The sequence below is a fragment of the Phormidium sp. FACHB-592 genome, assembly GCF_014695795.1.
Classification (GTDB): Bacteria; Cyanobacteriota; Cyanobacteriia; order Leptolyngbyales; family Leptolyngbyaceae; genus Stenomitos.
The window spans coordinates 1-57,671 of the sequence record NZ_JACJOZ010000103.1; the positions used below are offsets into that span (position 1 = coordinate 1).

At 48.9% G+C, this 57,671-nt stretch carries 44 protein-coding genes (1 of these 44 running past the window's edge); 27 read left to right on the plus strand and 17 right to left on the minus strand.

Features of this window, described 5'->3' with window-relative positions:
• Positions 1-355 precede the first annotated feature (355 nt).
• Positions 356-814, plus strand: a complete 459-nt coding sequence (locus H6F86_RS26775) for a hypothetical protein (protein ID WP_190453046.1) — start codon at positions 356-358, stop codon at positions 812-814.
• A 121-nt stretch (positions 815-935) separates the two neighbouring features.
• Here H6F86_RS26775 and glmU read toward each other — a convergent pair whose 3' ends face one another.
• The 3 genes from glmU to H6F86_RS26790 all read right to left on the minus strand — a co-directional run bounded on the left by glmU (position 936) and on the right by H6F86_RS26790 (position 4,097).
• Positions 936-2,318 carry a bifunctional UDP-N-acetylglucosamine diphosphorylase/glucosamine-1-phosphate N-acetyltransferase GlmU gene (glmU, locus tag H6F86_RS26780; RefSeq protein ID WP_190453050.1) on the minus strand — a complete coding sequence of 461 codons (1,383 nt, stop codon included), beginning with the start codon at positions 2,316-2,318 and terminating at the stop codon, positions 936-938.
• A gap of 230 nt (positions 2,319-2,548) precedes the next feature.
• On the minus strand, positions 2,549-3,598 hold the full coding sequence (locus H6F86_RS26785) for a two-component system response regulator (protein WP_190453053.1): 1,050 nt from the start codon (positions 3,596-3,598) through the stop codon (positions 2,549-2,551).
• Between the two features lie 265 nt (positions 3,599-3,863).
• Positions 3,864-4,097: a hypothetical protein gene (locus tag H6F86_RS26790; protein WP_190453056.1), complete on the minus strand. Its 234-nt coding sequence runs from the start codon at positions 4,095-4,097 to the stop codon at positions 3,864-3,866.
• Positions 4,098-4,722: 625 nt separating this feature from the next.
• Here H6F86_RS26790 and H6F86_RS26795 point away from each other — a divergent pair.
• Complete coding sequence (locus tag H6F86_RS26795) at positions 4,723-5,016, plus strand: hypothetical protein (protein WP_190453059.1); 294 nt, start codon at positions 4,723-4,725, stop codon at positions 5,014-5,016.
• A 162-nt stretch (positions 5,017-5,178) separates the two neighbouring features.
• Here H6F86_RS26795 and H6F86_RS26800 read toward each other — a convergent pair whose 3' ends face one another.
• Together H6F86_RS26800 and clpB are read right to left on the minus strand one after the other, a co-directional pair.
• On the minus strand, positions 5,179-5,823 hold the full coding sequence (locus tag H6F86_RS26800; protein ID WP_190453063.1) for a Uma2 family endonuclease: 645 nt from the start codon (positions 5,821-5,823) through the stop codon (positions 5,179-5,181).
• 224 nt (positions 5,824-6,047) lie between these two features.
• Positions 6,048-8,669 carry an ATP-dependent chaperone ClpB gene (gene clpB, locus H6F86_RS26805; RefSeq protein WP_190453065.1) on the minus strand — a complete coding sequence of 874 codons (2,622 nt, stop codon included), beginning with the start codon at positions 8,667-8,669 and terminating at the stop codon, positions 6,048-6,050.
• A gap of 524 nt (positions 8,670-9,193) precedes the next feature.
• Here clpB and H6F86_RS26810 point away from each other — a divergent pair.
• Positions 9,194-9,427 carry a DUF2949 domain-containing protein gene (locus H6F86_RS26810; RefSeq protein WP_190453069.1) on the plus strand — a complete coding sequence of 78 codons (234 nt, stop codon included), beginning with the start codon at positions 9,194-9,196 and terminating at the stop codon, positions 9,425-9,427.
• 185 nt (positions 9,428-9,612) lie between these two features.
• On the opposite strand, the gene H6F86_RS26815 is transcribed toward H6F86_RS26810, so the two are convergent.
• Positions 9,613-10,191: a DUF3611 family protein gene (locus H6F86_RS26815; RefSeq protein WP_190453071.1), complete on the minus strand. Its 579-nt coding sequence runs from the start codon at positions 10,189-10,191 to the stop codon at positions 9,613-9,615.
• Between the two features lie 197 nt (positions 10,192-10,388).
• Here H6F86_RS26815 and H6F86_RS26820 point away from each other — a divergent pair, with 197 nt between their 5' ends.
• The 3 genes from H6F86_RS26820 (at position 10,389) to H6F86_RS26830 (ending at position 12,839) form a co-directional block, all read left to right on the plus strand.
• On the plus strand, positions 10,389-11,018 hold the full coding sequence (locus H6F86_RS26820; protein WP_199305555.1) for a response regulator transcription factor: 630 nt from the start codon (positions 10,389-10,391) through the stop codon (positions 11,016-11,018).
• 699 nt (positions 11,019-11,717) lie between these two features.
• On the plus strand, positions 11,718-12,101 hold the full coding sequence (locus H6F86_RS26825) for a PadR family transcriptional regulator (RefSeq protein WP_190453077.1): 384 nt from the start codon (positions 11,718-11,720) through the stop codon (positions 12,099-12,101).
• Between the two features lie 195 nt (positions 12,102-12,296).
• The gene (locus tag H6F86_RS26830) at positions 12,297-12,839 is read left to right on the plus strand and encodes a cofactor assembly of complex C subunit B (protein ID WP_190453080.1); all 543 of its coding nucleotides are present in this window, start codon (positions 12,297-12,299) and stop codon (positions 12,837-12,839) included.
• A 193-nt stretch (positions 12,840-13,032) separates the two neighbouring features.
• Here the strand turns inward: H6F86_RS26830 and H6F86_RS26835 are convergent, their stop codons facing one another.
• Entirely contained in the window at positions 13,033-13,350 is a 318-nt protein-coding gene (locus H6F86_RS26835) for a DUF3155 domain-containing protein (RefSeq protein WP_190453085.1), read from the minus strand.
• 579 nt (positions 13,351-13,929) lie between these two features.
• Between H6F86_RS26835 and H6F86_RS26840 the strand changes: the two genes are divergently transcribed.
• Positions 13,930-15,528, plus strand: coding sequence for a sensor histidine kinase (locus tag H6F86_RS26840; RefSeq protein ID WP_199305535.1), 1,599 nt, complete (start codon positions 13,930-13,932; stop codon positions 15,526-15,528).
• A 238-nt stretch (positions 15,529-15,766) separates the two neighbouring features.
• Here the strand turns inward: H6F86_RS26840 and H6F86_RS26845 are convergent, their stop codons facing one another.
• Complete coding sequence (locus H6F86_RS26845; protein WP_190453088.1) at positions 15,767-16,993, minus strand: S-layer homology domain-containing protein; 1,227 nt, start codon at positions 16,991-16,993, stop codon at positions 15,767-15,769.
• Positions 16,994-17,528: 535 nt separating this feature from the next.
• Here H6F86_RS26845 and H6F86_RS26850 point away from each other — a divergent pair.
• Both H6F86_RS26850 and H6F86_RS26855 read left to right on the plus strand, forming a co-directional pair.
• On the plus strand, positions 17,529-20,804 hold the full coding sequence (locus tag H6F86_RS26850; RefSeq protein ID WP_190453091.1) for a PAS domain S-box protein: 3,276 nt from the start codon (positions 17,529-17,531) through the stop codon (positions 20,802-20,804).
• Positions 20,805-20,850: 46 nt separating this feature from the next.
• Positions 20,851-22,071 carry an acetate kinase gene (locus tag H6F86_RS26855; protein WP_190453096.1) on the plus strand — a complete coding sequence of 407 codons (1,221 nt, stop codon included), beginning with the start codon at positions 20,851-20,853 and terminating at the stop codon, positions 22,069-22,071.
• Between the two features lie 108 nt (positions 22,072-22,179).
• On the opposite strand, the gene H6F86_RS26860 is transcribed toward H6F86_RS26855, so the two are convergent.
• Positions 22,180-22,956, minus strand: a complete 777-nt coding sequence (locus H6F86_RS26860; RefSeq protein ID WP_190453100.1) for an RNA polymerase sigma factor SigF — start codon at positions 22,954-22,956, stop codon at positions 22,180-22,182.
• A 612-nt stretch (positions 22,957-23,568) separates the two neighbouring features.
• The gene (locus tag H6F86_RS26865; protein WP_190453103.1) at positions 23,569-24,399 is read right to left on the minus strand and encodes a photosystem II manganese-stabilizing polypeptide; all 831 of its coding nucleotides are present in this window, start codon (positions 24,397-24,399) and stop codon (positions 23,569-23,571) included.
• Between the two features lie 431 nt (positions 24,400-24,830).
• Between H6F86_RS26865 and H6F86_RS26870 the strand changes: the two genes are divergently transcribed.
• Entirely contained in the window at positions 24,831-25,196 is a 366-nt protein-coding gene (locus tag H6F86_RS26870) for a hypothetical protein (protein ID WP_190453106.1), read from the plus strand.
• A 217-nt stretch (positions 25,197-25,413) separates the two neighbouring features.
• Here H6F86_RS26870 and psbM read toward each other — a convergent pair whose 3' ends face one another.
• Positions 25,414-25,530, minus strand: coding sequence for a photosystem II reaction center protein PsbM (gene psbM, locus H6F86_RS26875; RefSeq protein ID WP_190453109.1), 117 nt, complete (start codon positions 25,528-25,530; stop codon positions 25,414-25,416).
• Between the two features lie 226 nt (positions 25,531-25,756).
• Positions 25,757-26,062 carry a 2Fe-2S iron-sulfur cluster-binding protein gene (locus H6F86_RS26880; RefSeq protein WP_190453112.1) on the minus strand — a complete coding sequence of 102 codons (306 nt, stop codon included), beginning with the start codon at positions 26,060-26,062 and terminating at the stop codon, positions 25,757-25,759.
• A gap of 528 nt (positions 26,063-26,590) precedes the next feature.
• On the opposite strand from H6F86_RS26880, the gene psbB reads away from it, so the two are divergent.
• From psbB to H6F86_RS26895, 3 genes are all read left to right on the plus strand, one after another.
• On the plus strand, positions 26,591-28,123 hold the full coding sequence (psbB, locus tag H6F86_RS26885; RefSeq protein WP_190453115.1) for a photosystem II chlorophyll-binding protein CP47: 1,533 nt from the start codon (positions 26,591-26,593) through the stop codon (positions 28,121-28,123).
• Between the two features lie 134 nt (positions 28,124-28,257).
• Positions 28,258-28,353, plus strand: coding sequence for a photosystem II reaction center protein T (locus H6F86_RS26890; protein ID WP_190453120.1), 96 nt, complete (start codon positions 28,258-28,260; stop codon positions 28,351-28,353).
• A 241-nt stretch (positions 28,354-28,594) separates the two neighbouring features.
• Entirely contained in the window at positions 28,595-29,197 is a 603-nt protein-coding gene (locus H6F86_RS26895; protein WP_242033718.1) for a GNAT family N-acetyltransferase, read from the plus strand.
• Positions 29,198-29,376: 179 nt separating this feature from the next.
• Here H6F86_RS26895 and H6F86_RS26900 read toward each other — a convergent pair whose 3' ends face one another.
• Positions 29,377-30,396: a long-chain acyl-[acyl-carrier-protein] reductase gene (locus H6F86_RS26900; protein ID WP_190453123.1), complete on the minus strand. Its 1,020-nt coding sequence runs from the start codon at positions 30,394-30,396 to the stop codon at positions 29,377-29,379.
• A gap of 324 nt (positions 30,397-30,720) precedes the next feature.
• On the minus strand, positions 30,721-31,416 hold the full coding sequence (locus H6F86_RS26905) for an aldehyde oxygenase (deformylating) (RefSeq protein ID WP_190453126.1): 696 nt from the start codon (positions 31,414-31,416) through the stop codon (positions 30,721-30,723).
• Positions 31,417-31,725: 309 nt separating this feature from the next.
• Between H6F86_RS26905 and H6F86_RS26910 the strand changes: the two genes are divergently transcribed.
• The gene (locus H6F86_RS26910; RefSeq protein ID WP_190453129.1) at positions 31,726-32,562 is read left to right on the plus strand and encodes a carbohydrate ABC transporter permease; all 837 of its coding nucleotides are present in this window, start codon (positions 31,726-31,728) and stop codon (positions 32,560-32,562) included.
• 63 nt (positions 32,563-32,625) lie between these two features.
• On the opposite strand, the gene H6F86_RS26915 is transcribed toward H6F86_RS26910, so the two are convergent.
• The gene (locus H6F86_RS26915; RefSeq protein ID WP_190453132.1) at positions 32,626-33,516 is read right to left on the minus strand and encodes an alpha/beta fold hydrolase; all 891 of its coding nucleotides are present in this window, start codon (positions 33,514-33,516) and stop codon (positions 32,626-32,628) included.
• Positions 33,517-33,646: 130 nt separating this feature from the next.
• A complete protein-coding gene (locus H6F86_RS26920; RefSeq protein ID WP_190453136.1) occupies positions 33,647-34,396 on the minus strand; it encodes a ferritin-like domain-containing protein in 750 nt (249 codons plus the stop codon).
• Positions 34,397-34,578: 182 nt separating this feature from the next.
• Between H6F86_RS26920 and H6F86_RS26925 the strand changes: the two genes are divergently transcribed.
• Positions 34,579-36,336 (plus strand): bifunctional pantoate--beta-alanine ligase/(d)CMP kinase, encoded by a 1,758-nt coding sequence (locus tag H6F86_RS26925; RefSeq protein ID WP_190453138.1) that lies wholly within the window; start codon positions 34,579-34,581, stop codon positions 36,334-36,336.
• Between the two features lie 374 nt (positions 36,337-36,710).
• Here H6F86_RS26925 and H6F86_RS26930 read toward each other — a convergent pair whose 3' ends face one another.
• Positions 36,711-41,369: a glutamate synthase-related protein gene (locus H6F86_RS26930; RefSeq protein WP_190453140.1), complete on the minus strand. Its 4,659-nt coding sequence runs from the start codon at positions 41,367-41,369 to the stop codon at positions 36,711-36,713.
• 783 nt (positions 41,370-42,152) lie between these two features.
• Between H6F86_RS26930 and H6F86_RS26935 the strand changes: the two genes are divergently transcribed.
• From H6F86_RS26935 to H6F86_RS26990, 12 genes are all read left to right on the plus strand, one after another.
• Positions 42,153-44,066, plus strand: a complete 1,914-nt coding sequence (locus H6F86_RS26935) for a phosphodiester glycosidase family protein (protein ID WP_347241185.1) — start codon at positions 42,153-42,155, stop codon at positions 44,064-44,066.
• A gap of 438 nt (positions 44,067-44,504) precedes the next feature.
• On the plus strand, positions 44,505-44,921 hold the full coding sequence (locus H6F86_RS26940; protein ID WP_190453142.1) for a phosphomannose isomerase type II C-terminal cupin domain: 417 nt from the start codon (positions 44,505-44,507) through the stop codon (positions 44,919-44,921).
• A 243-nt stretch (positions 44,922-45,164) separates the two neighbouring features.
• Positions 45,165-45,491, plus strand: a complete 327-nt coding sequence (locus H6F86_RS26945) for an iron-sulfur cluster assembly accessory protein (protein ID WP_190453144.1) — start codon at positions 45,165-45,167, stop codon at positions 45,489-45,491.
• Positions 45,492-45,657: 166 nt separating this feature from the next.
• Entirely contained in the window at positions 45,658-46,032 is a 375-nt protein-coding gene (gene rpsL / locus H6F86_RS26950; protein WP_190453146.1) for a 30S ribosomal protein S12, read from the plus strand.
• Between the two features lie 234 nt (positions 46,033-46,266).
• Complete coding sequence (gene rpsG, locus H6F86_RS26955) at positions 46,267-46,737, plus strand: 30S ribosomal protein S7 (RefSeq protein ID WP_190453148.1); 471 nt, start codon at positions 46,267-46,269, stop codon at positions 46,735-46,737.
• A 106-nt stretch (positions 46,738-46,843) separates the two neighbouring features.
• Positions 46,844-48,919, plus strand: a complete 2,076-nt coding sequence (gene fusA, locus H6F86_RS26960) for an elongation factor G (RefSeq protein ID WP_190453151.1) — start codon at positions 46,844-46,846, stop codon at positions 48,917-48,919.
• Between the two features lie 23 nt (positions 48,920-48,942).
• On the plus strand, positions 48,943-50,172 hold the full coding sequence (tuf, locus tag H6F86_RS26965; RefSeq protein ID WP_190453155.1) for an elongation factor Tu: 1,230 nt from the start codon (positions 48,943-48,945) through the stop codon (positions 50,170-50,172).
• A 188-nt stretch (positions 50,173-50,360) separates the two neighbouring features.
• Positions 50,361-50,669, plus strand: a complete 309-nt coding sequence (rpsJ, locus tag H6F86_RS26970) for a 30S ribosomal protein S10 (RefSeq protein ID WP_347241330.1) — start codon at positions 50,361-50,363, stop codon at positions 50,667-50,669.
• 193 nt (positions 50,670-50,862) lie between these two features.
• Entirely contained in the window at positions 50,863-51,516 is a 654-nt protein-coding gene (locus H6F86_RS26975) for an LON peptidase substrate-binding domain-containing protein (protein WP_190453161.1), read from the plus strand.
• Positions 51,517-51,809: 293 nt separating this feature from the next.
• A complete protein-coding gene (locus H6F86_RS26980) occupies positions 51,810-52,145 on the plus strand; it encodes an STAS domain-containing protein (RefSeq protein ID WP_190453164.1) in 336 nt (111 codons plus the stop codon).
• A gap of 174 nt (positions 52,146-52,319) precedes the next feature.
• Entirely contained in the window at positions 52,320-55,052 is a 2,733-nt protein-coding gene (locus H6F86_RS26985; RefSeq protein ID WP_190453168.1) for a TIGR03936 family radical SAM-associated protein, read from the plus strand.
• Between the two features lie 680 nt (positions 55,053-55,732).
• Positions 55,733-57,671: the 5' portion of an Rne/Rng family ribonuclease gene (locus tag H6F86_RS26990; RefSeq protein ID WP_190453171.1), read on the plus strand. It continues 380 nt past the right edge of the window; only the first 1,939 of its 2,319 coding nucleotides appear in the window; its start codon is at positions 55,733-55,735; its stop codon lies beyond the right edge, outside the window.

Below are 57,671 nucleotides of genomic sequence, written 5' to 3' on the forward strand. Positions count from 1 at the left end.
CTCATCGGTCAGGTCACTGTCGTAGTAAGGCTGACTCATATCCTCAAGCCATGTAGATGTCACTCTTCTGGTATCGCGCCTTTGTGACCGTAGTTGTCTTCTACTTCACATACATTTACAAACAGTTTCTTACCGCAGCAAACAATCGCATGAATAGTAATAGCTTTCTTAAAAGAGTAAAAAGAACCGCTTTTAAGCATCGTCCAGTACTTGAACAGGGTCAGCGCAAGCTTTCTGTCTGATTGGCGATCGCACCCTTAACCTAGTTCTCCTACTCAAAGCAGAGGTAACTATGCATTGGTTAAGGCAAGCTTAAGAATGGACGTTTGAAATGGTGTCATCCATTCTTTGACTAATGAGTAAGAAAAAGAAAGACAAGAAAGATAAAAAAGATAAGAAAAGCAAACAGAAGAAGCACAAAACAGGTAACAGCCCCTTAAGTAAAGCTGGCAAGAACGCTGCTACTCTGGGCACAGCACTGGTTGGAGCCGTTGCTGCTGAGGGCGCACAAGCCACGCTTACCAAAATGGTTGAACAAGGAGCAGCTAGCGATCGACTAGATACGGTTCGGCACACCCTTAAAGATGCGGCAGGTGCCATCAAAAACGTAGCGAGCGCCGTACACAATGCGCTTGACGATGCTGATACAGGCGTAGTTGATGCCGCTACATCCTTGACAGACAAAGCGAAAGATACCGCTGAAGGTACTCAAGCATCGGCTGAAAAAGCAGTTGAAGTCGCCGTTGACACGCTAAAAGATGTCATTGGTGGGGCAAAGTCCTCCATCAAACCAGGCAAAAAGCACAAAGCCTAAAGTACTGCTCTCAAACGGCATTCTAATGGTTACGCATACCGTTAGAATGCGCCGAGGCTTTACTTTAGAACGATCGTCCTCACTGCTGACCAGTTAATGGCTTGAGCGATCGTGTTCTACCTTACTGTTGAGTAGACTCATTTGTTGGAGTTTTCAGTTGCCAGCCGGGTTTCACAACCTGACGAGCGCGGGCAATCACCAGGCAATCATTTGGCACATCCTCAGTAATGGTTGAACCTGCCGCAATGTTTACGCCTTCGCCAATCGTAATAGGTGCCACCAGCACACTATTTGCGCCCGTTTTTGTGCGATCGCCAATCTGGGTGCGGTGCTTCTTCACACCGTCATAGTTCGCTGTAATTGTGCCTGCACCCACATTCACCTGATTGCCAGCAGTCGTATCGCCCAGATACGAGAGGTGAGCAATGTTCGTGCGATCGCCCAGCGTCGTGTTTTTCAACTCCACAAAATTACCAATGCGGCAGCCAGTGCCCGTTTCTACGTGTCCTCGCAGATGAGCATAGGGACCAACGCGCGTGTCTGCTGCTACCGTACTATCGCTAATTACCGAATAGAGCGCCGTCACATTTTTACCAATGCGGCTGTTTTCAATTAGGCTACCCGGACCAATGCGGCTACCAGCCTGAATCGTTGTCGTGCCACGTAGATGGGTTTGTGGCTCCACCACTACATCCGCCTCTAGTACTACTGTGTCGTCGATCGTAATGCTGTTGGGGTCGATTAACGTAACTCCAGCCGCCATCCAGTCATCCTTAATACGCCTTTGCAGGATGTCATACGCAGCGGCAAGCTGTTTGCGATCGTTAATGCCAAGAATCTCTTGTTCATCCTCCACATCCACTGCCATGACCGGAGACAGATAGTTCACAACATCTGTCAAATAATATTCTTTCTGATCATTATCAGCCGTCAACTTTGGCAACACCGCTGCCAGGTCAGCCCAGCGAAAGCAATAAACCCCAGCATTAATGCGGCAATTCTGTCGTTGCGGCGCTGTGCAATCACGGTCTTCCACAATCTGCTGCACCACATTTCGATCGTCACAAAATACTCGTCCGTAGCCCTTGGGGTTGGGCAGTTGGGCAGTCAGGATGGTTGCTGCATTCTGGTGCTCTCGATGGGTCTGCAACAGGTGCTTGAGGGTTTGGGGACGCAACAACGGCACATCCCCATTGAGGATCAGCAGATCGCCCTCAAACTCATGCAATGGCGATAAAAGCTGCTGTACTGCGTGTCCGGTGCCCAGTTGTTCACGTTGTTCTACGAATTCAAGGGTGTTGCCATCGTCTCTCTGAGCAAATGCCTGTTTGATCAGTTCACTCCGATAGCCTACAATCACCAGTCGTCGATCGACATCCACTGCTGAGGCACTACCCAGTACCCATTCGACTAGCGTTTTACCCCCCAACCGATGCAGCACTTTGGGCAAGCCCGATTTCATCCGAGTGCCACGCCCAGCCGCCAAAATTGCCACCGCTACCATTGTTGTTTGCGCCAGTTAGTTTGCTGTAGAACGTCGTTTGCAGTGGAACCGTTTGCCGTGAAACCTGATGCATCGATCCCGCTACCACTCTGCCCCTTAACGCTCTACAGAATACCATCCACCCTACTGACATGAAAAACGTCACCACTGATATGACCATCGCTTTCTTAAAGAAGTCAGCGGTCTTGATGTTAAATATTCTAAGTTGGATAACGATTCAAGCGCTGTTGCTAGGCTGTGTGAGGCAGCGAGGCTAGCTCAAGCAACGCTGCGCCAGACAATGATTCGCTTGCTTCTAAAGAGACTGTGTTGATGAACTCTTTAAACTGCTCGATCAATGCAGGATTGCGCCAGCCCTTTGCCGTTTCTTCCTCCAAGATGCCAACTGCTTCGATCGGAGTAAAAGCCTTCTTATAAGGGCGTTCGCTCGTAAGTGCATCGAAGATATCGATGACTTGAAAAACTTGCGCTAGATGAGGAATCTGGTCGCCTTTAAGACCGTCAGGGTAGCCTGTGCCGTCCCAGCGCTCATGATGGTAGCGAATAATTGGCAATACGCCGCGCATGGTTCGTAGCGGTTGACAGATTTTTACGCCAATGAGTACGTGCTGCTGCATCAGCACCCACTCCTCTGGGGTAAATTTACCTGGCTTCAGCAAAATAGCATCAGGAACACCAACTTTGCCGATGTCATGCAGGTAACCGCCCCACATCAAATCGCGGATTTCGATGCGCGACAGTCCCAAAAATTCACCAAAGGCTTTGCCATGCGCGACGAGCCGTTCGCAATGGTCACCTGTATTAGGGTCACGGCTTTCTACAGTTTGTGCGATCGAAAAGAGGACTCGTTCAGCGTGGTCAAGGTCTTCGTTAAGGCGTTTTTGGTGAACGAGCGATTTGACGCGAGCAGACAGTTCCAGTTGGTCAAACGGTTTAGTTAAAAAGTCATCGCCGCCTGCTTCAATGCCTTTCAGCCGAGCGCGACGATCATCCAGCGCTGTCACAAAAACAACAGGGGTCAGGCGGGTCTGCTCATCCTGCTTAAGACGACGGCACACTTCAAACCCGTCCATACCGGGCATCATAACATCCAGTAAAATCAGGTCAGGATTAGTTGCAACAACAGAGTCTAAGGCTACGGGACCACTATCAGCCTCTACAACGTCGTAACCTTCGACCGACAGCAGTGCAACCGCCGTGAGCCGACTGGAGGGGTTGTCATCCACAACTAAAACTCTGGGCAGCTCTGTATAAAAGCGATTCACTTGGGCAAACCTCATGGTGACGATGGACTACATCTGCCTCATTCATCGCAGTCAGACAGATGCTGCATTGGCTTCTTAGGGCATTGCAGTTACAGTATGATCCATTGTCCGAGGTGGTAAATCAGGCTTTCTACGGAGATTAGACCCGTGAGGCGCTAGTGAGTTCACTAAGGTTTAGCTCAAATCTACTCAACGGCAGAGCCATTTAGCAAGGCAACAGCTTTATTTAACGGGCTTTATACCGCTCAGTTACGTTCCATAAAGCAGTATGTACCTGTTACTAAACTTTAGTTGGCACGGAAGGCAGCGGCGGCTCAAGGCAATCGAGCGATACATTGACTTGAGATGCTAGCAATTGCTTAACAGGGATAAGCGGTAGTGCTACGCTGCTGCGATCGTGAATTGGGTAGCTTTCCCCTAAAATTTCAAAGCGGCAGCGGCGACACAGCCAATATGGCTGACTAGAACGAATGTGCCGCAGTAAAATATCAGAGCATAAAGGGCAGTGCGCCATTTTGTTACCAGTTGAATCTTTGTGATTTAAATCAATACTGTCAAGGCTGCGCTCTTAGTGTCTCAAAGCTGCGATCGTTTAGTGACCATCCGAAGAGATAACTTGTCCGCAACAGACTCTTTTGCTTGTTAGGACATTGCTAGAGCACACTTTCTCAATCACCCAGGAAACTGACACAACTATTGTGGTTATACCTGCCTAGAGATGCCTGTATCTGCCACTACAACTTAAACTAATTTCATAGAGGCAACATAAATTGGCTTCCTAGCTTCTAAGGCTCTTTATAAAAGGCTCTTTATAAAATGCCGCTACGTACATATATTTAAGATGCCTTAAGTCTGGGTAGAGCGGTCTGTAGAAGCCGTCTTGCCATTTACTCAAACGTCAACAAGTGAGCATTGAAGCACCTGTCAACTTAGTAATTTGTAAGGAAAGTAAGCTTCTGCATGGTTAGGCGAAGGCAAGACATATCCTGACATGAAGATTTGACGGTACGTGATTTGTGTCCCTAAGTATGTGATCTGTGTCCCTAAGTAACTGGACGTAATTAAATTAAAAATGCTTTTTGGGGAAAGGGGGAAAGGCTCCCAAACGACTTTTTACTAAATCATGGAAGCTACGACTGATGAGAGCCAGAATCGAGGATGAAATTGTGTTTTTGCACCGCGAAGATGTGCCGGAATACAAGAAAGGGGGTTCGGTTGTACGGAACAGCTATTTTTGGGCATTGCGATCGATCGCGGCTCAGGCATATCGGCAACGCGATTGGGAGTACGAAGCGGAGGTCTGGTTGGCGCTCCAGCGGATGCTACTGTCTTTTACTGAATCGGGCTACCTGGGCTTGCGAGAAACCCAACTAGAGTTTCCGGCTGACGCTGAAATTCCAGCCGTGTTGAAGCCAATTGCAACCTGGGAATGATGGGCTACTTTTCAAGCGTGGTACTGGCAGCCTCTGTTACGTTTGTTACTGCCGCTCCCTTACCTTCACTTTGTAGCGATCGGTTGAAGACTCCACATGACTGCACAGTTACAAGGTGAATTTGTAGATAGAATCGGGCTGTGGTGTGATCGCCGACAACAGCTAGGACGTGGTGCTGTTTTGGAACCGTTGTCTCAGGTCACGGATCGCAGCGCTAGTGTTGCGATCGTAGGCAAGTTGCAGGCAGCGATCGACAATGAGCTGAAGGTCGATCATCGGAAAGTAACGGCTTTGAGCTACCAGGCAATAGGCATTGTCCTGAAGCTGGTGGATGCAAAGCTGATGCCGCCTATAAAGCCACACTTCTGGCACTCGATAAGGCAAATAATCATCAACATCAGAATAGCTGGTGATATCAATCTCAAGCACCAAATCGGGTGGCGGATCGACACGCCAATCAATGCGCTTCTTACCTAAAACCGCTTCCCAGTTATTGATGTAAAAGCAGTAATCTGGCTCAATTCCGCTTTCCTCCGGCAGTTTCATCGTTACCGGAGTAAAAGCATCATATTCACGCTCAAAGTGATCCAGCAACGTTGTAATCATATTGGCAATGATATGAGCATCTTTCCCATAGTGCGGCAAAGGAGACATTAAAAGCACTTCTCCATGTCGATACTTGAGTCGAGGTAGCGAACCGTCGCCCCGCTGCTGGCTCAGACTCTCATACTCATCCCAGGTGGCAGGAAGCCGCAGCACTGTACCAGGACGCAGTTGAATGTTCTCACGGGAGACGAGCGCAAACATGGCTATCAGTGCAGAAGGGTACTTTTATTATCTCAGGTATAGCAAAAGGCTAAAGGATTAAGGCTAAGGGATTAAGTAAAACCCTTACCAGAAGCCGAACTGGGAACCTCAATCTGTCTTAACTCTCTCTTCAACGGTTATGGAAAGGCGGGTGGAGAACTTTGCAAGAGAGGGCAATCGCCTGAAACTCAAAAGGGGTGAACTGTCGTCCACCCCTTGATCGCTTACTGTATTGTTAGCACTTCTGACGGCAAGCGTTTGAATGCTAGTCGCTCATTTTCCACATCGACAAAGATAGTATCACCACTGGTAAACTCGCCCCGCAGAATAGCTTTAGCAATCTGTGTTTCGAGTTCACGCTGGATGGCGCGTTTGAGAGGACGGGCACCAAAAATAGGGTCGTAGCCGACTTCTGCCAGGAAATCTAGCGCACTGTCAGAGAGCTTGAGTGACATTTTGCGATCGGCAAGACGAGTGCCCAACCGCAAGGTCTGAAGCTTGACGATTTGCCGCAGTTCTGATCGCTGCAAGGTGTGAAAGATAATGATTTCGTCAATGCGATTGAGAAATTCGGGGCGGAAGCTGGTACGCATCGCATCCATCACCCGCGATCGCATCTCGTCATACCGATTATCATCCCCTGCAAGATCCAGGATGTATTGCGAACCGATGTTGCTCGTCATAATGATCACGGTGTTTTTGAAGTCCACCGTATGCCCTTGGGCATCCGTCACGCGCCCGTCATCTAGAATTTGCAGCATCACGTTAAAGACATCGGGATGCGCTTTCTCAATTTCGTCAAACAGAATGACAGCATAGGGACGACGACGAATCGCTTCGGTCAACTGTCCACCTTCGTCATAGCCTACATAACCTGGAGGCGCACCAATCAAACGTGATACTGATTGCTTCTCCATGTACTCAGACATATCAATGCGAACCAGCGCGTCTTCGGTATCGAAGAGGTACGCTGCAAGCGCTTTGGCAAGTTCAGTTTTACCAACGCCTGTAGGTCCCAGGAAGATGAAGCTAGCAGTCGGTCGGTTGGGATCTGCCAAGCCTGCCCGCGATCGCTGGATAGCATCGGCAACCGCTGTCACTGCCTCTTGCTGACCAATCACACGCTCGTGCAGTTCATCTTCTAAGTGCAGCAACTTTTGCATTTCTGATTCCACCAGTTTGCTGATGGGAATGCCCGTCCACTTGGAGATAATTTCGGCAATATCTGCCTCAGTGACTTCTTTCTGCAAAAGAGACTTGCCGCTAGATTGGGTCGAAGAAAGTTTACCTTCAGCCTCTTGCAGTTGGCGATTGAGATCTGCCAGTTTGCCGTACTTCAGTTCTGCAGCACGGTTTAAGTCATAGTCGCGTTCTGCCTGCTGAATCTGAATGTTGAGGTGATCCATCTCTTCTTTAAGCGTCTGGATGTGATCCATAACACCCTTTTCCGCCTGCCATTGGGCATTCAAAGCGCTCTGTGTCTCTTTCAAATCAGCTAACTCACGATCGAGTCGTTCGAGACGATCGCGAGAAGCGGCATCTGTTTCCTTTTGTAGCGACAGGCGCTCCATCTCAAGCTGCAGAATTTTGCGATCGACCTCATCCAGTTCTTCTGGCTTGGACGTTTTTTCCATCTTGAGCTTGGCAGCGGCTTCGTCGATCAGGTCGATCGCCTTATCTGGCAAGAAGCGATCGGCGATATAGCGTGCAGACAATGTGGCTGCTGCAATCAGCGCATTATCAGAAATATTGACCCCGTGGTGCAGTTCATAGCGTTCACGCAAGCCGCGTAGAATCGAGATCGAATCTTCGACACTGGGTTGATCGACATACACTTGCTGAAAGCGTCGCTCTAGCGCAGCATCTTTTTCAATGTACTTGCGATACTCGTCCAGCGTGGTCGCACCGATACAGCGGAGTTCCCCACGAGCTAGCATAGGCTTCAGCAGGTTACCTGCATCCATTGCGCCTTGTGTGGCACCAGCACCAACCACGGTATGAATCTCGTCAATAAAGAGCACTAGTTGCCCTCTCGACTCCGTGACTTCTTTAAGGACTGCTTTCAACCGCTCCTCAAATTCGCCCCGATACTTTGCACCCGCAATCAGCGCGCCCATATCCAACGCAATGAGTTTGCGATCGCGCAATGATTCTGGCACGTCACCACTAACAATTCGTTGGGCAAGACCTTCAGCGATCGCCGTTTTGCCCACACCCGGTTCGCCAATAAGCACAGGGTTGTTTTTGGTACGGCGCGACAAGATTTGAATCGTACGGCGAATCTCATCATCGCGACCAATCACAGGGTCGAGCTTGCCATCCCGTGCGAACTGCGTCAAGTCGCGTCCGTACTTTTCTAAAGACTCGTACTTACCTTCCGGGTTTTGGTCTGTCACCTTTTGACTCCCTCGAATCTGGTCGATCGCCGTTCTTAGCTTTGCCTCATCCAGTCTAAATTCTGTAAATAAGCTTCTGCCAAAGCGATCGTCTTTGGCATAGCCAAGCAGCAAATGCTCTACTGAAATGAACTCATCACTGAACTGCTTGCGATAGCCGTCAGCACGATCAAGCAAAGCATCTAGACTACGCCCCAGATACATGGACGTGCTGCTACCAGAGACCTTCGGCTGCTTACGAATAAACTCGTCCGTTCGCTCTCGCACTTGTTGCACATTCAAGTTCAATTTATTGAAGACACTGCTAGCAAGTCCGTCCTGCTCCAGCAGTGCCTTCATAAGATGCTCTGACTCAATCTGCTGATGCTGTGCCTGCTTTACAAGCTCTTGAGTGCGAGCGATTGCCTCCCAGGCTTTTTCGGTAAATTGATTGGGGTTGGTTGGCTGCATAGTCCCCTCACTATAGTGTTTCAGTTTAATGGCATACGGTTATTGTAAGGACGTAAGCACGATCGCAAGGGTCGGTGTTCACTCCTTTTAGAGGCGTATTGCCGAAGGTAGCAAAAGGCCGCTGCTAAAGTGCTGCCGCCATAGTGCCACCGCATCGATGGCAAACAAGCCTTGCCGCCACTAAATCTTCATAATCAATTAATACTCTAGATGTAGCATCCGAGGGAGAAGCTCGTCGCTTCTGACCCTAAATCTAGAGAACAATCGCGCTCAACTACGCCTCAACAACAAAACTCTACGTTCATTTGCTGAAGATTGTGGTTTAAGTAAGTAGCAAGTACGTAAAATCACGAGGGTAAGCAGCCAAAAACCACCCAATCAGGTGAGTCATTCGGTTAGCGCCTTACCAACTTGCTTTCAGTAGCATAGTGCCACACGCAGCCCTGTTTCGCTTGCGCCTCCCTTGCCCTTAAAGCATCTGAGTCATAGCGAGCCTTGAAAGCTAACAGTCGATCGCCTAGCTAATGCACCAAATAGACTCACATTCAGGGGTAAAAAGTCCAGCCGTGGAATCTGACCGTAGCACTACTCAGCTCATTAATTTTTTGCAGAAGGAACTAGCTCTTTCGGCAGCAGCGATCGCCATGGCGCTGCGCTACCGTGAGCAAGATCCAGGTCCGTTACCAATGATCCTCTGGCAATATGGCTTGGTTTCGCTAGAGCAGCTAGAGCAGATTTTCGACTGGTTGGAAGGGTGACAGAGTTTTGAGTGCTTAAGATTGAGCATTGAATGATTTTAGACAAAAAAGTCCCTACTTAAGCCGCAGCACTCTTACACAGTTTTAGGTAAAGGAAGGAATCGAGCGAGTCTGAGCGACTTAGCTTCAGTCTATTTCCCTACTAACTACTGCATTCTGCTGAAATTAGTCTCAAGAAATCACTCTTACTGTCGGCTCATCTTGTTTAAGAGCAAAAGTGCACCAGCTATGCCAACAAAGTGAGCCAAGATGACTTGAAGACTCGCCAAGATAGTAAACATATCGAGCGATTGCACGACCTGAGATGGATTAATTGCAAAGCCAGAACCCTGGCTTACAGAAGCTTTGCCTACTAACACACCTGTAATTGCCTCTGCCCCAAAAATTGCTACTAGCATTCCTCCCAAACTGACATACAAGCCAGTGCGTAGAATCTGAATTACTTCAGCCTTCTTTGGACGCGTTGTTTTGTTAACTAACTGCCTACCAACTAGCACGTAGCGAAACGCCCAGTAGATACTAAAGCAAAGGGTGAAAATGCTAAAAGTGGTTAGCGCTACGCCTGCAAAAGTACTGAAGCTACTAGAACTTGGATTATTTGGGTTGGCAAAACGGCTGGGACTGAACAAGGTAGCAAAGATAAGGACGACGCTAGAGACAACAGTCAGCACAACCTGAATCCATAGGCAAACCCAACCAGTAAGACGGAATCCTTTGCCAATCTGTTGCAGGTTTGTTGCTGAGGAGCCTGACCGGTTAACCATAATCGTTCAAAATGCTTAAGAGCGTCATTCTACCAGTCTCTCACGCTAGCGCTGACCCAGTTCAAAAAAGGATTAAGTCAAGCTATAGTTGCGGCATCTCCTGGTGCAACCCTGATACGCTAGCTGCATCTTCTTAATCTTGCGGTGACACTATGTCGGAAGTATCTTCATTGCCTCATTCACACGCACTTCCACCACTGCGGATTCTTATTGTAGAAGACGACCCAATGATGCAACTAGGGTTGGAGCAATGCTTGGAAGACTACCCTCAACTTACAGTGGTTGGGCAAGCAAGCGATGGCTACTTGGGCGTTGAAGCTGCACTGAAGCTCAAACCTGATGTCGTTGTAATGGATATTGGCTTACCGCGACTGGATGGCATTGCAGCAACACAGCAGATTAAAGCAGCACTGCCTGATGTGCGCGTTGTGATGCTGACCTCCCATACAACCGAAACTGAAGTCATTGCAGCACTGTCAAGTGGTGCAGACGCTTACTGTATTAAAGGTACAAATGTTGAACGGCTGATTGCTGCGATCGCGGCTGCCCAAGAGGGTGCAACCTATCTTGACCCACAGATTGCCCGTCGCGTCATCCAACATCTCCAGCCGCCGACGGTCAACAGCAACATTGGTCAGCTATCACAGCGAGAGCAACAGGTACTTGAGCTAATGGTTCAAGGTCAAAGTAACCCTGAAATTGCCGCTGTACTTTACCTTAGCCCCAATACGGTGAAAACCCATATTCGCGGCATTATGAATAAGCTTGCGGTTGACGATCGTGTTCAGGCAGCCGTTGTCGCCTTACGCTCTGGTTTAGTCAAGTAACCCTGACAGGTCAGACCCACCTTACTTGCAGCTGAAACATCAGTCAAGCAGCGGCTAAGGGCAAAAAAGTGATGCCACTGCATGTTAAAAAAGGTTAATCGACTAGCTAATCACCTTTTTCTACAGCGGGACACTTTTCTGGCTGTCACCCTCTCAGCTACCTTAGGTACGAAATCGACCTATTGTTAAGAGCGTAAGCTTGATACTTTTTCAGTGAACAATATTCAGATTAGGATCTAGAATCAGGGTGTGCAAGTTTGTAGTTCCTAATCGTCAGAGACTAAATTGACCACTGTCCTGCTTTTTTTTTGACCTCTGAACGAAAGTCTGCTTAAAGGCTCAACTTCTTAATTCGGGCATTTTTTGGTCAGCAACAAGGGAAATCGAAAGCGAATGAGGCTGCTGATATTGTTCTTGCAATCGAGGTTTCTACTTTCTAAAGTTGCTTTTTGAGCCTGCCACAGGTTGCCTTTGTCGCTTACTCGGCATTTGCTTTATCCGGCAACTAGGCTAAGAAAGGCAAGAGCCTAACTTACACATCCAAAGGCATACTTTTTTTTACGTTGAGCACGAATTTAATGCTTTTGGATGATGTTGAGTAAGGGGGGGTGGTCGATAGTGTGGTTATGTTGTCTGCGGTTCATTTGCGGCGCTTTGCAGCCAATGTGAACAAAGTTGTGATTATTTTGGATGGGAAAGATGAAGTTCGACGATATCTATCAATTTTTTCAAGCGCCGCCGCCGTTCTATCTCAACAAGGAGCTGGCAGTATGTTACGTACTCGCCGTTCTATCGCGTGGTGACTCCTATGGCACCGAGCTGATTCAACTACTAGAGACCGAGTACCCGAGCTATCGTCTTTCTGACACAGTTTTATATAGTGCGCTGAAGTTCTTAGAGGACGAGCAAATTATTGAAGGTTATTGGAAAAAAGTTGAAGGTCGGGGTCGCCCTCGCCGGATGTACCAAATCCGTTCAGAGGTACAGCAACAGGCTCAAGATTTGACTCGTCTTTGGTACGAGTATGTCAAAGACCACAGCACGATGGCTCACTCAAAGGGGTTAGCTGCTACTACTAACTAGAGCAGTTAGCTAATAGGGTTGCTAGCGCAGTTGATGTTGCGATCGCCTTTTTGACGCTTTAGTTTGTGTTCATTCACTGTCGTAAGCCAGTCGAGTCCTAATGAGGTAGAAGTGCATGAGCATTTGCTCGATTGGCTTAGTTGCAGAACTTAGGCATAGACTGTTAGGTGAACTGTTCTAAACAAGTTTGCAACAATGAGTGCCTCTGTACTGCCGTCAACCTTTGTGTTGGCTTTATTAATGTTAATTGGCTTGCTGTTCTTTATCAGGGCTTCGGTAAAGGATCGTATTGAGGTAGTGAGGCTGACCTCAGAGCAGCCAGAGCTATCGCTCTTAAACCAATTACAAGCTTACTTTACGCAGCGTGCCTACCAGATTGTGGCAACAGACGCAGCAAGGCTTCAGGTTACGTTTGAAGGCTTTGTTCGACCTAGTGTGGCGCTAGCCATTTTTCTAACGCTGTTAGCAGCGATCGGTTTACTTTGCCTTTCGCTAATGCTGTCTTATCTTTTCTCAGAGTTCTCTACTGGATTGTTGGCGTTACCGCTGCTGTCACCACTCGCTGGCGTTTTTTATTGGCGCAAGTCCGCACGTCCTGAGAGGGTTTTGCTGCAAGTAGAAAGCAATGATGCCCTGAATGCAGAGACAACTAGCGTGATTACTGTAACAGCTCATCGTGATGAACTAGCAGAACTTCAGAAGCGTATGCCGTTGAAGCGCGTTGAGTCTGAGATGTAGCCGGACTACGCTCGACAATCTGGTGGAGCGAACGTTTCCACTGTCTTTGTACAAGTAAACCATATAACCATATAGATTAAGCCCCGGCTGAATGCATTCAGCCGGGGCTTCTGATGTAATCGCTTGAGTATTGGAGGTTTTGAATGTAGCGAGCAGAAGCTGCCCGATCGCGCTCAGAACTATCACCTGAAACTCAACGAGTCTGAGCGACGACCGGAAGCTCATCAGATTCTTCATCCGACACTTTTAGGCTGGGGAACAGAAAATGGTTTTCTTCAACATACTGCGCCCCGAACAACCCTTTTTCAGCCCAGAAGTACCGATCTGTAGTATGCTCATTACGTTTCACAAGCAGTAAAGCCGGTGGCGCAATACCTTCTGAGTGAATAAATTTGCGAGCGGCTGTTACTGGTTTGTCCTCTCCGCATTCAATGCTAAATTGAGGCACATTCTCCAGAATTCTCCGCCCCTCCTGCCGTCTACGGCTTTTCCGCTTACGTCTCCTTGCCAATCCCGTTACCCCCTTTGTTGTCGATCAAGTGTAGTGATAGTTACAAAGACGACGCAAGTATAGCGATTCGGGGCTAGAATTTCAACTTCTTTTAACCCATTGATACAAAGATTTAAATCTTCTCAGAAATGCATTCATGTTTGGTAGTCGGCAGTTACTGAATAACGGTGGAAAGCCGTCGCTACAGGTCTTTTCACGTAAGTAAACCCTACTTCATTAAACTGCAACTTTTGTACAACTTAGCAAGGCATCTTAAGCAATCATCTTCTGCTTCAGCAAATTATCCAGCATTGTAGCGAAGAGAAGGAGCAAGGTTTCACCTGAAGGAACTGCGATTGTAGATTTTAGTGTCTAGATTTCAGTGTACCCGGAGCCGCTAAACAAGCAGGATTATAGAATTGCGTCGTGAAGGGCTTGCTCAGTTTTAAGCTCCATACAAGAGATTAACGAACTCAAGGCGTTTGTCGCGACTACGTTGCAAGCAAGACGCTTGCTTGCACTACGGCATCAATCGGGTAAAGGTCTTTAAGAGAAAACTTCCTTATTAAATGCAGTGCTTGAGACATAGATAACAGAGTTATGCTTGAGAGTAAACTTGCTGCGTTACCGCTTGCTTTTAGAAAACGCTTCATGCTGATGCTGACTAGTGCTGAATTCGTCGCCCTTTGTCGAGCGCAGGTAATACTCCTGACACAGGCGTTAGGGGCATCTTTAAGCGTAGTGTATCTAACGCAGGAATTAGTAGAGGGTGCAGAAACGCAGCTTATACCTATAGTTGCTTACCCAGAGACGGCTGTCGATTGGCAAGCGCAAGGGGGAGTACGATCGCTCCCGTCTACAATCGACACAGCTAAACCGCCTCTATGGCTACTGGCAGAACCGTATTCTGATTTGTCGCAAGCAGCACCACTCCCTGCAACTCTGGATCAAGCGTCAGTACAAGTAGCAGGGACAGAGTCTTTTACTAAGAGCGATCGTGCGCCACGTGCTGGCAGCGATACTGAGCCACAGCCCAAACAGCCACAACCAGAACATTCGCAGTCAGACCACGCAGCGCTGGTGCCTGAGCGCCGTATTGTCATGCCACTTATGCATGAAACGGCAGTGCTGGGTTTATTAGTGACAGAGCGCAACGATCGCCTGTGGACAGAATCGGAGCAGGCACAAATTCACCAGATTGCTGAGACTTTAGCGATCGCACGTGTCCTCGATCAGCGTGACCAGTGGCTTGAGCACGAGCAGCGACAGCAGTTGCAAGCACAGCAGCACGACCTGTTAGATAATCTGTTGCATCAGTTCCGCAACTCACTGACTACGCTCCAGACTTTTGGCAAGTTAATTCTTAAGCGACTGTTGCCAGAAGATGCGAACCGAGACGTTGCCGCTAGCCTTGTACGTGAAACATCTCGCTTACGCGACTTAGCCCAGCAGCTTGAATGGGCAGTTGCTGAGACAGATGCGCTGAAACCGCAGCCGTTGACATTACCTCCTGCCTTTGGCAGGAGATTGCAGGAGCAACAGCAAGATGTAGCGACAGACCAACACCTAACAGGCTCTCAGCAGCAGGAGTCGCAAACGTTGCCACTCTTACCAGCCGCCGACTTTCTTTCGAGAACAGCCTTCGTGCTGGAGCCTTGCCCGCTAGCAATGGCACTCGAACCACTACTGGCATCTGCTAGCGCAATCGCCCAAGAGCGATCGCTCACACTCCTGACTGACATTCCCAACGATCTGCCGTCTGTGTTTGCTAGTAGGCAGCTACTGCAAGAAGTATTGAGTAACGCGATCGACAATGCCCTGAAGTACACGCCTGCTGGAGGGCTGGTTTTAGTAGAGGCAGGTGTGAGAGAAGGCAAAAAGCGAGCAGTAGAAATTGCGATCTCGGATACTGGACCCGGCATTCCACCCAAAGATCTGCCGCATATTTTTGAGCGTCGCTACCGGGGCGTGCAGGCTCAAACAGCGATACCTGGAAGTGGTCTGGGTTTAGCGATTGCGCGTGCCTTAGTCACACAAATGCAGGGTGAAATTTACGTGTTTAGCCCTGCCCAGGTCAATAGTGTGGATCAGAACGTTGTTGCAGCTCTGACAGCACATGGACAAGGCACAACGGTGATGGTGCGGTTGGCGATCGCTGAAGCCTCAAAGCTGACGCTATCAGAACAACAAGCACCTTGAGAGCATTGAGGGATGAAAGCTGCTTCGGGAACCAAGGATCTTCGCCCTGGATGTGACGGAAGCCTTTCACAAAACCCAAAAGCTGACTGCACATAGAGCTTTGTTTAAGCTGTTTCAACCAGCCGCCAACCCTAACAACTGCCGACATTAAGTTGGGGTACAGCTATGCTATACCCCAACAGAATCGCCTCAATCAATGGAGCTTCAATCTGTGGAGCTTCAACCCGTAGTCTTGCTCTTAACGAATCACAAGGTCTGACGCAAGCGTCAAGTTCAGATCCGTATTGGGGTTAATGGCAATCAGATCCACCTTATCCCTACCAAGAAAGAAGCCAGCCAGTGCACCAACAGCGGCACCAGGAAGCACCTCCTCAGCCTTAATGACGCGATCGCCCGTGACAGCAGAAATACCAGCCGCAGCACCTGCCCCTACAACAGTACCTCCAATCAATCTACCAACATTCGTCCCTCTACTTACACTCTCAGTCCGGGTGATAACTTCAGAATTAGCACTCACAGGAAGCTCAGTACCATTTGGCAAGACAATCTGGCTAGCAACGAATTGAGCGCCTCCCTGAGCTATTTGCAGTTGCCCAACCACGGCGCTATTGACCGGAATCAGCACTGCGCCTTGAGCATCCACAATATTCTGCGACACCTTAAGGGTTACAGGAACAGGATTCGGTTCATTTCGAGCCAGCAAAATCCTGTCAGCTCTTTCATAGCGCACAGGAATCGATGCTCCAGCCGGAATGCGTACACCTTGTGGTACTGCGCCAACAATATAGGGCGAATTAATGGCTGACACTTGCCCAGCACTCACCAGTGCTTGATAGACAAACGCTGCAACTTCGGCACGTGTGGCTGCTTGATTTGGGTTTAGGGTTTTGACGTCAGGGTAGTTGACGACAATCTGCCGTTGAGTAGCGGCAGCAATGCTAGGACGAGCGTACTCAGGAATGTTGGCTACATCGCTATATGCTACTAGAACACTATCGACGGGAGCAGTGGCAGCATAGTTCAATCCGTTCGCCAACGACACCAGCACTTGGGCACGGGGAATATTTTCGTCTGGTCTAAAGGCATTACCGGGATAGCCTGCCAAAAAGCCAGTTGTATATGCTGCTTGGATCGCATTTGTTGCCCAGAAGCCAGCCGGGATATCAGTAAATTGCACAGGTTGGCGGACAGGCTGTCTGTTAAAGGCCTTGCTAACAATGGCGGCAAATTGAGCACGAGTTACGGGTTCTTCAGGACGAAACGAGCCATCAGGAAACCCAGCAATAACGCCGCGGTTGACGAGTGCTTGAATAAACCCGCTTGCCCAGTAGCTCGAAGGCACGTCTGGAAAGGCGGTTTGGGCAGAGGCAGGAGCAGTGATCACGATCGGTGCAACCGTGCCCGTAGCCATACCGAGAGCAACTAAAATGGCTGTCCCAGATTTCCACGCATTGACATAAGACATAAGAAAGTTCTCCAAAGATACATTGACGATTCGTTAGTTTTATAGACCTTCAGCGAGTTTGAAGGTTCCAGAAAGAAAAAGACAGCGAAATATGCCGATTTTCAGCAAAAAGACCGTGATTGCGGCTATCACGATCGGGATTTATTTCCCTTCTTCTACACTTAGAGACGCATGGATATGCCATTAGTTGCCTTTAAAGTCACAGACAATCAGCAAAGCATTTTGCCCTAAGTAGCCGTGATGATACCTGTTCAGCGCCTAAACGCACGATTATTTTCCTCGTATGGTTGGCGCAAGCGACGAGCAAGCGCTTGAAATTAGCCCAGCACGATTCAAGAGGCTTAAATTCTTCCTTTGAAAACGATCGCACTCTCTGTTTTACCAGGAAGATGTAACTGAAGCGACATAGCAACAGTCATTTAGGTTAGGGCAGGAGAACTAGTGAGTAGGAACAACTCCCACACATCCTTCTCTTCCATGCCCCAAGTGCTTCAACGATAGGGATAGAACGTAGCATTACTTGCAGGAATTGGCGATGATTCTTGACACGGTGGACTTACAGGCAATGCGGGACTGCTGCCGGGATGAGGTGGCATTTGAGCGGCTTCAAAACATTCTGGCGAAATATTTGAAGTCTCCAGAACCAGAACCAGAGCCACCTCATATTTGGTACAAAGCCATTTTGCAGGCACTGCCCGATCGCGTGTTTTTGGTTAATCGACAAGGCGATAGCCTGGACTTCAAGGGCACAGCAGAGGATGCCGAGTACGGGTTTAGCCGCGAAACCGTTGTCGGTAGCAATCTGCGGGAATTTCTCCCTGACGCGATCGCCCAGCGCTGTTTAGACGCGATCGCCCGTACCCTTGACTCTGGCACTCTGCAAACGCTGGAGTATCAGCTTACCCACGACCGAGGTTCACAGATTGGAGAACAGCGGGATTACGAAGTGCGGTTAGTTGTGAGTGGCGCAGGAGAAGTACTTGGTATTGAGCGTGACGTTACCGATCGCAAACGTGCAGAAGCAGCACTGCGCGAGCGGGAGCATCGCTATCGCTCGCTCTACAACAACACACCCGCAATGCTCCAATCGACCGATCGCCGCGATTGTTTAATCAGCGTCAGCGAGCACTGGCTCTCGTCACTCGGCTACACACGCAGTGAGGTACTGGGGCGCAAAGCCGTAGAGTTTATGACTCCAGCCTCACGTCATTATGCTGAAACAGTTGTACTGCCAGCCTACTTCAGCACTGGTCTGTGTACTGACGTACCCTATCAATTTGTGAAGAAAAACGGCGAAATCATGGACGTGTTGCTGTCTGCGATCGCTGAGCGAGACTCAGACGGGGCAACCCTACGCTCCCTGTCAGTTTTAACGGATGTAACGGAGCGTAGACGGGCAGAGCAAGCCAGCGATCGTGAACGTCGCCTCTTTGCGTCAGGTTCAGTGGTTGTCTTTCGCTGGCGAGCAGAAACGGGCTTCCCAGTTGAGTATGTGTCTGCCAATGTGCATCAGTTTGGCTACGAGCCAGAGACATTCACGTCTGGCAAACTCCTTTATGGCGATATTATCTACCCGGATGATGCGACTCGAGTTGAGACTGAAGTGGCGGCAAGCGTCGCTGCCAAAGCAACCGCTATTGAACAAGATTACCGAATCGTACAGGCGGATGGAGACGTTCGCTGGGTCTATGACTTTTGTAGCTTGATTTACAACGAAGCGGGAGACGTAACCCATTACGAAGGCTACATTCTAGACATCACCGAACGGAAGCGATCGGAACAAGCACTACGCGAATCCGAGGAAAAATTTTCGATCGTCTTTCAGCGTAGCCCCACTGCAATGACCCTCACAACCTTACAAGCCGCTCCCCTATCGCGCGTCATCGACGTTAACGACAGCTTCTTACAGATTACAGGCTACCAGCGGGAAGAGATCATTGGGCTTACAATCCCCGCCTTAAACATTTGGGTCGATTTAGGAGCACGTGCCACCATGCTGCAAATGCTTCAAGAGTGTGGCTCAGTTCGTAACTTAGAAATAAAATTCCGTCGCAAATCGGGTGAAATTGGCGTAGCACTCCTCTCTGCAGAAATCATTCGCCTTAAAGGCGTTTCCTGCCTGCTCACGGTTTCATTCGATATCACTGATCGCAAACGCACGGAAGAAGCCCTCCAAGTCAGTGAAGCACGCAACCTGGCGTTTTTAAATGCAATCCCCGACATGATGTTCCGCATCCGTCGGGACGGTATGTATCTAGACTGCAAAGCCGAGCAAGAGAATGACTTTGTCACTCCAGCCAGTGACATGATCGGCAAAACCATCTACGAAGTGCTACCTCCAGAAACGGCGGAGCAGCGGATGGCATACATTACACGCACGCTAACAACGGGCGAAATCCAGATTTTTGAGTATCAACTACGTAACCAAGGCGAATTGCGTGACTACGAAGCCCGCTTGGTTGTGAGTGGTAAAGATGAGGTACTGGCAATTGTGCGCGACATTACGCAGCGCAAACGCGCGATCGCCCAGCTACAGGCAAATGCTGACCGCGATCGTCTGCTAGGGTTAATCGCTCTCCGCATTCGGCGATCGCTCAATCTCGATCAAATTCTTACGACCACCGTAGCCGAAGTTCGTCAATTTCTGACCGTCGATCGCGTCTTCATCGGTCAAATTGATGCAGCATGGCATGGCAAAGTTGTTGCAGAATCTGCCGCAGCCGAATGGGGGTCAATTCTTACCTGGATTGCCGATGACATCTACCTGCGCGAAATTCGAGCGCTGTTTGCTCAAGGACAGGTGCAAGCGATCGACGATACTGCAACCGCAACCGTATCACCCCTATTGGCAGATTATTACAAGCGCTGCCACATTCAAGCCAGCCTGGGAGTGCCCATTATCCTCGGCGAGGAGTTCTTTGGTGTACTGGTTGCCAATCAGTGTGACCGCCCCCGTCACTGGACAGCTTTCGAGACTCAGCTTTTAGAGCAATTGGCAGTGCAAGTGGCGATCGCGATTCAGCAGGCAGAGCTGTACCATCAAGTGCAAACCCTTGCTAGCAGCCTGGAACAACAGGTGCAGGAACGTACAGCTCAACTCCAACAAAACATGCTGGCACTTCAGGAACTTAGTCAAACCAAAGACGACTTTTTGAATGCTGTTTCTCATGATCTGCGGACACCCATCATGGGCACGATGATGGTACTCAAAAACCTACAGCAGAAACCAGGCGATACGGTTGTGCTTAAACGCTCGATTTTGGAGCGGATGGTGCAAAGCAGCGACCGTCAACTTAGTATGATCAACTCCTTACTAGAAGCACACTCCAGCGAAACTTGGGGCATTAATCTGCACTGCGAACAGCTCAACTTAAGCAATCTAGTACGCGCAATCGTCGATGATCTAGAGCCGCTGTTGCTTGAGAACCAGGCAACGCTGAACAATCAAATTTCCGCTGCCTTCCCTTTGGTTACTGCTGATTCCACGATGCTGCGGCGCGTGTTTGAGAATCTCCTTACCAATGCGTTGAAGCATAATCCACCCGGACTACATTTAACGCTAGAGGCAACGATCGCCAGTGACATGATCCGCTGTAGTGTGCAAGACAATGGAGTCGGTATGACCCCAGACGAATGTGATTCCCTCTTTGACCGTTACACTCGTGGCACACGCGCCCGTCGTTCAACTGGTATCGGCTTAGGTCTTTATCTTTGTCGGCAAATCATTACAGCTCATGGTGGGCAGATTGGCGCAATTAGTGCGCCTGGGCAGGGTGCAACCTTTTGGTTTACCCTACCGCTAGCAGCTTAAGCAGCATGGCTAAGACTTCTAACCTTGTTATTTACTTGAGCCTTTCATGAAAATACTCGTGCTAAATGCTGGATCAAGCAGCCAAAAAAGCTGTCTCTATGATCTAACAGAGGACAAACTCTCTGAGCCACAGCCACCGCTTTGGGATGCTCACGTCGATTGGACGCATCAGCAGAATGTTGCTGAAATTAAAGTCAAAACAGCTCATGGAGCAGTCCTTGAAGAAGCACTGCCAGCAGACGATCGCCCTGCCATCACTGCCCATCTGCTCGCTACGCTCTGGCAAGGCAAAACAAAAGTGATCGAAACACTTGCCGAAATTGATGCCGTTGGACATCGGGTCGTTCATGGTGGACGGGAGTATCTCGCTAGCACTTACGTAACTGATGAAGTAAAGGCAGCGATCGCTCGACTAGCCGTGCTTGCTCCTGCCCATAACCCTGCCAACCTGGAAGGTATTGAAGCTGTTGAGCGCGTCTTGCCCTCAACACCACAAGTTGCTGTTTTCGACACTGCCTTTCATGCCCATATGCCTTTAGAAGCGGCTACCTACCCCATTCCCTACGAATGGCTTACTAAGGACTTGCGACGCTACGGCTTTCATGGCATCAGCCATCAATACTGCACGCACCGTACCGCACAAATTCTACAGACTGATCCTGCCGCCCTAAAGTTGATTATCTGTCACCTGGGTAATGGCTGTTCGCTAGCAGCCGTTCGTGAAGGGCACAGCATCGATACGACTATGGGTTTTACGCCATTAGACGGTCTGATGATGGGCAGTCGATCGGGTGCCATTGACCCTGGCATCTTAATCTACTTACTACGTCAAGAGGGCTACACGGCAGATCAGCTTAACCAGATGCTTAATCAAGACTCAGGCTTGAAAGGCATTTCCGGTGTATCAAGCGATCTGCGCCAAATCCAAGCTGCAATCGCCACAGGCAACGAGCGTGCCAAACTTTCGTTTGCTATGTACATTCATCGGCTGCGCTCTTACATTGGAGCCATGCTAGCTAGCCTAGGCGGACTAGATGCACTGGTTTTCACTGCTGGGGTTGGCGAAAACTCATCGGCAGTGAGGGCTGCTGCCTGCGAAGCTTTCAGCTTTCTAGGGCTCAAGCTAGATTTAGAAAAGAATCAGCAGACACCCGTTGACCAAGACATTGCGATGTCTGACTCAACAGTCCGTGTCCTTGTCATTCACACTCAAGAAGATTGGGCGATCGCTCAGGAATGTTGGCATTTACACACTAAGAACGCATGAACCAGTAAAAGCGCAGCGATACGCTGTTGAACTGGGTTACGTTCTGCTATGAAAGGTTGCGCCCTAAACGCCAGCTAAAGACAAAAGTATGTTGATCAAACACTGACGTTAGTCTTCTGACCCAACCATCAGTTTTTGGAGCGACTCTAGTCCCTTTTTAACCCGACGAGAAACCGTAACAGCACTAATACCAAGACGCTCGGCAGTTTCTTTTTGGGTCAAGTCGTGGAGAAAGACGAACTCTAGGATTTCACGCGTTCGGTTTTCTAGTTGCACTAACGACTGCTGTAGGCGCAACTGGTCTTCTTGCGCTAGTTGGAAGCTGCGATATTGTGTATCCGGTACTAATTCCCCTAGTGACGATGCTCCTTCGTCTTCATCCCGGACGGGTGCATCTAGACTAAGAATGGCACGGTTACGGCAAGCCAGTTTAATCTCTTGCCACTCAGCCAATGTGATATCGATCGCTACTGCAATTTCTGAGTCGATGGGTTGACGCTTCAGCTTGACCTGCAAATCACGTACTGCTAGGACTGCTTGCCGTTCAAGCGCTTGCCAACGTCGGGGAATGCGAACAGAAGGACTTTTATCGCGCAGATAGTGTTGAATCTCACCCCGTATATAGGGAATGGCAAAGGAACTAAAAGCGTGCCCTTTTGAGATGTCGAAACGTTCGATTGCCCGAATCAAACCGATCGAGCCAACCTGTAGCAAATCCTCGTAACCCTCAGTACACTGGTGAATCCAGTGATGCGCTTCCTTTCTAACTAAACCAATGTTAAGTTCAACCAGTTGATTTCGCACCTGAGGACAGGGCGATTGTTGATAGACCCGCAAAAGTTGTAAACTCTCGCTTTTCAATTCACAGTTTACTGTCGTTAGCATGACGAATTTCAGTCGGTAGAGCAAGTGATATCAGGAAGAATCAAACGCCGTCTTAGTTGATGTTCAGCAGGGCACACTGGGCGGAAAAATCACTCTAGGAATGGGTCTTGCAAACAACTAACCATTCGACTAAAGAACTCAATGACTTCAGTTGAACTGCACTCCAGCGACCAGAGCCTTCAGAGTTTTTTCTGAGAAACCAAGTTGGTGTGCTGACGTTCTACTGCTGTTGATTAACACTATTCGTTCACACAGATTCACAGCAACGGCATTTTTACGGATCTGATAATAAAGTCAAAGCGGCTCATCACTGGTTGTTCACTAGCGGTTGCAATACTGTTACAAGTTGGAGTTTCGGCAAAGAATCGACTTCCTGAAATTATACGACTACAACGTTGATTCTACGGAAAGGCAAAGCAGCAGCACTTTTCATTGTGTTTTTTTTTGGTTATAGATACAGATCCCTTATTTACCGTTAAGCAGAATTTCAAGTAAAAAAGTGTAATGTAAAAGCTCAAAAAAAGGGGCTCTATGCCCCCTAAAAAGTAGATCAATTAGCAACATGAAGTGAAAACCCGCTTCATCTAAGACTCAGGAACAAGCTTTCAAAGCTTAGACCGCCGCTGGTTCAACACGAGCATAGAAAAGACCACTGATCCTGACGTCGCTGGGTTTTTTAGAACCCATGTCTGTCTCGGATGGCTGTTCACTCTCAAAAGTGCCGGCAATTTCGCCTGTTACATTGTCAATCTTGGCAACCTGGAGCGAAATTCGACCCTTATCAAGCTGAAACTGCTTTGTGTTTTCCTTTGCTAATTCTTCAGCATCTCCCTGAGCAGGAAGACCGACCGCATTGCCATAACCAGCAGTCAAACCACGACCTTTTGGGTCAAGGAAGTTTGCCGTGCGGTAAGAGGGTACCTTAAACGAGCCTTCGAAGTCAGTAGCAGTACTGATACTACCTAACCCAGGCTGAGTAGTGGCGACTAAGCTCTTAATGGTAAACAAAAACGGAACGCGCTCACCACCAGGAAGCTGCACAGTAATGGCTTGAAAGTCAATACCATCTTGTTCAACGAACGTAAGACTACCATCAGGGTTTAGGTTTAGTTTGCCTTCAACCGACTCAATAGTAGATGTGTAGCGGGTCATTAGTTTAGCGGAAACAAATTCTGCTTTTTGCCGTTTGTTTGTAGATTCCTCTTTGATGAGAAAGCTCGTTGGCTGCAAACAAAGAGAGGTAAGTGTGTAGGACTTATCAGCTTCGATCGGTATTGAACCACGAGATGTTGCTTCTAGCACTGGACAACTATTAGCCAAGCCCGTGCCTCGAATTTGATCGTACGTTAGGGCTTCTCTAGCAAAAGCGGGGGGCGTAGAAAAAACAGTCATTAGACTGACGCATAATGCCAGAAGTGCAACGGTTAAAGCGCGGTACTTCATGAAAACCTCAATATCAACGTAAATATTTTTTGACAATGAAACCAAAAGCTGAATCTTAACGAGCTTCACCCATTAAGACGGGAGCCTTGCCTTAGCGACAACTGTGACAACAGGCAAGAAGACTCTACTAGAACCCAGTACCTAAATCTCTGGGAGCATGCCCCAAGTCTTCAGTGAGACAGGATGAAGTATATCTCTGCCTTACTGAAGGCTTAATTCCTAGACACGATCGAACTAAGACTTCATTCTGAATTTTACACGGCAATGTAGCTTTTACTTGATCTACACAATAAAGTTAGCGCTGACAGTTGCACTTAATACCAGCAGTTGCAGCTACTAGCATTAAAGGGCAGGATGGCAGGTGATGCACTTGACGGACTAATGTCAGATACTAGCTAGATGATTAGGTAGTGTTTAGGGATTTTACTTTGATGAGCGATCGCGATTGTGTTAAGGCACAGCATTTTGAAGCTAGTCTCCAGTCCATTGCTGAGACTATTCGGCAGGTAGCCCGTGACCGTCAAGGTGATAATTTAGCCCTGTTGTCTTTACTGAGGCTGCTAGAAGGCTTGCATCAAGAGATCCGTGATAGCCTATTTCAGGATTCTCTACCTGATAATCGTCAGGCACTCTACAGCTTACTAAAGGATATTGAAGCGTCTGGTGGCTGGCCCTATATCCACCGCATGAAACTACAGTCATTACTAAGCAATTTTCAAGACACAGCGGTTAAAGACCCAGCATCAAGTTTTGCCAGCTTTATTCCTCTTGCAGGCGATGATGAAACGCTCCTTTAAGCACCCGTGTTCATGCAACAGTTGCTTGTTGCCAGTGCAACCACACCCAAAGATAAACAGAAGGCAGTAGGCTCAGTCGATTGCACAAACGATCAAACTAATCTCAACCGACGCTGCATGCGTAACACCAGTCGCAACAGCAATCAAAACACAAAGTGCCAAGAACTGTCGCTCCTAGCACTTTGCGAATGAATTCAAAGACTGCCAGATGGCACTCTTAAGAGTCTTTATTGGTTTCTCTGCTTGCCGTCTGAATGTAGAGGATGAGTAGAAAAACTGCTGGAACCAGCACGAATAGGATGCTTGCAATAAACCCTAACTCATTGACTTGCATAAAATTACCCGACTAGCGCTGCATCGACACTAACAGGATACCACTGTGCGATCTTCCTGACTGAAAATAGGGTTGTGAACGAACTACACGTTGATCGGTAAGAACGCTCTACTTAAGTAGTCATTCTGTCTGTTTAAGCAGTCATTCTGTAAGAAGCGCACACTATGGTTTCTGAAGCAGAAAGGCGTTTGGGTTTAGGGCGATCGCACTCCAAGTTCAAAAGCCTTCATTTTGTAGAAGGCTTAGTTTTAATAGTTACATCACCATTCACTAGAGCCTGACACGCTAGCCGATAGGTAGGAGGTTTCTTCTTCAGTTTGACCTTTTCCGTGTCGGTGAGGGGCGAAAGATGCTCCATGCCTTCAACAACTTCGACAAGGCACGTGCCACATTGACCGTAGCCACTACAGTTGGTCATTTTTCCCACAAAGGTATAAATGTCAATGCGGTTCTCGATTGCCTTTAGTCTAAGGTTTGCACCATCTGCCACAACGACTTCACGATCTTCTTTCAAAAACTTAATGGTTGTCATGCCTTAGATTCCGTTTACAAAAAGTAGCTGTGGTGATTACAGGGAGATATGGTTGTGAGCAGAAGATACCAATTGGGCTTGGTGCCTGCATTCAGCTAGAAGCAGAACATTATTAAGAAGATAGAGACCGTACGCTGTGTACGCTAGAGCCAAAAGTTTGGGGACGTTAATACCATTCCTTAAACCTCATCTACGTCCCTAAAACTTCGGTAACATTTGATAGCCTCAACGCCTTGCTGTTACGTAAGTTTACAAGACTATGCCTGGCTTGCTCAAAACTTTGGCATAACCCTCTTTTGCTTGCAATCGGTTCTCACACTGGTTACACTTCTTTGTACGTCTTCATTTTCACAAACATCGCTGGTGGGCTGCAATCTAGCTCTTGTCAGACCGCCGAATTAAGAGCCAGATTGAGAAGCGTGAGGTTGAATGAGCCTCAGACTTGGTAGAGATACTAAATGTCTGGCGCTTTAAAAAATGTTTAGGAATACGTCGAACTAGAGCTATTCACAAGGAGGAGCGTAGTCAATGGGACTACCCTGGTACCGAGTACATACTGTTCTTATCAATGATCCAGGTCGGCTAATCGCAACGCACCTGATGCACACTGCACTTGTGGCAGGGTGGGCAGGTTCCATGGCTCTCTATGAGCTTGCGATCTTCGATCCGAGTGACCCAGTTCTCAATCCGATCTGGCGTCAAGGGATGTTTGTTATGCCGTTTATGGCACGGTTGGGTGTCACAGGCTCTTGGAGTGGCTGGAGCATCACTGGCGAGACAGGAGTTAATCCTGGCTTTTGGTCGTTTGAGGGTGTTGCGGCTGCTCACATTGTCCTGTCCGGTCTGTTGTTTCTAGCAGCCTGCTGGCACTGGGTTTACTGGGATCTGGAGCTTTTTAGAGATCCTCGTACTGGTGAGCCAGCGCTTGATTTGCCAAAGATGTTTGGCATTCATTTGTTTTTGTCTGGTTTGCTCTGCTTTGGCTTTGGTGCCTTCCATCTAACAGGACTGTTTGGTCCTGGTATGTGGGTATCTGATCCTTACGGTCTAACTGGTAGCGTTCAACCTGTAGCGCCTGAATGGGGTCCAGCTGGGTTTAATCCTTTCAACCCAGGTGGGGTTGTGGCGCATCACATCGCCGCAGGCATTGTTGGCATCATTGCTGGTCTTTTTCACCTGAGTGTTCGTCCCCCAGAGCGTTTGTACAAAGCGCTGCGGATGGGGAACATTGAAACAGTGCTTTCTAGCAGTATTGCAGCAGTGTTTTTTGCAGCGTTCGTCGTTGCTGGCACGATGTGGTTTGGTAGCGCAACAACACCGATCGAATTGTTTGGTCCAACGCGCTATCAGTGGGATAGCGGTTTCTTTAAGCAAGAGATCGATCGTCGCGTGCAGACAAGTGTTGCTGATGGAAGCAGCTTAGTAGATGCCTATGCAGCGATTCCTGAGAAACTTGCTTTCTACGACTATGTTGGCAATAGCCCTGCGAAGGGTGGTTTGTTCCGCACGGGTCAAATGAACAAAGGTGATGGCATTGCTCAGGCTTGGTTGGGTCATCCAGTCTTTAAAGACAGCGAAGGGCGAGAGCTATCAGTGCGCCGCCTGCCTAACTTCTTTGAGAACTTTCCAGTTGTCCTGACTGATAAAGATGGCATTGTGCGTGCTGATATTCCGTTCCGCAAAGCAGAGTCTAAGTACAGCTTTGAACAAAACGGTGTGACAGCAAGCTTCTACGGAGGGGTATTGAACGGTCAAACGTTTAAAGATCCTGCCACTGTTAAGCGCTATGCACGTGCGAGCCAACTGGGTGAACCATTTGAGTTCGATCGTGAGACGCTGAATTCTGATGGTGTATTCCGTACTAGCCCTCGTGGTTGGTTTACCTTTGGTCATGCAGTATTCGCGCTGCTGTTCTTCTTTGGTCATATCTGGCATGGCACTCGTACCATCTTCCGGGATGTGTTTGCAGGTGTTGATCCAGACCTCTCCGAAGAGCAAGTAGAGTGGGGCTTCTATCAGAAGCTCGGTGATAAGAGTACTCGCCGCAAAGAAGCCGTTTAGGCGTTCGTAGAATTAAGGGGCTACAACTGAATCTGCTGAAGATTGACCATTATCGATCATCATGTAGAGACTGTTAGCCCCTTTTATGGTTAGGTCGACAGACTGGTTTTGCAAAGAGGTTGAGATTTTTTGGTATGGAAAGCGTTGCTTACATTTTGATTATTACGTTGGCGCTAGGCGTGCTCTTTTTTGCGATCGCCTTTCGTGAACCCCCCCGCATTGGCAAATAGTTTGAAATCTTCCTTGCGTAGCTATTGCAATGACTTTAGTTGCAATAGCTATGTAAGTGGTGCCTATATTAGTTTGATAATTCAGTTATTTTTAGCTCAAGATTCAGAAAAAGTACGGACTACTCCTGGCTTCTAGCGTTTAGAACAAAGGAGTGACTGTTCTTTTAGCTGTAAAGTAGTGATCGCTAAGTTTTTCGTTCTATATTTGCTTTTGAACTGTAGTCAGCCACCAACGTACGGATTGTCTTCTAACCCGCTGAGCCTCTCGATCCGCGCTGCCCAATTGAAGGATTTGGCTGCTCTCGTTGAGCTTCTTTCAGATAGCTTTTATCCGAATGTTGGCTTCATGCGCTGGTTTCTTCCGCTTTTGCGAGTAGGCGTGTACGAAGATCTGCGCTATCGTTTACGCTCGTCTTCGGCATCAGATTATGTGTGTCTTGTGGCTGTGATCTTGCCATCTACGGGTGAGGCGACTGCGAGACGCGATCTGGTAGGAACGGTGGAAATTACCTTTCGTTCAACTAGCCCCTTTCAGTTTCGCAGTCTGCCTTACCCGTATGTTTCAAATTTGGCTGTATACTCGGACGTGCGCAGGCGAGGTGTGGCACAAAAGCTCTTAGGGGCATGTGAGTCGATCGCTCTAGAGGGCGGCTTTCAAGACCTCTACCTGCATGTGCTAGAAGACAACCATCAGGCAAGGCGATTGTACGAGAAGGCAGGCTATCGGGTGATGCAAGCTGATCCTTTTTGGCGCGGTTGGCTTTTTCAGCAGCCGCGAAGATTACTTTTACACAAGCGTTTGGCGGCACCTTTTTCTCAAACGGCGGATGCTATCTTGCAGTGACCAACGATCGAACGTTTTGCAACACTCACGCTTGCTCTTTTCTCAACCTTAGTTAAGTAGCACCATTAAAACTAAAACAACAGACAATAGCCTGGAAAAACGAGCCGTGTTAACTCATTTTTGACCAGGCTTGGCATGTCTATAAGCGATACGGTTCAATGGTGGAAGGTACGATCGTGCTAGACAAGTAACGGTCTGAACCCGTGTTTCACAGAGACCTGCCCGATCTGCTCCATTTTTTCAACCGTGATATGGTTGCGCCCCCAGGAGAAGTTAGTGTGCCATTTCTCAAATTCAAGCAGCATGGACTCGGCGAAACAAGCAAAAAGCTGGCGAGCGGGAACATCCATATTGACGATGTTCATAATGCGCCAATCAATATCCAGAGAATGCTCGACAATGCCTCCATTTAAGACACAAAGACCTGGCCCCTGAACTTTGGTTGCTAAATTTTTTGGATAGCCACCATCAATCAGCAAACAAGGCTGTTTTAAGGTCGCCGGGTCAATCTCCACACCTTTCGGCATACTGGCGACCCAGACAACAATATCTGCTTGAGGCAAGGCTTCTTGCAAACCCATAATCTTGCCGCGGCCCAGTTCGTCCTGTAACGCTTGGAGGCGTTCCTGGTTACGAGCAATCAGTAAGAGTTCAGCCACATCTGTGCGAGTGTTAAGCCAGCGACAGACCGCACTACCAATGTCTCCGGTTGCGCCACACACAGCAACAGTAGCGGTAGAAAGATTAATACCCAGTGCCTTTGATGCCTGCTCAACCTGGCGGCAGATAATATATGCAGTGTGGGTATTTCCGGTTGTAAAGCGCTCAAACTCCAGCATCACATTCCGTACTTGCCGAACCTGCTGTAAGTTAAAGTTTTCAAAGATGATGGAGGAAAATCCACCCAGTGCAGTGATGTTGATCCCATGCTTCTGGGCGTGCGCCATTGCATTAATAATCTTGCGAGTAGCAGCCTTGATACGACGAGCAGCTAACATCTCTGGTAGAAAGCAAGATTCGACGTATCGACCTTCAATAGTCTGACCCGTAATGCTTGTAACCTTGATAGTATCGACGATCTGGGGCGGGGCACTGCACCAAAAATCAAGACCTTGGTTAGCGTATTCGGGGTACCCTAATTCTTCGGCAACTGATTGAGCGTGCTCTAGGCTTGTGAGATGACCAATTAAACCAAACATGAACGACTCTGCAAACTTAAGAATTTGATGGAAGTAGCTTGATGAGCATCTTTTAACTAACGCGTGTTAGAAGATACTGCCTAGAATGACTCATCTATTAGCAGATAAGCCAGTACCGATTTGAAAGAGTGATGGAATCAATCACTTATGCTGAGAGGAGTTAGTAGCGATCGCCACTAACTCCCGTAAATTACTGCTGCTTAGAGCAAGCAATATCATTGAGGGCTGGCTGCCATTGCTATTAAGTAGCAGATGGATTGCAGCAAAAACACTTTATAGATACATGAGTAGGATCAAAGTGTTCAGCCCACACTGGCTACAACGTTAGGCAGCAGAAAGACCAAGAGCAGACATCCGCATGATTTCGCGAGTGGTAAAGCCAATATTTTCCAGTGCTTCACCGTACTGAATCATAAAGTCTTCTACAAGCGATTCTTTTTCCATGCCCAGTACGTGAGCATCCTTTTCTACTTGATTAAGCATTTGCCAAACTAGAGGAAGATTTTGGCGGTTTGCCGTTTCCAGTTCTGCTTTAGCGGTTTCAAAGTTAGCTTTCAGCCATTCTTCGCCAAAATTGAGGTGGCTGTATTCGTCTTTAACCACGCCTTCAGTAATTTTGCGGGCAAAATCGTCGGCTACTGGAATGTAGATGTTGTAGGCGGCGATCGCAAAGCACTCAATGATCAATGATTGAATCAGTAAGCAGGTCACAATGTTGCCCTGGGCAGCAGCAGCCTGAAAATTTTCGTGTAGTTTGGAGAAGAACTGGCGAGCAAAGTCTAGATCAGGTGTGACCTTGAGGTTGCGTCCACATGCTTCAAAGCCTTTCTTGTGGCGATTCTCCATTTTCGCTAGACTGAATAACTGTTCGCTCTGATCAGGGATTAATTCAGCCAGCCTAATGTAGTTTTCGTTTGCCTCCTGTTCACCCTCAATCACAATCGCGTTAATGCGGCTGTAGGCATCTTTGTAGACTTCACTGTAAAAATCGATTGCTGCACTTGCCTCAAGCTGCGGCATAAGTCTATTGTCTCCTTAGGAATGCAGCCGATACTGATTCGGCGTTGGGACGATTATGGTAAGAAATTTGGCGCAATGCAACGAAAGTGTAAAATTCGTGCCTATCTCACTTTAGCTCTTTCCTGTAAGGGAATTGACTAATTAACGGAAGATTCAGTTCCCATGTGGGGAAATCGCAATTCAGAGTCGTTATCAGCGTCTGTTTACATTAGATTCAGTAAAAAAGAGCACATTTAGAGCTGAGAATCCGTAGATTACGCTGATCGAATGGTGTGCCTACATAGTGCCAGTGCGTTCTTCTCTCACGTTATGCCACCAGAAACCGTCCGTTCAATACCAGCAAATGGTTCCAGCATATTTGCCTTGATCAGCTTCCTTTTGCTGGTATTAGGTGCTGGGCTTGTGTTGTTGCCGTTAGGCATTGTGGCAGCGACTTCTTTTTTGCCGCCTGCAACGGCTGGCAAAGTCTCTGGTTGGTCTTGGCAATCGTATCGTCAGGCATGGCTTCAAGGGAGCTTTCTGCTGGCGTTTGTAAATTCTACTGTTGTAGGACTAGTAGTTACAGGTGGGCAAATTGTCACTTCTGCGTTGGCAGGCTATGCGCTGGCACGCTTGCAGTTTCGCGGCAGGCAGGCGCTTTTACTCATCATGCTGGCAACATTGGTAATTCCGTTTCAGATGTTGGTGATCCCCATTTTTCTAGTCTTAAAGTGGGGGCATTTGATCAATACTTACGGTGCGCTGGTTTTGCCAACGATCGCCAACGGCTTTGGCATTTTTCTACTACGACAATACTTTCAGACCATTCCGATCGAGCTAGAGGAAGCAGCAGCGCTTGATGGTGCAAGTCGGCTGCAAATCTTGTGGCGCATTATGCTGCCGCTTGCCCGACCGGCTTTGACCACACTTTTTCTTTTTACCTTTATTGGCGAGTGGAATGATCTGTTTAAACCGTTAGTGTTTACCACACGTCCAGAGCTAAAAACGGTGCAACTAGCTCTGGCAGAGTTTCAAGAGCAATTTACTAATGATTGGTCGTTGCTCATGGCAGCGGTTGTGATTGCTACGCTGCCGATCGTACTGCTTTTCTTGCTGGGTCAGCGCCAGTTCATTCGAGGCATTGCGACCACGGGCATCAAGAATTGAAGATTGCCTCTAAGGACTTCACACGTAACGTCCTTAGAGGCACGACTACTTAAAAACCACTATTTAGAGGCTAGTGTTGACCCACGATCGCAGCAGTTCATTCACTTGATCAGGTATCTCATCGTGAGGACAGTGACCCGCACGGAGATAGTACTCAGTCAATTGCGGATGATACTGGCGGAACTTTTCGCCCCGCTCTCTAGCGTTGATCCAAGGATCAGCTTCACCCCATAACATCAGCAAGGGACAAGTAAGCTGACCCAGTAACACATCAACCTTTTCACCTTGAGGCGTGCGGAAGACCGAGGCAAACACCTTAGGCGCACCCGGATCACAGGAGGGCTGATAGATTTCCTCGACGAGCTGGTCTGTTACAGCCGTTTGATCTAAGTAAACGTTCTCTAACGTCTTGCGGATCAGTGTTTTTTGGCGCACATACTGGAACAAGAGAAAACTTGCCCAATCCTGACGAAACAACGTTTGGGCAACTTTACCCATAACCTCGCGTATAGGGTCAGGTTTAGTCGTGCCCTGAATGTCTGTGAACGGTCCAGCGCTGTTGATAAGCACTAACCTGGCTGCGGATTCAGGACGTTGAGCAGCGACGCAAAGAGCAGCATAGCCGCCCAAAGAGTTGCCTACAAGGACAACGGGTTGACCAATCACTTGCGTAATAAAGTCGTGAAGCTGATCGCGCCATAGATCGCCACTGTAAGCTCGATCGGGCTTTGCTGATCGCCCAAAGCCTAAAAGATCGATCGCCCAAACTTCAAAGTCTTCACTCAAGCCAGCGATCGACTTGCGCCAGTGGTCTGTAGACGCACCGAACCCATGAATCAGCAGCAGGGGCGGACGTTCTGCTTGACGGGTGCCAGCTTTGACATAGTAAATCGGCTGCTGTTGCCACTGCCAATATTGACCAGGCTTTGGTGGCGAAAGTGGAGGAGCTTGCATTATTTAGGGAAATCAGAATCACCTTCAACATTTTAGCGTGATGCCTATCGCTGAAAGCTTTCAGGAGTTAGCTTTTGTCTGTAGGGAGGTTAGGTATGACGTCCCTACAGATGGTCTTTCGCCTGCTTCTTTAGGCTGCAAGTGCTGCTGGGGCTTCTGACATTTCGGTTGGCACACCATCCTGAACAAGGGAGGGGGATTTACCACTCTTTTGAATGAAATTGCTAATCATCGCGAGCATAGCGTTTACTTTACGCGTACGCCAAGTGTCGATGACGGCATCGACTTCACCTGCGGTCAAACGTCGCTCAAGCGCTTCTCGCAAATAGGCAGCGTGTCCCGTTTCGTCACTGGCGACACTCAAAATACCCTTCTTGAGGTTGGCGCTTACAGGCTCATCCTCCGGTAGCACGTTTGCCATACGCACAAAGTCCTTACTAGCATCCAGTTCTAGAATGTATGTGCTTGCTAGAAAGGCAATCCAGTCGATCGCCTCTGGTTTTAGCTCTGCTGAGGTATAGCCCTCAAAATAGGCATCAAAGAACGGGTTGCGCTTTGGCTCACCGGCTTTTTCTACTGATTTAGGCGTATTCTTAAAATCAATGACCTGCTTATTAAGTTGCCTCAGGGCATGGGCAAAGATTTGACCATGACGACGCTCATCGTTAGCATGACGGGTCAGCTTCTCTGCCAGCCAAAGATCGCCTTCAGTAGCCGCACGATCGCGCAACGTCTCTAAAAACGGCACAGAGCCGGATTCTGCTAGCTGCAAGCTTGCCAGAGTATTTGGACGGGTTAGCGGGTCGCGCATATTACGGGCAGTGATAAACGCGGCAGCACCAGAACCAACCAGATGTAACACTTGGGTGAGAAAGTTCATAGCTGTGTGAGAACGTGCTTACAGACGACATCCTAACGTTCTTCGTCAAAAGAGGCAGAGGCGTTAACTACTAATTTGAGTAGCAGCCGCAGCAGTCTTGTTGATAGGCTTAACAGTGGTCAGCTTTGGGGTGTGAGGCGTTTGCTTTCTCAACCAAATATCAGTCATTTTTGGGGGTTACGGTGCGTTTGTTTAAAACCGTTGCTGGCTTGCGTTGCTATCTCAACCGCTATCGCTCCGGTCAACATCTCTCCTCCGATCGCACAAATGTCGATCCCGCGGTCATCGGTGAACCAATTTCCGCAGCAGGTGTTTCTATCGGGTTAGTACCGACAATGGGATCACTTCATGTAGGACATTTGAGCCTGATCCAGAAGGCACGGCAAGAGAATCAACTGGTTGTAGTGAGTATTTTTGTCAATCCACTTCAGTTCGGACCGACTGAAGATTTTCAGCAGTATCCCCGGACGCTGGAACAAGATCAGGCATTGTGTGAGCAAGCTGGGGTAGATGTGATTTTTGCGCCAAGTGCAGGGGAGATGGGAGTCGGGAGCCGGGAGTCGGGAGTTGAGAGTCGGGAGCTAGAACACAAAAGATTCCCTTCGGGAACGTCTCGCACTTCTGAAATACCGAAGACTACACAACACTCACAACTTAACGCTCAAAACGCTTCCCTCTTACTCCTCACTCCTTACTCCTCACCCACTCAAGTGGTGCCGCCTGAAGCAATGCTGTCTGTTCTATGTGGTCGATCGCGGGTAGGGCACTTTCAAGGCGTAGCAACGATCGTGACGAAACTGCTTAATATTGTGCAACCACAGCGAGCGTATTTTGGGCAGAAAGACGCGCAACAGTTGACAATTATTCGGCGGCTCGTTGAGGACTTGAATTTGCCCGTGGCGATCGTCGGCTGCCCCATTGTGCGTGAACCGAGTGGGCTAGCGTACAGTTCGCGGAATCAGTATTTGACCCCAGAGCAGAAAGCACAGGCGGCAGCGCTTTACCGTGGGCTGAGTCAGGCTGAACAAGCGTTTCGGGCAGGCGAACGATCTGTCGAGGCATTGCTTAAGACAGTGCAAGCAATACTGGAACCTGTAACGGCGATCGTGCCAGAGTATATCGAATTAGTTCATCCATCAACGTTGGAGCCTTTAGAGATGATTGAGGAAAGTGGCTTACTGGCGATCGCGGGTCGTCTTGGTTCGACTCGCCTGATTGACAACATTCTTTTGTCGAGCCGTAAGCCGATTGTGGCGATCGATGGTCCCGCTGGTGCTGGCAAATCGACTGTTTCTCGCCAGGTCGCCCAAAGGCTCGATCTGCTGTATTTGGACACAGGGGCAATGTATCGTGCGTTGACCTGGCTGGTGTTAGAGTCTGGGGTTGCTATTGACGATGAGCCCAGCATTGCAGAATTGGCTAGCCAGTGTGAGATTGAGCTTGATGCTCAGCCAACGCCCATAGAGAAGCAATCTAGAGCCATCAACGTCTCGGTTAATGGTCAGGATGTGACGCAGGCGATTCGGAGCCTAGAGGTAACGTCAAAGGTCTCTGCGATCGCCGCGCAGCCGATTGTTCGCAACGAATTGGTGCGTCAACAGCGTCGTTATGGAAAAAACGGCGGCATTGTGATCGATGGTCGCGATATTGGCACATATGTCTTTCCTGACGCAGAACTCAAGCTTTTCTTGACGGCTTCAGTGCAAGAACGGGCACGCCGACGACAGCAGGACTTGAAAAATCAGGGCAAGGACATCATTAGCCTGGATGAACTAGAGCAGGCAATTTACGATCGCGATCTCAAAGACAGCACCCGTGCGCTGGCTCCCCTACGTCAAGCAGAGGATGCGATCGAGATCCAAACGGACAATCTTAGTATTGCCGAAGTAGTCGATCGCATTGTGCAGCTTTACCAGGAACGAGCAATTATCAACGCATAAATTCCAGCCCAGAATGAGGCGCGATCGATCTTTTTGAATCGATCGCACCTTTGCAAACAGTAGTTCGTAGTGAGGGGCGAGTGCCAGAACCACTACATGACTAAACTCTGCTTCGCTTTCACCATGTTTAAGACGGTTAGCTAAAACACGAAGCGCTAAAGCTTTGACTCGTATTAGTGAGTCTTCACCGCTTGATCCATGAGCAAGAACGCCTGACGAGTCAGTTACTTCTGCAATCCAGCATCCATAATCTTGTTCAAGCTCTATGTCAGAGCCATGAGCTTCTCCATAAATACAACAATCACCAGTAGAGTAAGCTTGCGAAGCATAACCGACTCTACTGGTGATTTTCAGTCTAGAAATGATTGACTGTGTTACTGGACGGGGGTTAGCACTTTTTCAGTTACAGCTTCGGGGTTAGCTTCGGGTGAGTCTTTTTCAGACGGTGGCACAAGCTGCCAGAACTTAGGCAAGTACTCAGACCAGTTTGCCAGGATAGTTTTGGCTTTTTGGCTGCCGGTGCGATCGACATACAACCCAATCAACGCTCTCAACTGTTGCTCTCCGGCAGGCGTGATCACCCGCTGGACTTTCACAATTTCTGGATTGACTTTGGTGGGGAAGCTGCCGTCTTCATCCAGGAAGTACGCCAAGCCGCCTGTCATCCCTGCACCCACATTGCGTCCAGTGTTGCCCAGTACGACAATTACGCCGCCCGTCATGTATTCGCAGCAGTGATCCCCAGCACCTTCAACGACCGCTTGCGCCTTGGAGTTGCGAACAGCAAAGCGCTCACCTGCCTGACCATACGCTAGAAGCGTTCCGCCCGTTGCACCATATAGACAGGTATTGCCGATAATGACGTTGTCGGAGGGGTTATAGGTTGCAGCCGCAGGTGGCACGATCACTATGTCGCCACCATGCAAGCCTTTGCCCACATAGTCGTTTGCTTCGCCTTCTAAATTGAGCGTGATACCAGGAAGGTTGAAAGCTCCAAAGCTTTGACCCACGCTGCCTTTGAAGTTGAGCGTAAGATGTCCGCCAAAACCGCTGTTGCCGTATTGACGTGCGATCGTCCCTGCAATGCGTGCGCCGATCGTCCGATCCGTATTCACTACTTCCAGATCTTTAGTCACGCTGGTCTGGTTAGCGATCGCAGCTTGAATGTCTGGCTCACTCAACAGTTGGTCATCTAGAACAGAACCATTGCTGTGGACAGTTTCGTGAGTTAGCCAGGTGCGATCATCCCGAGTATCAGGCAGTTGCGTCAGGCAATCGAGATTTAGTCTGTGGGTTTTGGGGATTGTTACACCCTCTCGCACCTTCAGCAGGTCAGCACGACCAATAATGTCATGCAGGGAGCGATAACCCAGCTTTGCTAGCAGCGATCGAGCTTCTTCGGCAATAAAGAGGAAGAAATTGACCACCTGCTCCGGCATCCCAGGGAATCGCTTGCGTAGATCTTCGCGCTGGCTGGCAACCCCCACCGGGCAAGCGTTGGTGTGGCAGATCCGCGCCATAATGCAGCCTTCCGCAATCATCGCAATGGAGCCAAAGCCAAACTCTTCGCCACCCATCAGCGCTGCCATCAGCACATCCCAGCCTGTTTTGATGCCGCCATCAACCCGTAGCACAACGCGATCGCGCAGTTGGTTTTGCATTAACACCCGATGCACTTCTGTTAATCCCAGTTCCCACGGACTACCCGCATGTTTGATGGAACTTAACGGCGAGGCACCTGTACCGCCATCGTGACCCGAAACCTGGATGATGTCGGCATTTGCCTTTGCCACGCCTGCCGCGATCGTGCCAATGCCGACTTCTGCCACCAGCTTGACTGAAACCTGCGCTTCAGGATTAATTTGATGCAGGTCAAAGATCAACTGAGCCAGATCCTCGATCGAGTAAATGTCGTGATGCGGAGGTGGGGAAATCAACGTGACACCCGGCTTCGATCGACGCAACATCGCAATATATGGACTCACCTTAGGTCCAGGGAGCTGCCCCCCTTCTCCTGGCTTCGCGCCTTGCGCCATTTTGATTTCAAGCTGTTTGGCGCTTATGAGATACTCTGGCGTCACCCCAAAGCGACCGGAAGCGACCTGCTTAATAGCAGAATTAGCGGTATCACCATTCCGCAATCCTTTCAGGTGAGGAAACTGCGGCGAAAGCCCCTTCTCATCCACATTGTCGAGAGCCAGGAACCGAGTCGGATCTTCGCCCCCTTCACCAGAGTTAGATTTGCCGCCAATGCGGTTCATAGCGATCGCCAGCGTTTCGTGTGCCTCGCGTGACAAGGCTCCTAACGACATACCGCCCGTGCAGAAGCGCTGGACGATCGCACTAGCAGGTTCCACCTCGTCTAAAGGAATGGAGGGGCGATCGCTTTTCACATCTAGCAAATCGCGCAACGCCGTCAGAGGACGATCGTCTAGGTATTTTTTGTACAGTGTGTAGTGGTCATAGCTCTTGTCTGCCACAGCTTTGTGCAGATGCTTCGCCATTTCCGGACTGTTCATGTGATATTCGCCGCCAGGACGATAGTTGACGAAGCCATAGTTTTCCAGCTTCTTAATATGCAGCTCTGGAAACGCACGCTGATGGAACGAAACTACTTCCTGCGCTAGATCAGCTATGCTCAAGCCGCCCAACCGTGAAGCTGTACCCGCAAAGCCTAGATGCAACAAGTCACCACCAATGCCGATCGCCTCAAAAATTTGGGCACCGTGGTAGCTCGACAGTAGCGAAATGCCCATCTTGGACAGGATTTTGAGTAGCCCCTCTTCGATCGCCTTGCGGTAATTGCCTTGAGCCGCAGACAGAGTAATCGCCTTCAGCTTGCCCCGTTCCATAAAGCTCTGGGTTTTAGGGTCAGTCCACCACTGGCGAACCGTTTCTAGCGCTAGGTAGGGACAAACGCCGCTCGCGCCATAGCCAATCAGGCACGCAAAATGGTGCGTACTCCAGCACTGGGCAGTATCCGCAATCAGCGAGGCTTTCATCCGCAAGCCCTGACGAATCAGGTGATGATGCACTGCCCCGATCGCCAGTAGTGGCGGAATATAGGTGTAATCCTCGCTCAGGCTGGGGCTACCAGGTTGAACGGCGCGATCGCTCAAGATCAAGATTTTCTTGCCTGTGCGAACGGCTTCTGTAGCTTTCTGGCAAAGTGCTGTCACCGCACGCTGTAGACCATCGGGTCCTTGTGAAAGCTCAAATAGCGTCGAAAGCTCAGCAGTTTCAAATCCAGATTGGCGAATCTGATCCAGTTCTGCATCACTTAGAACAGGGGACTCTAGCTTGAGCAAATGGGCGTACTTCGCACCTGCTTCAAGCAGATTGCCTCGTTCGCCTAGTTGAATTGCCAGCGACATAACCAGCTTTTCACGCAGAGGGTCGATCGGCGGATTCGTTACCTGAGCAAAGCGCTGCTTAAAGTAGTCGTACAGCAAGCGTGGTTTGGCAGACAGCACTGCCAGTGGTACATCGTCACCCATGCAGAAGGTTGGCTCTTTGCCCTGTGCGCCCATTTCCTGGATGATCATCTCTACGTCTTCTGCCGTGTAGCCAAAGGCAGTCTGATAGCGCAGCAGGTTTCCAGTAGGAATGTACGGCACATTCTCGGCAAATGGCTCGTGCTTGAGGTCGTAGCGGTTTTGCTTGAGCCACTCACCGTAAGGCTTCGCGCTAGCAACCCGCTGCTTGATTTCCCAGTTTTTTTGAATCTCGTGCGTCTCCAGATCGACCGCGATCATCTGACCTGGACCTAGACGACCTTTCTCAATAATGTCCGCTTCGGGCAAATCCACAACGCCTGCCTCAGAGGCAACCACAATGTAGCCGTCGCGTGTGATGCTGTAGCGAGCAGGACGTAAGCCATTGCGATCGAGCGTCGCACCGACAACCTTACCGTCACTAAACACCAGCAACGCAGGACCATCCCAGGGTTCCTGAATACCGCTGTAGTATTCGTAGAAGTCCGTAATTTCAGGATAGTTGACTAGATCTGGCTGGTTTTTATATGCTTCTGGCACCATGATCATCAGTGCCTCCTGTGGACTGCGACCCGACCACACCAGGAGTTCAAAAACGTTGTCCAGGTTGGCAGAATCGCTGTTGTCAAGATTCACGGTGGGTTTCAGGTCGGCAATTCGATCGCCCCAGCAGGAGTGAGCCAGATCTGCATCCCGCGCTACCATCCAGTTAACGTTACCCAGCAGCGTATTGATTTCGCCGTTGTGACCCAGTAGCCGCATCGGTTGTGCGAGAGGCCAGCGCGGTAGCGTGTTTGTACTAAAGCGACGGTGGTAGACCGCAAAAGTACTCTTATACGCTGGGTTCTTCAGATCAGTGTAAAAATCACCTAACACAGCCGATCGCACCATGCCTTTGTAGACGATCGTGCGGCTTGAAAACGAACAGAAATAGAAGTCATCAAACGTAGTTTGCAGCGCAGAAACAGTTATTTCTGCCCGAATGGCATTATTAACACGTTTACGGGTGAGATAAAGTTGCCGCTCCAGTGCCTCACCTTGCTGCTCAGACTGCACCAAAACCTGCTCAATTTGAGGCAAGTTCTCACGCGCTTGCTTACCCAAAAGCTCAGGCAGCGTTGGCACAACTCGCCACCCCAAAACGGTTAAGCCTTCTTCAACGGCAATCCGCTCCATAACCTGGCGGGCACTCGCGGCTGCCTCTACCTTCGCTGGCAAAAAGACCATTCCCACTCCAATCTGGGCAGGTGTAGCAGCTTGAATGCCTTCATCCGCGAGCCATTGCTGCAACAAATCCCAAGGAAGAGCCGTCATCAAACCAGCACCGTCCCCAGAGTCCTGATCAGCGCTACAGCCACCTCGATGCTCCAAACAGGTGAGTGCTGCCAGCGCTTTTTCTATCAATGCGTGACTGACACGCCCCTGCTGATCGGCAATAAACCCTACACCGCAAGCATCGCGCTCTTCTACCAACCAAGGCTGACCAGCGTACACACCCGTTCCCTGATTCTGATCGTGATTCACAGTTGTTCTATCCATGAGATGGCCCGGTTCGTTTGTTGATAAAAGGTGTAGTGGTATTCAGCAGCGCTGATCTGGTACGTATCGCTGATCTCGCACTTGTAGTTGTAGGAGCAATGTCAAAAGATCTTAAGGATAAAACTTCAAAATTGAGCAGAACGGGCGAGCGCTCCAACTCAACAAGAAAATATCAATCAGTAGCGTCAATCCGATTCTACATAGAATATGTGCTTTACGAAGGCTAGCCAATCGCCTTTCGTTCAGTCGGCACTACAACCCGGTTACTAGCCTGTTAGCAGCTATATCCCTTTCCAACACTTCATGCTAGCTGCAAGCGCCAACAGCATTTGTTACAACCTTGACTACGATCGCGACCTTCCAGATAACGGTAACTACGCGATCAAGCGTTGGGTACACATTCCGTAGGACGAGCATTCTATAAAAAATACCTTGCTCTTGCAATCCCTCACCGATAGCAACGCCTTTAAATCTGTTGCTATAGGCTCAAAAAATCTTGCCTTAAGTTGCTTACGTAGGAGTTGTTTCTGTAGCTGCGGTTACGCTTCGACACACCATGCTGACAACTACAGAAGTAAAAAGCAGGTTAGTCGATTAGCCCCTAGTTTGGGCTGGCAACATTGACACCATGAGCTTAGTCATAATTCTCTGACAGTTGGGGCAGCTAGGTTGGGTGAGTGATTCACTAAAAAGCAATAAGCTGCTCAAACCGTTGCCCGGTTTCTGCTACGTTCATAAAATTAACTTGCCTTTCCTTATATCTCCTGTTGCCAGAGGAAAATTGTGATCAGACGTGATGTCAATCAGCGGTTCAAGCAATCAGTCAGTTCAGCAGGCGATCGATGCCACCGATCGCGTTATGCCCAAAGCCTCCTTTTCATCACAGGGTTGCTTACCTTAAGCTGTCTAGTGCCACAGCTAAGTGCTGTTGCTACGACCCCTCATAATCAAGCTTTACAGAACCAACCGACACAGAACCAATCCTTATTGAGTCAACCCAATCTTGTGAGCCAAGCCCCATCCTTGCCTGCACAAAGCCAACAGGGGAATCAGATTCTGTTAAACGGTCGTATGTTGCCTGCTGCCTGGACGCAATGGTCTGCTGGCGGACAACGCCTTGGCATCACTGAGGCAGGACTCTCGCAAGGGATTGGAGTCGAACTGCTCGACACCGCCGATGCTACGAGACAACCTGTGCAGTGGTTTTCTGACCCCACTACCGCACCATTGAAGCTGCCAACACGACTCACTGGAGCACTTCGCTATCTTGATATTACCGAATTAGCACAGCGATCTGGTTGGCAGCTACAGGTCAATGGTGCCGTTTTGCAAATCAACTCACCACCCGCCACGGTGAAAGCGATACGGCAGGGGAAGCAGCCCTGGGGCGATCGTCTTGTCATTGAACTCGATCGCTCAGCACCCTGGCAAATCGACCAACAGAAACAGGAAGTTGTTTTAACGCTGGATGCACAGATCCCTGCCACCACCCTTCAAAGCTTCAAACCTGGCATTGGCAATCGGCTTAAAGCCATCAAGATTGAACCTGGAACGAATCAGACACGGATTCGGCTGAGTCTTTCTAGTGCCTTACGCCCTCGCGTATGGAGCCTCCCTAATACCAATCGCCTGATTGTGGATATTCGTCCTGATTCAATCGTCGATCGCGATATCCTCTGGGCACCAGGACTTCGCTGGCGTACCCAAACGCTTACTGTAGATGCCGCACGCTTTCCAGTAGTCTGGCTGGAAGTTGATCCCCGTCAACCCGGAATTAGCCTGAAGCCGATTCTGCCTAACCCTGGCACGCTAGCAGGCACGGCTCCCCTGCTTCGTACCGCACAACAGGCTCAGGTTGCAGCAGCAATCAATAGCGGGTTTTTCAATCGCAATAATCAGTTGCCGCTGGGTGCTGTTCGGCTAGATGGACGCTGGCTCTCTGGTCCCATTCTAGGACGGGGCGCAATTGCCTGGAACGCCACGGGTGAAACCAAAATTGCTCGCCTCACCCTCCAAGAAGCCCTTGTGACTTCAAAGGGACAGCTGTTACCGCTCACTCATCTTAATAGCGCCTACGTTCAAGCTGGTATTGCTCGCTATACCAGCGGTTGGGGCACCAGCTACAGCCCTTTCACAGACAACGAAATTCTCGTGACCGTGCAAAACAACCAGGTCGTGAGCCAACAACCCCTTGGTGCCGCTGGCAGCACTACTGTTCCGATTCCTGCTACTGGGTATGTGTTAGCGGTGCGCTCGAATCGTAATGCTGCCGCCACACTAGCCGTTGGCACATCATTGCAGTTGGAGACTGCCATTACACCAGGTGACTTCAACCGTTATGAGCAAATCATCGGCGGTGGACCACTCCTCCTCCAAAACCGTCAAATTGTGCTGGATGCCAAAGCCGAACAATTCAGCAATGCGTTTGTGATTGAGAAGGCAAGTCGCAGCGCGATCGGGCAGACTGCTGATGGTAAGTTGCTCATTGCCGCTGTCCATACCGATCTAGATGGTAGTGGAGCCACGCTGACTAACATTGCCCAAATCATGCAGCAGTTAGGTGCCGTCAATGCGCTTAACCTTGACGGCGGTAGCTCGACGACACTGTATCTGGGTGGACAACTGCTCGATCGACTGCCTCGTACTGCTGCCCGCGTCCACAATGGCATTGGTGTCTTTGTGCAACCCAGTCGTTAAGCCTGATGTTTAAGCCTCACTGTAGTACGCGATCGAGCATGAACAATACTCAGTCACTTGAAGCTTCAGCAGTTAGTGAGGCTTTAGCGCTTTAGCTAGCTTTGCAGAGAGTAAGTTAATACAAGCTTATGACTCACGCATCAAACAGGATAGTTGAGTCTCCTCTTAAGTCTTTTTGTTAAAGCCTCTTCGCTAAGCTAAGTTTGGAGCGCGTCACTACTACATGAAGATTACGTGTGAATTTAGTCAATTAAACCTGTACAGATAGAACCGTCACGAAGAATTTGTTAGGTTGATTCTCGGCATAATCAGCTTGTCTACACCTATTTCATTCTGCCGACAGCGCTTACTCAGGTACTCAGCAAAATAGGATTAAGGTTTCACCATTCGGAAACCAGTCATGTCCCTAGTAGAAAACTTTTGAAAGAGATAGCCAATATGCTTCAATCCCAAGAAACCCATCAAAGCCCCTCTCTTACGTTGCCTCTGAATGGCAGTCAAAATACAGTTGCAGCTACGGAGTTAAGACCCTGGGGTTCTTTTACAATTCTGGAAGAAGGACGAGGCTACAAAATTAAGCGCATTGAGGTGAAGTCCGGTCATCGTTTAAGCCTTCAGATGCACCACCATCGGAGTGAGCACTGGATTGTAGTGTCAGGAACAGCAAAAGTTGTTTGTGGCGATCAAGAACACGTCCTGAGCAGCAATCAATCAACCTATGTTCCACAATGTACTCCCCATCGCCTGGAAAACCCTGGTGTTATTCCACTCGTCTTGATCGAAGTGCAGAATGGAGAATATTTAGGAGAGGATGATATTGTTCGCTTTCAAGACGATTACGCTCGTGCCCAATAAACTGCCGACCACTAGTAATTAACTTGTTCAACAGCCTTATACTACGAACCAACGCATTGTGCGATTTTGTAGAACGTCCGTAAACCCCCTTACCCTTAGACTGCTTCTGTTAGGAGGCTGAGGGTAAGGGGAGTTAGTTAAATATTCGTGCAAACTACTTTATCTAACAGCGCCTTCCATAACCGTTTTGTTGCTTCGCGCTGCTGTAAGGTATTGGTAGAGTAGTCACTTTTAATAATTTCGATGATACGTCTCAGTCATGCAGCCATCAGCGAAATTGCCAGGCTGAAGGCAAAACGTCATGAGCCAGATCTTAAGTTTCGTCTTAGTGTCCAGCCAAGTTGCTGTTTGGCACTAGCTTACACGATGATCTTTGATGCAGTTACTTACCCAGATGACCAGTTGTACGATTGTAGCGGCATTCAGGTTATCGTTGATCCCGAAAGTCTTACAGCTGTTAATGGTCTTACCATTGATTACTCTGAAGACTTGATGGGAGGTGGTTTCCGGTTTCATAATCCAAATGCAAACCAGAGCTGCGGTTGCGGCAACTCCTTTTCGCTTAATTAAGGTGTCGTAACCCAACAGCGCTCTAAATTACTTAGTTCTTCTTTGTTTAGTGGCAAGCAGACTAGAACAAGCGGCTCAAAAGATTCTGTTGACATAAGCTCGGTGTTGTTAGTACCATTAGAGTTTGCAAAAGTCTAGTCCAACAGAATCGCATACGTCTTGTACCATGCCCACTATTCAGCAACTCATACGCACTGAGCGTCAAAAGACGCAGAAGAAAACCAAGTCGCCTGCTTTAAAGAGTTGCCCTCAGCGTCGTGGTGTCTGCACGCGGGTTTATACAACAACACCCAAAAAGCCCAACTCAGCGCTTCGTAAAGTCGCCAGAGTGCGTCTGACTTCTGGATACGAAGTTACAGCTTATATTCCAGGGATCGGTCACAACTTACAGGAACACTCTGTTGTCATGATTCGGGGTGGTCGGGTAAAAGACCTTCCAGGCGTGCGCTACCACATTATTCGTGGCACGCTAGACACTGCAGGAGTCAAAGACCGTAAGCAAGCTCGTTCTAAATATGGTGCTAAGCGCCCGAAAAAATAGGCTTTTATTCAGCTAAGGCTATCAAACCTAAGTATTTTTTGGTAGCACTTAGTTTTTGGTAGCCTGGTTAATGTAATGTTCTTGTGGTTTGGCGCAATTGCCTGCCGCTTTGAAACTGAGGTTAATGCTGCTGTAGTCTGGCAGCTAATCATTCTTTTTATCGCTTGCCTTTGCTTCTAGCGGCAGCGAAATCTATTCTGGCTCTAACACGTTCTACTTTTTTCAAGGCTCATTATGTCTCGTCGTACTGCTATACAGAAACGTCCTGTTCCACCAGATCCAGTTCACAATTCTCGCTTGGTTAGCATGATGGTTCGACGTATTATGCATCACGGGAAAAAGTCCGTGGCATCGCACATCATCTATGACGCGTTTGAGGCGATCGCACAGCGTACTGGCGCTGACCCGATCGAAGTATTTGAGCGAGCGGTTAAAAATGCAACTCCTCTAGTTGAAGTTAAAGCACGACGCGTTGGTGGTGCTACTTATCAGGTGCCTATGGAGGTTCGTTCCGAACGTGGTACAGCACTGGCACTTCGCTGGTTAATCCAATATTCACGTCAGCGACCCGGTCGTACGATGGCAGGTAAGCTTGCAAACGAGCTGATGGACGCTGCTAACGAAACAGGTAGCGCGATTCGCAAGCGTGAAGAGACCCACCGGATGGCAGAGGCAAACAAGGCATTTGCACACTACCGTTATTAGGGCATTGGTGTGGAAACTACTCCCCTGAGTTCCGTACAGAACGTCTAAAATTAGTTATGGAAGTAGCAGCACGGTCATAGCTGCGGAAGAGGCAAAGGAGGCAGTTGTGTCACGTACCATCCCAATTGAACGGGTCCGAAACATTGGGATCGCAGCCCATATTGATGCTGGCAAAACCACAACCACCGAGCGCATTTTGTTCTACTCGGGAGTGGTTCATAAAATTGGCGAAGTTCACGAAGGTACAGCTACCACTGACTGGATGGCTCAGGAGCGTGAGCGGGGCATCACTATTACGGCTGCTGCGATCAGCACAAATTGGAAAGACCATCAAATTAACATCATTGATACGCCTGGGCACGTCGATTTTACGATCGAGGTTGAGCGCTCCATGCGAGTTCTTGACGGTGTCATTGCAGTCTTTTGTTCGGTCGGCGGCGTACAACCGCAATCTGAAACGGTCTGGCGACAAGCTGATCGCTACAAGGTACCTCGGTTTGTCTTTGTTAATAAGATGGACCGCACTGGAGCAAACTTTTACAAGGTTTACGGGCAGATCCGCGAGCGACTGCGAGCGAATGCTGTACCGATTCAGCTACCGATTGGCAGTGAAAGTAACTTAAGAGGCATTGTAGATTTAGTACGAATGCGTGCCTTTATCTACAACAATGATTTAGGGACTGACATTGAAGAAACAGACATTCCTGAGGATGTCCAGGCTTTGGCTAGTGAATATCGTCTCAAGTTGATTGAGTCTGTTGCAGAAACTGATGATGCGCTGACTGCTAAATACTTGGATGGCGAAGAGTTTACAGAAACTGAAATTAAGGCAGCGTTGCGAAAGGGTACGATCGATGGCACGATCGTGCCAATGCTTTGTGGCTCTGCCTTTAAGAACAAAGGCATTCAGTTAATGTTGGACGCTGTGATTGACTATCTGCCAGCTCCAATTGACGTACCACCGATTCAAGGTCATTTGGCTGATGGTGGATCAGTTGAGCGACATGCAGACGACACAGAGCCAATGTCAGCATTAGCCTTTAAAATTATGGCTGATCCCTACGGTCGATTAACGTTCATTCGGGTTTATTCTGGCGTTCTAAAAAAGGGTAGCTATGTTCTGAACTCTACTAAGGACAAAAAGGAAAGAGTTTCTCGCCTGATCATTCTAAAGGCTGACGATCGCATTGAAGTGGATGAAATGAGAGCGGGTGATCTAGGCGCTGTTTTAGGGCTTAAGGACACATTCACAGGCGATACGATCTGTGACGAAGCTGCGCCTGTAATCTTAGAATCACTCTTTGTACCAGAGCCAGTTATTTCGGTTGCGGTAGAGCCAAAGACAAAACAAGACATGGAGAAGCTATCAAAGGCACTCCAGTCGCTCTCTGAAGAAGACCCCACTTTTAGGGTAAATGTCGATCCAGAAACGAATCAGACAGTGATTGCTGGGATGGGAGAACTTCACCTAGAAATCCTGGTAGACCGAATGCTTCGGGAGTTTAAGGTTGAGGCAAATGTGGGTGCGCCTCAAGTCGCTTATCGAGAGACGATCCGAAAAGCTGTCAAGGCTGAAGGAAAGTTTGTTCGTCAAAGCGGTGGCAAAGGTCAATACGGTCATGTAGTGATTGAATTGGAGCCTACGGAACCTGGTAGCGGTCTCGAGTTTATCTCGAAGATTGTTGGCGGTGCAGTGCCTAAGGAGTACATTGGTCCAGCAGAGCAAGGCATGAAGGAGGCTTGTGAGTCAGGCATCCTTGCCGGCTATCCAGTGATTGACCTCAAAGCAACGTTAGTAGATGGTTCCTATCACGACGTTGATTCTTCCGAAATGGCATTTAAGATTGCTGGTTCAATGGCAATTAAGAGCGCTGTAATGAAGGCTTCACCTGTTCTCCTAGAGCCTATGATGAAGGTTGAAGTTGAGGTTCCTGAAGACTTTCTGGGTCCTGTTATGGGTAACTTGATTTCCCGTAGAGGTCAAATCGAGGCTCAGGGAGTCGAGCAGGGGCTTGCCAAAGTAACCACAAAGGTTCCATTGGCAGAGATGTTTGGATATGCTACAGATATACGGTCAATGACCCAAGGTCGGGGCATATTCACGATGGAGTTTAGCCATTACGATGAGGTTCCTCGTAGTGTGGCTGAAACAATCATCGCTAAGAGTAAAGGGAACGCATAATCAGGAAGAGGAATAACTAAGTCATGGCACGTGCAAAGTTTGAACGGAATAAACCCCACGTCAACATCGGTACCATTGGTCACGTTGACCACGGTAAAACAACACTAACCGCTGCGATCACAATGACTTTATCGGCATTGGGGCAGGCAGCAGCTAAAAAGTACGACGAAATCGATGCTGCACCAGAAGAAAAAGCGCGGGGCATCACGATCAATACGGCTCACGTTGAGTATGAAACGGCGGAGCGGCATTATGCTCACGTTGATTGCCCAGGACACGCTGACTATGTGAAGAATATGATCACTGGGGCAGCACAAATGGATGGTGGCATTCTTGTTGTGTCAGCAGCTGATGGTCCCATGCCTCAAACGCGTGAACACATTCTTTTGGCAAGACAGGTTGGTGTTCCACGGCTAGTTGTTTTTCTAAATAAGAAAGACATGGTGGATGACGATGAGCTTTTAGAGCTTGTTGAATTGGAAGTTCGTGAACTGCTAAGTTCCTACGACTTCCCTGGTGACGATATTCCGATTGTAGCTGGGTCTGCACTACAAGCACTCGAAGCAATGACTGCTAGCCCTAAGACGAAACGTGGTGAAAACGAGTGGGTTGACAAGATTTACGAGCTGATGGACAGTGTGGACTCATATATCCCTACTCCAGAACGTGATATCGATAAGCCGTTCTTGATGGCAGTTGAAGATGTTTTCTCGATCACAGGTCGGGGAACCGTTGCGACTGGTCGGATCGAACGGGGAGAAGTGAAGGTCGGCGACACTGTTGAGCTAGTAGGTATCCGTGACACTCGTTCTACGACCGTAACGGGTATCGAAATGTTCAAGAAGAGCCTTGAAAAAGGTATGGCTGGCGACAATGCAGGTGTCTTGCTGCGGGGTCTGCAAAAGGATGATATTGAGCGTGGTATGGTTATCGCCAAACCAAAATCGATTACACCTCACACCAAGTTTGAGTCTGAGGTGTACATTCTGAAGAAGGAAGAAGGGGGTCGTCACACGCCATTCTTCCCTGGTTACCGTCCTCAATTTTATGTGCGGACGACAGATGTAACCGGTACGATCAGCGACTTCACAACAGATGAAGGTGGCGAGGCAGAAATGGTGATGCCAGGCGATCGCATCAAAATGACTGTTGAACTCATCAACCCAATTGCCATTGAGCAAGGAATGCGTTTCGCTATTCGTGAAGGTGGGCGTACGGTTGGAGCCGGAGTCGTTGCGAAGATCCTTAAGTAGTTGAAATTCAGGAGTTAGCTATTAGTGATCAAATTCAAGCTTGGTTCCTAATAGCTTTAACTTCTGGACGATTGAAAGGATTAGGAATTAATCCGTTTCATCAAACAAGACCGATAGCTGAATGCTGAATGCTGAATGCTATCGGTTAATTAGAACCTTGAAAATTTATTAGTATCCCGATGGCAACTATTCAGCAACAAAAGATTCGCATCCGACTTAAGGCATTTGATCGTCGTCTTCTTGATACATCCTGTGAGAAGATTGTCGATACGGCAAATCGTACAAACGCTACTGCGGTTGGACCAATTCCCCTTCCGACCAGACGACGGATTTATTGTGTCCTTCGCTCTCCGCATGTGGACAAGGACTCGCGTGAGCACTTCGAAACTCGCACGCACCAACGTATTATTGATATTTACCAGCCTTCCTCAAAGACAATTGACGCTTTGATGAAGCTTGATTTGCCTGCTGGTGTCGATATTGAAGTGAAGCTCTAGATGCAAAATGGGGTGGGTAAAGTCTACCCCTTTAATAAGTTCGCTAAACATATAAGGGCTTTTACACATCTATATTTTAGTCCAGCTATATTTTACACTTTTACAAATTGGCGAGAACTGCCCTTCTACTGCCCTTCTTATTTCAGATACGGTACAGTATGTAAAGAAGTACTGTCTCTTCATTTGATAAATAATGGCACCTTCTTCATCAATTGCGGTTCGAGAGCTTCCTCTTTTTCCTCTGCCAGAAGTGGTTCTGTTTCCAGGACGACCCCTTCCGTTACATATTTTTGAGTTTCGCTATCGAATCATGATGAACACGATTCTTGAGGGCGATCGACGTTTCGGGGTCGTTATGTGGGATCAAGCTCAAGGTAAACCAGCGGCAATTGGTTGCTGCGCTGAGATTATTGAATTTCAGCGGTTGCCTGATGATCGGATGAAAGTGTTGGCGCTAGGGCAACAGCGTTTTAGAGTGCTGGAATATGTGCGTGAAAAGCCCTATAGAGTAGGGCTAGTGGAATGGGTTGAGGACAATCCTCCTGAGCATGACCTGAAGCTCTCAGCAAGCAACGTCTCACAATTACTTCAAGATGTTGTTCGCCTTTCAGCAAAGTTAACTGGGCAAGAAATCGAGTTGCCGGAAACGATGCCGACATTACCGATCGAGTTGTCTTATTGGATTGCTAGCAATCTGTACGGGGTAGCAGAGGAACAGCAGGCGTTGCTAGAAATGCAGGACACGGCTGCAAGACTGAAACGTGAGGCAGAGATCCTTACCTCTACTCGTAACCATCTTGCTGCCCGCACTGTGTTGAAAGACACGTTGGATGATTCACTACAATAGACTCAGCGCTTGTTGCATCCAAGTCTGATGTGATTGCTGCGCTAATTGTGAGATTGGCGCTAGATCGTTGTATCAAAAACAATTTTGCTGCAAATGAAGTGAGTGAGCTGAGTTTAGTAGTTTTGTATACTTTGTGGGTGAATCTACTTAGTGAAAACTTTAAACAATTGTGAGTGGTGCATAAAGTTTCCGCGAAACCAGCGATGAACATTGGGCAGAACTAAGAACCCACAGTTATGGTTGGGGCATGAGCTGAAAGTCTCTTAGTTCCTACTCCCAGTTAAGGTTTTTATATGCAGAATGTACTTGTTCGTCCTCAAACTGCGGTTCTTCAACCTTTAGGCTCTTTGAATGCTGGTAATGTAACTGTTTTTCAACAACAACTGAATGCAGCGATTCAATCTGAGCATCACTCAAGTTTGTTAATTGACATGGCTCAGGTTGAATCGATCGATAGTGCTGGTCTGATGACACTGGTAACCGCACTGAGCATGGCACAACGCTTGAACAAGCGCTTTAGTCTTTGTGCTATCTCGCATTCCGTCCGGATTATCTTTGAATTGACTCAACTCGACCGTGCCTTTGAAATTTTGGAGGGACGTTACGCCTTTAGCGAAGCGACTGCGTAAGCAACACTTGAACGTACATTCACTAATTAGCCAGCAGGAGTGAGTAAATCTGAGCGCGCCTGCTGGCTTTCTCAGTTAAAGGAGGGTTAGCGACAAATCTGGTCTGAATAACATTGGTATACTAAGCAATGCCAAAAACGTGTTCAGGCAATGGACGCAAAAGGGAACCTCGTTATGACAGTTGCTGTTGAAGCATTGCTTACCCCAGACATTTTGAAGCCAGCTCGGTATCTTGGTAATGAGCTAGGCGCTATTCATAAACCCTGGGATGCAGTAACCGTCCGCTGGGTTCTGACCTATCCCGAAATTTACGAAGTCGGTGCTTCAAACCTCGGGCACATGATTTTGTATAGCATTCTCAATGCTCAACCACGCCAATTGTGCGATCGTGCTTACCTGCCTGCCTCTGATCTAGCAATCAAGCTGCGAAGTAGTCAAACTCCGCTGTTTGCAGTTGAATCACGGCGATCGCTGGCTGACTTTGACATTTTAGGCTTCAGCCTCAGCTACGAACTAGGCGCAACAAATATCCTTGAGATGCTGGCTCTAGCTGGCATTCCCCTAACTTGGAAAGCACGTCAGCAGGTTAAGGCGGATGAACAACAGGTATGGCAAAATCCTGATGCGACCTCTGTACACAATACGCAAGCGGCACCCGTTACATATCCGCTTATTTTTGCCGGTGGGCAAACAGCGACCTCTAACCCAGAACCTTATGCTGACTTCTTTGATTTTATTGCCCTAGGGGATGGCGAGGAGTTGCTACCAGAAATTGGGTTGGTACTAGAAGAAGGGAAGGTTGCCGGGTTAAGTCGGGAGGCACTATTGCTAGACCTGGCTCAGGTGCCAGGAGTCTATGTACCGCAGTTTTATGACATGACTCCTGATGGTTCAGTGCAGCCAAATCGCTCCGATGTGCCAACGCGCATTTTGCGGCGAGTGGCTGACCCCATGCCAGCTTACTCAATTGGTCTAGTCCCCTATGTCGAAACCGTACACGATCGCCTAACAGTAGAAATTCGACGGGGCTGCACACGAGGTTGCCGCTTCTGCCAGCCGGGTATGCTGACACGCCCAGCGCGGGATGTTGAACCGGCCGCAGTCGTTGAGGCGATCGAGCAAGGAATGCGAGCGACCGGCTATAACGAATTTTCGCTACTGTCGCTAAGTTGCTCAGATTATCTGGCGCTGCCTGCGGTTGGCATGGAAATTAAAAATCGCTTGAAGGACGAAAATATTTCGCTGTCGTTGCCCAGTCAACGGGTTGATCGCTTTGACGAAACCATTGCCAACATCCTCGGTGGCACCCGTCAGGGTGGGCTCACCTTTGCTCCAGAAGCAGGTACACAGCGACTGCGAGACATTGTAAATAAAGGCTTAACGAATGAGGAACTCCTACGTGGAGTTAAAACTGCCTGGGAGCAAGGTTGGGATAAGGTCAAGCTTTATTTCATGATTGGTCTGCCAGGTGAGACAGATGTAGATGTAGTGGGCATTGCTGACACAGTGCGCTGGCTCCAGCAGGAATGCAATGCCAAAGGCAGAAAGCGGCTGCACTTTAACATCACGATTTCTAATTTCACACCCAAGCCGCACACACCTTTTCAGTGGCATTCCGTTGCAACAGCAGAATTTGCACGGAAGCAACGGCTTTTGAGAGAAGAGTTTCGCCACATTCGGGGTTTAAAAGTTAATTTTACAGATGTTCGCCTTTCGGCAATGGAAGATTTTGTTGGTAGGGGCGATCGCCGACTCTCCTCAGTTATTCAGCGCGCCTGGGAACTAGGTGCAGGGATGGATGCTTGGTGGGAAAGCCTCGATCGCGCGTATGCTGCCTGGACACAAGCGATCGCCGAATCAGGGCTGGACTGGAAATACCGTCAGGTTGAAAGCGGCGAGTGGAATATCTTTGGCACAACTGAAGCCAGCATTCAACCCTCAGCCTCCAACCCTCATCCTTCGCTAGAGGCTCCGCTCCCCTGGGATCATCTCGATACAGGGATTGACAAGCAGTGGCTTAAAGAAGACTTGCAGCGAGCGTTGCAAGCAGCAATAGTACCAGACTGTTCTTTTGACGGCTGCTCTCATTGCGGAGTCTGTAGTACTGACTTTGGGCATAACGTAGTGGTAGCGCCACCTGCTCTGCCATCCTTTGCAGGTCACTTTGTACCGAATCAGCAGCGCGCTCAACGGGTGCGGGTATGGTTAGGCAAGCACGGTGAAATGGCATTAGTCAGTCATCTTGATTTGGTTCGCTTGTTCGATCGCGTGGTACGACGAGCCGCCCTACCAATCACTTTCACAGGTGGCTTTCATCCTGGACCACGGATTATTCCTGCAAGTGCCCTGCCGCTTGGTGTCACCAGTGCAGGCGAAATTGTCGATTTTGAGCTGACTGAAGTAATGGATCTGGCGGTCTTTCGGTCAAAGTTGGAGGCGCAGCTTCCGGCTGAAATCCCGATTTATCATGTTGAAACCGTTCCCATTAGTTCGCCAGCGGCAACTCAGCTTTTGGAGAAGGCAGAATATCTCATTACAGTTGGCATAGTACAACCAGATGCACCTGCTGCTATCCAGCCGCTTACTTTATCGACATGGCAGGAATGGGTAGACACAATTCAAGCCAGCGATGCTCTTTGGTTTCAGCACACGACCAAAGGAGGCAAAACTCAGGACATCAATCTGCGCGATCGCCTGTTTGACTTGAGAATTGAAGCGTTAGTCAGTGATACGTCGATCGTGCTGCGTTACCTTGGCAGTCATCGTAACGACGGTACGCTACTTCGCCCTGATCACGTCCTTTATATGCTTGAGCAGGTCTCACAGCAAGAACTACAACTGTTGCAGATACACCGCGAGCGGCTACTTTTAGCGACACCGGAACACTCAGAATTGCAACTAACTTGAATTTGTTTCATCGAAAAGAGTCAAAGAACGAAGGATTGAGGCGTTTCTAGGTGCTGTTTTTCGTTTTGGTGAATCGTCCAGGGTACAAACAATCGAAGGCTCAGAAAAGAAAGCCTATAGCAGTCGAAGAGAATATTAGGACAGATATAAACCTTGAAACGCCCTTTAAGCAAGGGCTTCTCTTCATCCCTCCTTCTACCGCCGAGCGGAAGCAAGCTACATCCTTTTGCTATACCGCTTTAAGCCTTCATCTCATACCTCCTTCCTGCTACTCCAGCTTATCGATTCTTGAACTTTAGTCGCAGAGAAATCTGTACACGCTATAATGCAACTCAACAGAGGCTGTTGCGGGTTGAAGACTCTTAGGGGTACCGCTAAGTAAGTCAGCATTTGATGCTGAAGGCAGCCTACTTTGTCAGACTTCTAGTCCATCTTTTACAGAGTTCGATACCTTTTCGCAAGAGAAGGTAATTGGCTGGTTTTATTGATTATTCATTCAGTGGTCTTTGCCATAGTCAACCGTTCTGAGGCTGTTAGAGACTGCCTCATTTCAGGATTGGCATCTTTTTATAGCCGTTGCATAGCTTCGGAGCTTGTACGTTATGCAGCGGCACCTTCGCACGAGTTAGAGGATTACCGACTTAGATCCTCCTGCTGCCGCCAACCTTTGAGGAAATTGAATGTCCAAACAAATTGTTATCGCAGAGCAGCATCGCATTGCTGCCGTTTTTTCAGAAGATCAGATTCAAGAACTTATTGTTGCAACGGGTAGCCATCAAGTTAGTGATGTTTATCTTGGCATCGTTGAGAACGTCTTACCAGGCATTGATGCAGCCTTTGTGAATATTGGTGATAGTGAACGCAACGGGTTTATTCATGTCACCGATTTAGGTCCGTTGAAGTTGCGCCGGATGGCTGGCTCGATTACCGAACTGTTGGCTCCTCAGCAAAAAGTGCTGGTGCAGATCATGAAGGAGCCAACGGGTAATAAGGGACCCCGGTTGACTGGTAATGTTTCACTTCCAGGGCGTTATTTAGTATTGATGCCTCACGGCAAGGGCGTAAACCTTTCCCGCCGTATTCGCAATGAAAACGAACGGAATCGGTTACGGGCGCTGGCGATTTTAGTCAAACCCGCAGGCATGGGCATTGTCGTCCGCACTGAAGCGGAAAATATGCCTGAAGACGCCATTATTGAAGATTTGGAGACACTGCAAAAGCAGTGGGAGATGGTGTTGCAAGAGGCAAACACCACTCGTGCACCGGCGCTGCTGAATCGGGATGATGACTTTATTCAGCGGGTGCTGCGGGATGTTTACAGTGCGGATGTCAATCGGATTGTGGTGGATTCACACACAGGGCTGAAGCGCGTTCGGCAGCAGTTGACGAATTGGGGTGGTGGTGATTTACCGCGGGGGGTGTTGATTGATCACCATCGCGATCGCGCCCCCATCATGGAATACTTCCGCATCAATGCCGCAATCCGAGAAGCGCTGAAGCCTAGGGTTGATTTACCATCGGGTGGCTATATTATTATCGAGCGAACGGAAGCGCTAACCGTAGTTGATGTTAACTCTGGTTCGTTTACACGCTCTGCAACAGCGCGTGAAACAGTGCTCTGGACGAACTGCGAAGCCGCCACCGAAATTGCTCGCCAGCTTCGACTCCGCAACATTGCTGGGGTGATTGTCATTGACTTCATTGACATGGATCAGCGCCGCGATCAGTTGCAGGTGCTAGAACACTTCAACAAAGCGTTGCGAGCCGATAAGTCGCGACCGCAAATTGCTCAACTTTCTGAACTGGGCTTGGTTGAGTTAACCCGCAAACGTCAGGGCAAGAATATTTACGAAATCTTTGGTCGTGCCTGCCCCACCTGTGGTGGGTTAGGCCATCTGGTGCATTTGCCGGGTGAGAATGACACCGCAGAGGGCGATATGGTTGAGCGTCCGGCAGCCGTAGCGCTAAGAGAATCGCGAACCGTTGATCGCAACATTACTGGGCGCGGGCGTGGGCGTGATCTGGTGCTTCCTAATGTTGTAAGTGCCCCAGAGCCAACGTGGGAAGACCGTAGCGAAGATATGGATGATAGTGATGATGTCCAAGAGCTTGGGCTGAACCACCCGAGTTATCAAGAGCTAGGTGGTAACAATCGCCGTCGCCGCCGTCGTCGTCCCGGTGATGAAGGACGCAGCGTGGGCCCGTCTTATCAAAGCGCTCCTACTTTGAAGCTTGATGCAGCAAACGATGGTGAAGCAACGGCTGCCCCAGAGTTACCGTTTACCAGCCGAGTCGACCGCGCCGATACCGGGCGCTCTGAGCGTCCAGAACGTCCAGCTCGGGGTCGAGGTGGTCGGGGTCGGAGTGGGCGTGATGGTGTGCCCGAATTATTGACTAATCGAGAGCTGACTCCAGCCAAGGAATTGGAACCAACGCTAGACGCTGCTTATGTTCCAGAAGCACCACCAGAGTTGAGCTATGTGGAGGAGCGTCGGGGTCGATCGCGGCGGGAGTCGTCAAGGGCACCACAAGAGCCGCCGGAAGTAGTCACCGTAGAAATGACTCCAGCAGAACAGGATATCTATGCCTGGATGGGCATTTCGCCATTGATACTGGCTA

Bases quoted from the DNA above. Each gene is read 5' to 3' on its own strand.
- H6F86_RS26775 (WP_190453046.1), top strand. From the start codon at position 356: ATGAGTAAGAAAAAGAAAGACAAGAAAGATAAAAAAGATAAGAAAAGC.
- glmU (WP_190453050.1), bottom strand. From the start codon at position 2,318: ATGGTAGCGGTGGCAATTTTGGCGGCTGGGCGTGGCACTCGGATGAAA.
- H6F86_RS26785 (WP_190453053.1), bottom strand. From the start codon at position 3,598: ATGAGGTTTGCCCAAGTGAATCGCTTTTATACAGAGCTGCCCAGAGTT.
- H6F86_RS26790 (WP_190453056.1), bottom strand. From the start codon at position 4,097: ATGGCGCACTGCCCTTTATGCTCTGATATTTTACTGCGGCACATTCGT.
- H6F86_RS26795 (WP_190453059.1), top strand. From the start codon at position 4,723: ATGAGAGCCAGAATCGAGGATGAAATTGTGTTTTTGCACCGCGAAGAT.
- H6F86_RS26800 (WP_190453063.1), bottom strand. From the start codon at position 5,823: ATGTTTGCGCTCGTCTCCCGTGAGAACATTCAACTGCGTCCTGGTACA.
- clpB (WP_190453065.1), bottom strand. From the start codon at position 8,669: ATGCAGCCAACCAACCCCAATCAATTTACCGAAAAAGCCTGGGAGGCA.
- H6F86_RS26810 (WP_190453069.1), top strand. From the start codon at position 9,194: ATGCACCAAATAGACTCACATTCAGGGGTAAAAAGTCCAGCCGTGGAA.
- H6F86_RS26815 (WP_190453071.1), bottom strand. From the start codon at position 10,191: ATGGTTAACCGGTCAGGCTCCTCAGCAACAAACCTGCAACAGATTGGC.
- H6F86_RS26825 (WP_190453077.1), top strand. From the start codon at position 11,718: ATGAAGTTCGACGATATCTATCAATTTTTTCAAGCGCCGCCGCCGTTC.
- H6F86_RS26830 (WP_190453080.1), top strand. From the start codon at position 12,297: ATGAGTGCCTCTGTACTGCCGTCAACCTTTGTGTTGGCTTTATTAATG.
- H6F86_RS26840 (WP_199305535.1), top strand. From the start codon at position 13,930: ATGCTTGAGAGTAAACTTGCTGCGTTACCGCTTGCTTTTAGAAAACGC.
- H6F86_RS26845 (WP_190453088.1), bottom strand. From the start codon at position 16,993: ATGTCTTATGTCAATGCGTGGAAATCTGGGACAGCCATTTTAGTTGCT.
- H6F86_RS26850 (WP_190453091.1), top strand. From the start codon at position 17,529: ATGATTCTTGACACGGTGGACTTACAGGCAATGCGGGACTGCTGCCGG.
- H6F86_RS26855 (WP_190453096.1), top strand. From the start codon at position 20,851: ATGAAAATACTCGTGCTAAATGCTGGATCAAGCAGCCAAAAAAGCTGT.
- H6F86_RS26860 (WP_190453100.1), bottom strand. From the start codon at position 22,956: ATGCTAACGACAGTAAACTGTGAATTGAAAAGCGAGAGTTTACAACTT.
- H6F86_RS26865 (WP_190453103.1), bottom strand. From the start codon at position 24,399: ATGAAGTACCGCGCTTTAACCGTTGCACTTCTGGCATTATGCGTCAGT.
- H6F86_RS26870 (WP_190453106.1), top strand. From the start codon at position 24,831: ATGAGCGATCGCGATTGTGTTAAGGCACAGCATTTTGAAGCTAGTCTC.
- psbM (WP_190453109.1), bottom strand. From the start codon at position 25,530: ATGCAAGTCAATGAGTTAGGGTTTATTGCAAGCATCCTATTCGTGCTG.
- H6F86_RS26880 (WP_190453112.1), bottom strand. From the start codon at position 26,062: ATGACAACCATTAAGTTTTTGAAAGAAGATCGTGAAGTCGTTGTGGCA.
- psbB (WP_190453115.1), top strand. From the start codon at position 26,591: ATGGGACTACCCTGGTACCGAGTACATACTGTTCTTATCAATGATCCA.
- H6F86_RS26890 (WP_190453120.1), top strand. From the start codon at position 28,258: ATGGAAAGCGTTGCTTACATTTTGATTATTACGTTGGCGCTAGGCGTG.
- H6F86_RS26900 (WP_190453123.1), bottom strand. From the start codon at position 30,396: ATGTTTGGTTTAATTGGTCATCTCACAAGCCTAGAGCACGCTCAATCA.
- H6F86_RS26905 (WP_190453126.1), bottom strand. From the start codon at position 31,416: ATGCCGCAGCTTGAGGCAAGTGCAGCAATCGATTTTTACAGTGAAGTC.
- H6F86_RS26910 (WP_190453129.1), top strand. From the start codon at position 31,726: ATGCCACCAGAAACCGTCCGTTCAATACCAGCAAATGGTTCCAGCATA.
- H6F86_RS26915 (WP_190453132.1), bottom strand. From the start codon at position 33,516: ATGCAAGCTCCTCCACTTTCGCCACCAAAGCCTGGTCAATATTGGCAG.
- H6F86_RS26920 (WP_190453136.1), bottom strand. From the start codon at position 34,396: ATGAACTTTCTCACCCAAGTGTTACATCTGGTTGGTTCTGGTGCTGCC.
- H6F86_RS26930 (WP_190453140.1), bottom strand. From the start codon at position 41,369: ATGGATAGAACAACTGTGAATCACGATCAGAATCAGGGAACGGGTGTG.
- H6F86_RS26940 (WP_190453142.1), top strand. From the start codon at position 44,505: ATGCTTCAATCCCAAGAAACCCATCAAAGCCCCTCTCTTACGTTGCCT.
- H6F86_RS26945 (WP_190453144.1), top strand. From the start codon at position 45,165: ATGATACGTCTCAGTCATGCAGCCATCAGCGAAATTGCCAGGCTGAAG.
- rpsL (WP_190453146.1), top strand. From the start codon at position 45,658: ATGCCCACTATTCAGCAACTCATACGCACTGAGCGTCAAAAGACGCAG.
- rpsG (WP_190453148.1), top strand. From the start codon at position 46,267: ATGTCTCGTCGTACTGCTATACAGAAACGTCCTGTTCCACCAGATCCA.
- tuf (WP_190453155.1), top strand. From the start codon at position 48,943: ATGGCACGTGCAAAGTTTGAACGGAATAAACCCCACGTCAACATCGGT.
- H6F86_RS26975 (WP_190453161.1), top strand. From the start codon at position 50,863: ATGGCACCTTCTTCATCAATTGCGGTTCGAGAGCTTCCTCTTTTTCCT.
- H6F86_RS26980 (WP_190453164.1), top strand. From the start codon at position 51,810: ATGCAGAATGTACTTGTTCGTCCTCAAACTGCGGTTCTTCAACCTTTA.
- H6F86_RS26985 (WP_190453168.1), top strand. From the start codon at position 52,320: ATGACAGTTGCTGTTGAAGCATTGCTTACCCCAGACATTTTGAAGCCA.